The sequence below is a fragment of the Neobacillus niacini genome (assembly GCF_031457145.1).
Taxonomy (GTDB): domain Bacteria; phylum Bacillota; class Bacilli; order Bacillales; family Cytobacillaceae; genus Neobacillus; species Neobacillus niacini_J.
In genome coordinates this window covers 691590-748900 of the sequence record NZ_JAVDVZ010000002.1, presented here as the reverse complement: position 1 = coordinate 748900, position 57311 = coordinate 691590, and the positions used below count along the sequence as shown (strand labels likewise).

The window sequence follows — 57311 nt, the reverse complement described above, 5'->3', positions numbered from 1 at the left end:
TCATCCTGTTCAGGAGTGTTAGCAGTCCATTCAATTTTTCCAGATTGATGATATATACCTGAATATCGTTGTTTTTTAAAGTAGAACGAAAAATTCCAGCCCGGAATATTCTTATTCTCGAATAAAGGCTTAAATTGAAAGTGTGTCAGCATGATTTTCTTCTCCCTTATAGGCTAATTATTACTTCTAGCTTACGAGAAAAAATGGTAACATTCCAGTTAATTTTTAGTCAATCTTATTTCCAGTGAGCTGTAGGAATAATCGGCAGAGATGCTCAATTTTTCTTGCTTCTATTTCATTTTCATCAAAACTCATTGGTTTTGAGTTTACCTCAAAAATATAGTACTGCCCTGATTGACTGATTCCTACATCAATTGAAAATTCACCGAAAAAACCAAACTGATCTGATAGTGCTTTACCAATTTGTTCGACAATGGTTTGAATAAATTGGTCGTGATTCTCAGTCTGAAAAAGGTCATATGGCAGCATCCTCCCCCCTGTAGGTATATGGGTGGTTAGATCCTGCTTCTGAGATTGTCGGATTCCAACTCCTGTAACAATATAATGGTCATTTTCGGCATGAGCTAGAATGCGGAAGTCAAATCGTTTGCCATCATATAGGCTAGGCTTTATTTCTTCCTGAGCTAAATAGTTTTTTTTCTTCAAAACGTTTTCATACTCCATCCAGAAATGGTCAAAGGTTAACAACTCGTCACTTTTCTTTAATCCCTTTAGATGTACTTGTTTTTGTGAATCTAGAACTAATTTGAAAATCCCATTTCCTCTTGCTGACTGAGCAGGCTTTAAGTAAATACTTTCGAATTTATTTAGGAAAGACCAAAGTATTTGTTTTTGAAAGGCTGGGATCGTAGCAGGCATATAAGAATGAAGAATGGGGTGGCTTTTAAAGAGGTCATATAGCTCATATTTATCAATAAACCCTGGATTGAAAAAGGGAATGTTTTTATTTTTTAAGGTAGAAAAGAATTCAGTGCCTTTTATTTCATCTTCAGCTTTTCGGAAGGGAATTCGGTTATATACGAGATTGGGGTAAGGAGCCTTTATCTTTTCCCATAGATTTTTTTCTGGATTAAAAGAAAACCCCTCGATAAAATTATTATGAACTCCTTCTAGTGTAAAGATAAAGCTTATTCCATTAAGTGAAATAAGCTTTTTTTGTAATTCAATAAAAAGAGGGCCATTTCCGGCAATCGAGCCATCCTTTTTTCGTGCAGTCAAAATTCCGATAACTGGGATATCCCCTTTGCTCCAAAAATCTACCATTGGATAACATCCTCAGGATACAGGATAGATTGTTCAGTCAAAAAAACTGCAAAAGCCATTGATAGCTTACAGGTAAGTTGATCAAAATCCTTTAGCTCTGGGTGGTTGAAAATCGATCTGCCCGGTTTTGAATTTGCTTCAAATAACCAAACATCGCCATGTTTATCAATCCCTAAATCAAATCCAATCTCCGCAATAAAACCTTCCATGTTGTTTGCGATGCTGTTACTTAATTGGAGTGCAGCATTTTTGAGTTTTTCCGTAAAAAGCTGACATTCTTCCTTTTGAAAAATTTCTGAAACTGTTTTTATTACTCCACCGCTCCGAGCATGCGTAGTTACGCTGCCTAGCCCTGCTATTTTCGCAGCCATTGCTGTGACATGCCATTGACCAGTTGCATCTTTATTGGTGTGGATACGAAAATCAATAGGCCTCTGTTCATGTCTCAATAAGTGGATTCCCTGCTGAACAATCATTTTGTCTAAATTACGCTGAGCAAGAACAGTTTGGAACAATCCTTCTAGCGACGAAAATTTTCTTAAACGATTCACACCATCACGGTCTTGATAGCGGCAGTAATATTCAGTTTGAATTTTATCATATAAAATTTGGTGAATACCTAGCCCTAGGCTGCCGTTTATTGGTTTTAGATAGATATGACCATATTTTGAAAGCATGTCTTCAATCAGTGAAAAGGATGTAAAGGAATGGGTCTCCGGAAGATAAATGGCAACTGAATTATCCTGCTGTAATCTTTCATAAACATCCAGCTTACTGAAAAAGCCGGGATTGTACCAGGGAATAAGATAGTCCTTTTGTAATCTTTCCCTAACTTCTGCTAGCTTGGGGTTTCTTTCACTTTTACGATTTGGCAGTCGATCATAGATAACATGAGGAAATGGCACCTCTATGGTCTGCCAATTGTGATTATGATAAAAATACCCGTTAATCGTACCATTATCCCAGTTAATATGTTGTTCACCAAAAACAAAAGGAATCGCTCCTACTTTTGATTTTACCGACAACAGTTTAGAAAAAAAGTTAGTTCTATCACCAATCGGACGAAGTGGGAAGGGAGTGAACCCTGCAGTAAATATTCCAACAAGTGGTCCGATATTGAGAACATGTTCTTCAACAAATACATGCAATCTTATTGCAAAGTCAGGAAAGAGAAGTAGTTTTTGAATTTCTTTGCCAATCACTATGCTATCTCTACTCTTAGGGTGTGGGATAAAGTCAACCTCAATCGCTTTTGATCCAAAGGCAATTCTTTTTAGTACCTTATCCTGCAAGAGCTCTTGAGGACAATAAACAATTAATTTGCTAGTTTCAGCAATTTCAATGGTATAACGTTTTCTCATTGTAGCTCTTCCTTTCTTTATTTTCAGCATGAATAAGGTAATTTCCATAAAGAAGTGGGGCAAGGAATAAGGTTTCCTGCAAGTCTGGCTGTGTTTTTAATATGACTTTTCTTCCTGGCTTTGAATTAACATCGAGAATCCAAAGGGCTCCATTCTTGGCCATTCCGATATCGATACCAATTTCAAATAATGGTAATATTTCCCTTTCGAGTATGTGTGGTAGATTGTTTGTTATAAAATGTAATTCATTACCAATATATTCTTTGGTGGCTAAAGATAAAGTGGATGACCAGGAGGGAAAATCAATGACCGAACCTCCTGCGCTCAAGTTTGAAAGTAACCCTCCAGTATTTCCTATGCGGATTCCCTTTCCACGCTCAAGCCAAAGACCTTGCTCATCTTTCTGCAGCAGAATTCTAATATCAAAAGGCTGAGAAGAAGTATTAGAAAGCTCTAGATAGGGCTGAAGCAAATAAGGTCGATAGTTGATTAACGGTTGGAGCCATTGAAATAACTTTGACTCATTTGGAAAAATTCTTGAGATAATTTTCTTGTTTTTTTCTGTTTTGACATGGATGGTTTTTTCATTTTTCTTTAAATAATAGATTCCAAACCCTTGAGAGCCATTTATTGGTTTAATAATGATTCTTCTCTGACTTTTTAAGGCCTTTATAACATCTGAGCAATCCTTTATTACTTGTGAACGAGGTAAATAAGGAGATAATCTAGATTTACTTAATGTTTCATATAATTCGAGTTTATTGGGCAGTCCAAAGCCTAAGAAGGTAATATCTTCTCTGCTTTTTAACCAAGAAACAATGGGGATACATTGCTTTGAATGTTCATCATCTCCATAAAAACAGCGATCATAGATGAGGGGAGGGATGGGGAATTCCTCGTCAACCCAGCACTGTTTCTTTGCGTCAAAATGTCTCCCCATGACTTGTTTCGTAAGTGGATTAATAGCAGAAGGAAGAAAGTGATAACACTCCAAACCACAAGAATGACTGCGGGAGGCTATTTCATGAATATAGGAGGCCTCACTTTCAAAATTTAAGGTCATAATTCCAAACGTTATCATCTATGAATCCTCCATTTCTGAGGTTGAATCTATTGCAAGCTTTGTGCAAAACTGAATGATTGCTTTAGCAGAAGGTCTTAGCTTCATTTGACCATCCTCAAATCTTTTTGATGGTTTTGAATTCACTTCAATTAGCCAAGGATTACAATCTGTGTCGATGCCGATATCGATTCCAAGTTCTCCGGTTATTCCAGGCGAATTCCTATCAATGATCAGAGCCGTTTCAATGGCTAGTTCTTTTATTTGGGAAATAAGCCGCTTTGCATCACTGATACTCATGATATCTCTTAGTGCACTAATGGGAGTCATCACTTCCCCGCCCCGGGCAATATTGGATACAAACTCATCTTCTGCAGAAATTCTAGCCACCACAGAGGTAACAATCCAGATGTTCTGATGATTTTTATGACATAATACTCGGTAGTCCATTCCTCTACTTTGATAGGTCAGTAGGGGAATCCCCTGCTGGATAATATAGATTCTATTGTTCAATAATGGTTTTATCTGCTGATAAAGCTCCATAGCAGGTAGTTCGATTTGAATGTCAGCCGATTGTGATTTAATGGAGGATTTCAAATGAAATTGGTTATTTTCCTTTATAATTTTGAAAATGTTTCTTCCTTGACTTCCATGTACAGGTTTAATAAAAATAGTTTCATATTTTTGTAAAAAAACGGCTAGATTATCCTTTGTGAAGATATTTGTTTCAGGAATATAAGAATGAAGATGATTTTCATGAATTAAGTGCTCATGGACCTCCCATTTAGATAGAAAGCGATCGTTAAAAATAGGAATACTTAAATCAGAGAGCAATTGTCGAAAGAATTGGTACTCCTTACCAAATTCTAGTCTTCGGGAATGGATACGATTATAAATAACGTCAGGAAGGGGGAGTTCTGCCGGCTTCCATATTCCATCTTCAAAATAATATCCCTGAACTGAAAATTCTGGATAGGAAAAAACATATAAGAAGCCTCCATTCTCTGCTATACCATGATGAAGTTCTTCACAAAAGCTGTGAATGGAACGGAAATTTGGTTCTTCCTTTTCTTTATACTTGAAATCGGTAACCAGACCAATGATTGGACCCAAAAAAAGCGAGTGAATTTCTTTTTTATATATGGCAAAAAATTTATAGGGCTGTATAGGTAAACAAAAATACTGGAATAAATACTCGGGGAAATGCATCTCATTAGAAGGCATTCCCACAGTTTGTATTTTTACTTTCACCATTTTCTTTCCTATAGAAATCTTTATATCTTTTGTTTCAAGCTGCAACTGTTTAAAGATGTGTGATGACATCTGAACAAAAAGGTCTGTCCTGTTAGTTGATTTCATAGGAACAATCGTAATAGGGGGCATAGACACTCCTCATTTATTGGCAAATATATGTTGAAAATAGCATTAGTTGATATGGTATCGTATGTAATCGCCCAATGGTTGGTGATTATTCATAAATGCCACTTCATTGAACATTCTCGCATTTACGAACATAGTTTGTTATAGTTATTAGGATTATTTACTAAAGAGGAGTGAGATTGATGGCCGTTAATTTATATGATGCAGCTTATGCCTTAGAAAAAGCTATTCGTCAAAGTGATGAATATAAACAATTACAACAAATGTATAATGAAGTAAATGCAGATCCAGCAGCAAAAAATATGTTTGATAACTTTCGCCAAATCCAAATGAATTTACAACAAAAACAAATGATGGGGCAGGATATATCTGAACAGGAAGTCCAACAGGCACAAGCCACGGTGGCTCTAGTCCAACAGAACGAAAAAATATCCCAACTGATGCAGGCGGAACAGCGGATGAGCATGATCATTGGGGAGTTAAACCAACTTATTATGAAGCCTTTAGAGGAACTATACGGAAACATGTCATAGATAACAAAAAGCTTTCGGTTGAATCCGGAAGTTTTTTCTTTTCCAATGCCCTTGTTCTATTAGTGGTGAAAAAATCATAAAAGTGTTATAAGGGTAACTTCACCAAGAACAGGGGGCTCACGTCATGATTTATCGTTTGCTTGCATTAAATATTGATGGAACTCTATTACAAAGTAATGGGAAAATTCATAAGTCAACAAAGGAAGCCATTGATTATGTTCAACAAAAAGGGATTTATGTTACTCTAATGACATCACGAAGTTTTCCCTCAGCCAAGAAGGTTGCAAGGGCATTGAAAATAAAAAAACCACTGATTACTCATCAAGGTGGCTATATTGCAAATATTCAAGATAAACAAAATTTTGTCCAAAGAATTAATGAGAATATCACGTATGATACTATCCGTTTCCTAGAAGGAATGCCGTGTCAAATAAGGTTAGTACATGAGCAATTTTCTTTAGCTAATAGGTTAAAGTTAAACAACAATCTGTTAGAGAAAACCATTTTTACATCGGGGGATCCAGTTTTTTATTCGCAGCAATTTGTTTCTTCGCTTAGTGAATACTTACATGATCAACCAGTTACTCCACCGAAAATTGAGGTTTATTTTGAAGATGAAAATGATCTTCAGGATGCTAAAAAGGCAATTGAAAAGATGTTCACTGAAATTGAAACCATTCAACTAGATCGTTTACGGTTAGATATTGTTCCCGAGGGTGTATCAAAGTTAAAGGGTCTAGCCTTTCTTGGCAGTCAACTAGGTATCCAGTTAAAGGAAATGGTTGTAATTGGAGATGGATTAGATGATATTCCAGCGATTCAGGCTGCAGGTTTAGGTGTGGCAATGTGGAATGCCGAATTTGAAGTAAAAAGAGCGGCTGATTGGGTAACCAGATCAAAAAATGAGCACGGAGTTGCTTATATGGTTAAAGAACACTTTAGAAAACAACAGCCAATTGAGTTTTTAAGAAAAATGAATATTATTAAAAAGTAATAAAAGAAGACATCATCTAAAAAACGGTTTTTAAGTTAATTGCACTTCGTCATAGGACAATTTGACATGCACTTTGTCCAAGGCTAAAGAGAATTCTCTTTAGCCTTTTTGTCGTATACAAGTTTCAAAAGTTTTGATAGTGAAAATTCCATAAATTATGAAAATTTATTCTTTAATAGTTTATTTCAAGCTATAATGGATGTGAATAAAGATTATGGGAGGCGTTTGGGGTGACCATTAATTTTGTAACGGATAAAGTAAAGGTAAGAGTGAACGGCCGGGTTGCGACGGTGGAAATGAATAGACCTGAAACATTAAATGCACTCGATGTGGACATGATAAGGGGATTAGTCTGTAGTTTTAAAGAAATAGCTGAATCGGATGATATTGATGTTGTAGTTTTGACGGGTAGTGGCAGAGCATTCTCTGCAGGCGGTGATATAAAAACAATGCTTTCTGAACTGAATGAGGCCGATTTCTTCCCAGTCATGGATCATATTAGTGAATTAATGATTACTCTTTATAGTATTCCAAAATTAACAATCAGCGCGGTAACCGGTGCAGCTGCTGGTCTTGGTTTCAGCCTTGCGTTGGCTACAGATCACATTATAGCTGATAATACCAGTAAACTAGCAATGAATTTTATAGGAATTGGTTTAATACCAGATGGGGGTTCCCACTTCTTTTTAGAAAAAAGGTTGGGAGAAATTAAGGCAAAGCAGTTAATTTGGGACGGAAAAATGATGAATGCACAGGAAGCCTTTGAGATGGGGTTGATTCAGGAGGTTGCCGATAGTAACCTACAAGATACGGTTGAAGCCAGAATATCTGATTGGCTGAGCCGCCCGGTGCAGGCTATGATCAAAACAAAGAAAATATTAGCGGATATGAATAGACCGCAACTTCTTAAACTATTAGAACTAGAAAAACATGGACAATTAAATATGCGCCGAACGTTTGACCACCAAGAAGGAATTAGGGCGTTTATTGAAAAGAGAGCACCTAAGTTTATCGGGAGATAATGTTAGAAAAAAGAAGCATATTTTGCTTCTTTTTTCTGCTCTCAAATTAAGAATGAAATAGCAATAGCTTGCCGCTTGGAGAGGTGCAGCGATGTGTTTTATCTAGTAAATTCTTCTCTGATAAAAGTTTTTCTGCTGTTTCTTTTGCTGCATCATCATGTTCAGCCTGAAAAGCTTCATCTACTATTTTTTCTCCGTTTGCTTCAAACGCTGTTAGTTTGTAGGTTTTCATCCTATAACCTCCTTAATGGACTATTAATACTATAATATTTGCACAATTCTTGATATTTGGAAAGTGAAACTTTTTACAATGATATCCGTAGGTAATTCGTGAGGGGGAATTTGTATGGTTTTAAAACTTGAACATGTAACAAAACGATTCGGCGAATTTACGGCTGTTAAGGATTTATCCATCGTTATACCTGAAAAAGAAATGTTTGGCTTTTTAGGAGCAAACGGTGCTGGGAAAACGACGACTTTTCGAATGATATTAGGGCTGCTGGATGCAAGTGATGGACGAATTACTTGGGATGACATGCCAATCAATTACTCAACAAGCCATTTAGTGGGCTACCTGCCTGAGGAAAGAGGTCTTTACCCAAAATTAAAGGTCAGCGATCAAGTTGTCTACCTTGCCCGATTAAGAGGAATGGCAAAAAGTGAAGCACTTTCTGAGTTGAAATATTGGCTTGAAAGATTTAAAGTTCCTGAATATGAGAATAAAAAAGTAGAAGAGCTTTCAAAGGGAAACCAACAAAAGATTCAATTCATTGCTGCAGTGATACATAAACCCAAATTATTAATTCTTGACGAGCCATTCAGCGGGCTTGACCCAGTTAACGTTGAAATGCTAAAAGACGCTGTCCTTTCCCTAAAGGAGAATGGAACAACCATCGTCTTTTCAAGCCATCAGATGCACCACGTTGAAGAAATGTGTGAGCACGTTTGTATAATGCATAAAGGAAGTCCGGTTGTACATGGTTCTTTAAGAGAAATTAAACGAGCCTTTGGTAAAAAGAACCTTGTTATTCATGCTGATTTTCCATTGGATTTGCTGAAAAATTATCCTGGTGTTAGTAAGGCTAGGTCGACCATGGAGGGGATTCACCTTCAGATCGACGGAGAATATGTTGCTGAGAAAATCCTTAAAGATATTGTAAATAAAGGATTCATCAGAAAATTCGCTTTAGAAGAGCCTTCTTTAAATGATATTTTTATCGAGAAAGTAGGTGATTCCTATGAATAAGTTTTGGATTATTTTATTCCACACATATTTAAATAAATTTAAGACGAAATCATTCCTAATTACTACTGCGTTGACAATAGTAATTACATTAGCGTTAACCAACATGAATAATATTATCGAAGTCTTTGATAAAAGTGGCGGTAAAGAAAAGGTCGCTGTGTTAGATGAAACAGGACAGCTATATGAACCGCTTAAAGAGCAAATGAGTGTATTAAATAAAGACCTTCAATTGACAGCATTTGATGGCTCAGAACAGGAGGCTGATGATGCTGTAGAAAAGGGAGAATATGCAGGAATCGTGCTGCTGCGATTTGATGAAAAACAACTGCCTGAAGCCACATATAAGGCAATGAGCGTAGCTGATTCGTCCCTTTATTCTGATCTTCAGACAGGTCTGCAGCAATTAAAAACGATGCTTGCAGCTTCACAAATTAATCTAACACCGGACCAGCTTCAACAGCTGTATGAACCTGTTTCATTTGAGAAAATTGCCCTTGAAGAGAATGCAAAGACCGAAGAAGAATTAAATCAAGCGAGGGGACTAGTTTATGTCCTGCTCTTTATCATCTACTTTGCCGTTATTATGTATGCCAATATGATTGCCATGGAAGTGGCTACTGAAAAGTCTTCAAGGGTGATGGAAATCTTAATATCAAGTGTTTCACCGATTAAGCAGATGTTTGCCAAAATACTTGGTATTGGGCTTTTAAGCTTAACACAACTCGCACTCTTACTATCAGTAGGTTATTTCTCCATTAAACGGAATTTGTCTTCTTTAGAGGGTGGCTTTTTTGACGCCTTTGGATTTGGAAATATCCCGATATCAACTATTGCTTATGCTGTAATATTTTTTATTCTTGGCTATTTTCTCTATGCAACCCTCGCTGCCTTTTTAGGTTCTTTAGTCAGCAGGATTGAGGATGTACAACAAATGATTACACCTATGACATTACTTGTTGTAGCAGGATTTATGATAGCTATGTTTGGTCTAGGTAAGCCTGATTCACCATTCATTGTTATAACCTCCTATATACCGTTCTTTACACCAATGATTATGTTTCTACGTGTAGGTATGCTGACGATTCCAGTTTGGGAGGCAGCATTAGGTATAGCCATCCTATTGGGAACAATCGCTTTCCTTGCCATCTTTGGTGCCCGTGTTTACCGAGGCGGGGTACTTATGTACGGTAAGTCTAATTCCTTTAAGGATATTAAAAAGGCCCTACAATTAACAAAAAAGGAATAAAAGCAAAAGACTTTGCCAAAAATGGCAAAGTCTTCTTTTTCATTTTATTCAGAACGTGCATTCGGTTTTTGGAGATGTTACAATAAAGGAAAACTCATTGAAAGGAGCGTAATGATGAAACAGATATCTTTTATACATGCTGCAGACCTCCATTTAGACAGTCCTATGGTTGGGTTAAAGCATTTGCCTGCTGACATCCTTTCAAGAGTGAGAAAGAGTACGTTCACAGCTTTAGAAAAGCTTACAGCAGCAGCTATTGACCGCAACGTTGATTTTGTAATCCTAGCAGGGGATTTATATGATGGGGAAGACAGAAGCTTACGTGCTCAATCGCGCTTCCGTAATGAAATGCAAAAGCTTTTACAGAAGGATATTCCGGTTTATGTCATACATGGGAACCATGATCATTTAAACGGCTCATGGGTTCACCTAGAAATGCCTTCAAATGTTCATTTTTTTGGCAGTGATGTCGAGGTGAAAGAATTACATACAAAACGTGGTGAAAAGGTCCATTTATATGGCTTCAGCTACTTACAGCGACATATCCTTGATAAACGGATTGATGACTATCAAAAAATTGAGCCAGCAGATTTTCATATCGGCATACTTCATGGGAATGAAGGTGGTGGAACGGACCATGATAATTACGCGCCTTTCTCCATTAAGGATCTTTATGGAAAACAATTTGATTATTGGGCTTTAGGGCATATTCATAAACGAACAATATTATCTGAAAATCCCCCTATTATCTACCCAGGAAACCTTCAAGGCAGGAATAAGAAGGAAATAGGGGTAAAAGGATGTTATCATGTTAGCTTGAACGATTTAGAAGCCAATACAGAATTTATAGAAACATCCGACGTAGTCTGGGAAGAAGTGTCTGTTGATGCGGCTGCCGCAGATAATTTTCAAGAAATCCTTCAATTATGCCAAGTTACAATTGAACGTTTGCGTAAAGCTAGTCTTGGAACTCTGCTTACCTTGAATCTAAAAAATGTACAATTGGTGGATATTCATGAAAAAAAGATCTTAGATTCAGAACTGCTTGAATTGCTCTTAGACTATGAAAAGGCTGAAGAATCATTTGTATGGATTGTTGATTTAATCGTGCAGAATAACCTGCAGCTTGATAGAAAACATCTCATAAATGAAGCGGATTTTTATGGAGAACTTTTTGCAACTATTGATGACTATCAGAATTTAGAGACTGCAATCGGACCATTATACGAACATCAAATGGCTAGAAAATATTTAAAAGGTTTAACAGCAAGCGAGCAGAACGAATTATTGGAAAAGGCTGAAAAACTATTAATAGGGTTGTTGTATCAATAAAGGCTGTTTTCCTAAAGATTGTTCTAAAAGTAACAAAGTTTAAGAAAAGAGCCTTAATAGAAGAAGGGAGATGATTGGTTGAAAATCCAAGAAATACAAATATATGGTTTTGGGCATTTAAATAATATAGAAATAAAGGATCTATCCGATTTTCAAGTGTTCTATGGTGAAAATGAAGCAGGAAAATCAACAATAATGGCATTTATTCATGGCATATTATTTGGATTCCCAACAAAGCAATCTTCGGAACTTCGCTATGAGCCCAAAAATGGGTCAAGTTATGGAGGTAAGCTTAGAGTATTCTTTGATGGGCATGGACTTGTATCTATAGAGAGAGTAAGAGGGAAGGCAGCGGGAGTTGTTACAGTCTCACTTGAGGATGGAACGATAGGTGATGAGGAGCTGCTTAAACAACTGCTCGGAAATATGGATAAAGGGTTGTTTCAAGCCATTTTTTCATTTAATATACATGGTCTGCAAAATATCCACCAAATGAAGGGGGAAGAACTGGGCAGATTTTTATTTTCTACTGGTACACTCGGAACGGAAACGTTAGCAAAGACAGAGGTTGAGCTTCAGAAGGAATTAGAGGCTCGTTTTAAACCTAGTGGCAGGAAGCCGGTGGTAAATGAAAAACTAAAAGCCGTTCACGAACTTAGTAGCGAACTAAAAAAAGCCGCAGCCAAAAATCAAGAATACGAGAAGTTATCTACGGATAAAGAAAGAATCTATAATGAAATAAAGAATATTAGTTATTCACTCCAGGAAGTAAAAAATGAGGTAGAAAAATTAAATGAATGGCAAAAAATCCATTCACTAGTTAAAGAGGAAAGATGGATAAGTACTGAAATTGAGTTGTTAGGGGAGGATCCATTTCCTGCTAGAGGTATTGAGCGATTAGAAAAGTTAAATCAGCTAATCTATCCGTATAATGCCCAGATTTCTAGTTTAATGGACAGAATTGCTCAATTAAAGAAAGAAATAGCCTCTATCCAGCCAAAAAGACGAATTCTTGAAGATGAGACTCAGCTTCTTGCAGCTATAGACCAGATTCCCATTTACGAACAGTTGCTTCTAGAAAAACAACAAAGTGAATTAAAATTAGTTGATCTAGAAGAAAAAATCTCGATTCTTAACGAACGACTACACTTACCTTTGAATGAAGAAGAAATCTTTACCATTAATACGAATATTTATATGAAAAATCAAGTGGAGCAGGTATCACGGAAAAAGCAAAAGCTTTTAGAAGTAAAACAGGAGCTTGAGGAGAAATTTCGTGAAGAACAAAACTCTCTTGAAGACATTGAAGAAAAAGTCCACACTGTGGAAACAAAAGTGATTTCAGCTCAAGAAAGAGCAAGGCTTGAAAAGTTAGTTAATGACGAGAGTGAAAAAGGAAAAATTGAATTTGAATTAACAGCAGTCCGGGACAAGGTCGAGTATTATCAACATTCTAGTGAGCAGGACAGAAAAGCATCTGCTAAGATAAATAAGCAAAAACAAATGCAATTTATTACAATTGGAGCGATTTTGCTGATCCTGTCCCTTTATGGAATATATAGCCAGCAATGGGTTCTAGTATTTATTGGTGTATTAGGCAGCGTCCTCATTGTTGTTTTTCTTGGTAATAACCGTAGCCATTTAAATGGATCTGAAATCAATCAGACAATAAATCAGTTGTTAGAAAAAGAAAAAAAGTTAGTACAAAAACTCGAGTCCTATAAAAATAGTAACATCTCTGCCATTCAAGAAAAATTGGAACAGGATAATCGCCTAAAAGAGCAGCTGCAGCTATTAAAAGTAAAGCTCGAACAACAGCAAATACAATACGAAAAAGTAATTAGAAAATTTGAAGAGTGGGAAAGCGAAGAATCTGAAAATAAAGAACGACTAGTGAAACTGTGCAGTGAGCTTAACATCCCTGAATACATTGCAAACTCCTTTCTCCTTGAAGCATTTCAGCTAATTGAACAATATAAACAAGTAGGAAGAGAAAAAAGGCATTTACTCGCAAGATTGGAAAATATCAAACTTGAACAGTCAAAGATTACGGATAGAATTTCATTTTACTCAAAAGAATACTTAGTAGATCAAGGCAATGATTTATCAAAAACAGCCTATTTACTGCGCGACAAACTAAAGGAAGAACATGGAAAGTTTATTAAGAGTCAAGAAAAGCAAGGAAAGCTTGATGATTTAGAGGCAGACCTTAGTCAAATGAAGCAGGAACAAGCACATCTAATCTCTGAAAGGAAAAAGCTCTTTGAAGAGGCAGATGTAGTAAATGAAGAGACTTTCTATGAGCTTGGTAATAAGGTTGAAAAGAAAATCAAGCTAGTCGAAAGGCTTGCAGATATAAAAAAACAGTTACAATACTCATTCCTACATGAAATCGAGCAAGAAAGATTGTTACATATCCATAATGTGGATGAACAAATAAGCCAATTTAATGATAAAATAAAAACCCTATCCTCTAAATTAATTGAATTACAGGAAGAAAAAGCGGCAACGAACTACCAGATTCAGATTCTTGAAGAGGGAGGATCATACTCTGAGCTGCTACACTACTTCAAACAGAAAATGTTTGAGTTAGAAGAAGCTGCCAAAGAATGGTCAGTTTATTGTTTAGCACAGGACATCTTATCACAAACGATTGAGAAGTACAAAAACACTCATTTACCGAGAATGCTTGCTAAGGCGGAGGAATACCTTTCCTTTCTTACGAAGAAACAATATCAGCGTATACATTTGCAAAAGTCAGGAACTGGTTTTCTTATTGAAAGAAGTGACCATACTTTATTTGAAGCCAATGAGTTAAGTCAAGCAACTACAGAGCAAGTATACGTTTCTATTAGATTGGCGCTTGCCACTACACTGTACGAAAAATACCGCTTTCCGATTATAATTGATGATAGCTTTGTAAACTTTGACGCGGGCCGTACCAAAAAGGTGATGGAACTTTTAACAACGTTAAAATGTAATCAAATTTTATTTTTCACTTGCCACACACATATGCTTCCATATTTTCAACCGGAAAATGTTCAACATCTTCATAAAGGTAATGTCGAAGTAATTTCATAGAGAATGTTATACTTTTACTATTAGGAAGGAGAGAGAGAAATGAATAAAGGGATTCTAGATTATGATACAGGCGTACAGGTGGATTTGTATTTACTTATAAAAAGTGCCACAAAAGGGATCGCCAGTAATGGAAAGCCATTTTTAACACTTATCCTACAAGATCAAAGTGGAGAAATAGAAGCGAAACTATGGGACGCCAATGAAGAGGATGAAAAGAATTATACAGCACAAAAAATCGTAAAGATTATCGGGGATACCCATAATTATCGCGGTAAAAGCCAATTGAAGATTAGACAGATTCGGAGAACAGGACCAAGTGACGCTGTTAAATTGGAGGATTTTCTTGAGACGGCACCATTAAGTCAAGAAGACATGACTAGCACACTGACACAATATATTTTTGATATGAAAAATCCAAACATCCAAAGAATTACTCGCCATTTATTGAAAAAGCACCAGAAGGCATTTATTGAGTATCCGGCCGCAACGAAGAATCATCATGAATTTGTCTCAGGCTTAGTTTACCACGTTGTCAGTATGCTCGATCTAGCAAAGTCTATTGCTACCCTTTACCCAAGTCTCGATAAAGACTTACTCTATGCAGGTGTGATTCTGCATGATATGGGAAAAGTGGTAGAATTATCGGGTCCAATTTCAACTGTTTATACGGTTGAAGGAAATTTGCTTGGTCACATTACGATTATGGTAAATGAGATAGGGAAAGCGGCTGAAGAGCTCGGAATATCTGGTGAAGAGGTATTAATTCTCCAGCACCTTGTTTTAAGTCATCATGGAAAAGCGGAGTGGGGCAGTCCTAAGCCACCGCTCATTAAAGAGGCAGAAATTCTTCATTATATCGATAATCTTGATGCAAAAATGAATATGCTCGATCGTGCGTTAGAAAGGGTGAAACCTGGTGAATTTACTGAACGGGTATATGCCTTAGATAGCCGATCATTCTATAAACCAATTTTCCATAAATAAAAAATAATCCTGCGGGGTTATTTTTTTTGTACGTCAATATGAATATTTATCTATATTTCGAATATGTTGTATAAAAAAGTGGACAACCACTGTTGAAGGGAGCAAATGTAAATGACTATTCCTATTTGGGTATACGCAGTTGTGGTTGGTATTGTTATTAGTGCGTTAATGGCAATCAAAACAGGCAGGGAAGAACGTTTGTTAGAAATGGAAAATATCGAAAAAGAAGGAGAAATATATTTAACAAGGCTTGAGGAAGAAAAAGAAAGACGTGAAGGAGAAAGAGTTACGGCAGAATAAAAAAGAAGGGACTCATTAGTCCCTTCTATATTTTTTGCTTATTTCTATTCTTATTGTGCTGCAGCAGGAGCAGGGTTAAGTGCGTTCTTTAAGTCTTTGTCACTTATTTTTACATCAGCATCTTTAATTTCCTTCTGCATGATTTCATTGACTTTCTCATTGGTTAATTTTGAAGATTTTAATTCTTTTTCCATTTGTTCTTTCATTTCTTCAAATGACTTCTTCTCTTTTTTGTCCGTTACTTGAATAATATGATATCCAAATGATGACTTAACAGGGGCACTAATTTCATCCTTTTTAAGTGCATATGCAGCCTCTTCAAAAGCTGGATCCATTGCTCCAGGACCAAACCAACCTAAGTCACCACCAGCTGCTTTAGCCGCTTCATCCGTAGAGTAAGTATTACTAACATCTTCGAATTTTTCGCCAGCATCAAGCTTTTGCTTCACTTCTAATGCTGTTTTTTCATCCGCAACAAGAATATGACGAGCCTTTATTTCTGGCTTATAGTTATCGTAGTATTCCTTTACTTCTTTATCCGTTACTTTGATTGACTTCATGGCAGCTTTTTCTTGCAGCATACCGAGTTTCATCGTTTTTTTAAAGTCTTCTTCATTTGCGTAGCCGTATTGCGCAAGAGCAGCTTCAAAATTTTCTCCTAATTGCTCTTTTAATTCAGCAACCTTGGCATCCAATTCTTTATCTGTTACTTCGTATTTCTCGGAAAGGACTTTTTCATAAACAAGCTGTTGTAATGCTTGTGCACCCACCTTTTCCTTCATTGCTTCATAAAGTTCATCCTGTGTAATATCTCCTGCCTTGCTTTCTGCCACAGTAGAACCGCCGCTCTGATTACACGCACTTAAGGCAAAAACCCCGCCAGCTAATGTAAGGGCTAACATCCATTTTTTCATGAGGAACCTCTCCTAACAGTAATTTCTTGTGGGTTCTTGTCCACAAAGTATACTATAACATAAATGGCAACCACTGCAAAAAATTTCTGCGTATTTGTTTATGGAATTCTGGGCATTTACCTAACGCTAATTCGAAATTCGTACATACGATAACATGTAAGAAAAAAGTAAAACCTGTTCAGCTGCCCATTGACTATAATGCTTGTTCTCATTGGATTATTACCCAAAAAGAATTTTCCTAAGAAATTAAGGTATGCGCCTAGTCGAAATGAATACAGCTTGAATAGAATATCGTAGTAAATAATAAAGGAGGTATTACGATGAGTGGTGGACACGGACACGGATTTGCATTGATTGTAGTCCTATTCATTCTATTGATTATTGTTGGAGCATCTTGGTTTTGTTAATTAAAGGGTAACACCTGATGCAGACAACAGCTTGACCATTTAAGGAAGGGGAGAATTGTGTGTCTGGAACATCTGGATTTCATGGTGGAGGATTTGCGTTAATTGTAGTCCTTTTCATCTTGCTAATAATTATTGGGGCTTCTTGGCTATAGCCTGAAAACAAATTAAAAGCGATGAGAACATCCTCATCGCTTCTATTTTTTGTTACACGACAAAGTTACATGAAGTCAAATTTATGTATACAGAATTTCTACATAGGATGAAATCAGTAATATTGTGACTAATATATTTATTGTGCGAAATACTTTATGCTGACGTTCCTCTGGAATATCCTTTTGAATACAAAGGGAATTAGTCATTTTGTTAACATAGAACAAAATAAAGATGGCCAAAACAATAAATACGGAGATCATCATCGATTCCCTCCCTGATGTTCGTTTATATGTTTATTACATTATCAAAAATTCGCTAAAAAAGATAGTTAAAAGGAATGGTAGAAAAGTAGTAAATGAATATTTATTATTATTTGTAAGTTGTAAGGACGCAAAACTATTTAAGAAAAAGGTTTATCTTTAGTTCAAAAAGGTAAATAATGAACGTAAGGTAATGTACAAGCTGTGTCGGGAGGCAAAAAGTTAATGGATAAAATTGTTGAATTACAATCTAGAGTGAAACTTCTTGAATATCATCAAAGACTGCTTTTAAAAATGTTAGCTGCCCCTAATCTTGAATTTTATAGATTGGTAATAGAGAAGGGTATTACAGAACAGGAAGTGCAGGCGTTTAATGAGATTTGTGAGGAGCTGAACAAAAAAATGGAAAAACAAAAAGCGGAAGGATTTATCCATTTTCATCCGCTTTTCATTGAGTTTTTAAATTCTTTACCAGCAGAACTTGATGTGAAGGAAGTAGTTCAAGCATGTTTAAAACAACACCTTTACGAACCTCTTTTTACTGAGTTTACTAAATGTCTAAATGACTAAGAGAGTTCTTGTTCTGTTTTCTTTGACTTCTTAAGTTTTCCCTCGTCTTCGTTAAATTCTGTTTCAATATTATGAAAAGAACGCTCAAAGATTTCCATGAAATCATCACCATAAATATTACGAACAATTGCCATCATTTCAATAATATCGGGAAACTTCCCATATAAATCTCTTAATGGCAAGGCACCTGTATATGCAGCATTGCCAGTTGGATGATAGGATTCCATTATTCGAAGAAAGATATCCTCACCTTCTGATGTGAGTTGAATATACGTATTCCGCTTGTCGTTTTCTTTCTTTGAAAATGTTAGCAAACCTCTTTCTTCTAACTTTTTCGAAAAATTAAACGCTGTTGAGACATGCATGACTCCAAACTTTGCCACATCCGAAATAGAGGCCCCATTTAAATGGTATGCAATCCAAAGGATATGATGTTCATTAATATTTAAATCATAAGGCTTAATCCATTGCTGCCAATCTTTCTCGATTGATTTCCACAAAGCTTTACTTAATTGTGCAATCCGTTGGCTGAATAGCATTGCTTCTTTCATTGAATACTGTTTCTCCGACATCCCCATTTTCACCTACTTTTTTATTTCTCTATTAACATTATGCCAATAAAATAAAAATTAATAAAGATGTAAATTCACAAAATTTTTAGAAATTATGATATTTTCTACTTGTAAAATATATTTCTTTAATTATTTTACTTTTTTTTCCTTAATAATTCCAACTTTTTGAATATTCAATATGAAAAAACATATGGATGGACACTATATCATATAAATTGTAGTAGCGACTTTGGGTCTTCAATAGGGGGTAGTATATGAAAAGTGTGATAACCTTTCTTTTTTTGTTAAGTGTATTGCTCTTTGTGGGTGCTATTTGGAATATTCTAACTTTAAAAAGACCAGGATTTTATCCACCTAAACAAGTTTTAAGAAAACGAGCTTCTGTATTAGCTGGGGGCGGAGTAATATTTTTACTTTTGTCGATTGCGCTATCAAGCTTTTAATCCTTTATACTACGGATTATAGAAGAAAAGAACCTAACTGAGGTTCTTTTCTGTTTCTTATTTTGAAATGACGATCGATGATGACGACTTCGTTCTTTTTGCGATTGAAATAGCAACTGGATACAAAATAACCATAACAATTGTATTTAGTGCAATCGCAGGTAGAACGCCAGCAGCAAATAATACGGCGAAAGAACTTGGTAAGCCAACAATGAAATGTGCTGCTCCTAAAAATAGAGAGCCTGAAACTAACGTCCCAATGGCAGTTAAGACACCTACACTTATAATAGAATTTCGGTATTGCTTTAATGCCAAAAATAAACCAAAAAAGATTAAGGCAGTGATAGGCTTATCAATAATATTAGGAAGTTGTCCGCCAGGAAATCCAGTTGTTAGCGCAGATAATCCTCCAGTAACAATCGATAAAAGCATAACACTTTTAATTTCTGGAATAAGAATAATCCCTAAAAACATCATTGCCAGCATCATATCTGGTTTAATGGTTAGGAAGGCTGGCATTACCGTGTGCAAAACTACACCAATTCCCGCCAAAAGTGATAGGACTACTAGATTCTTTGTATTCATTTCTCATCTCTCCTCTGCTAAACTTAGCTATTTGTTCCTCCTGTAGTGCCCTAATTGCCTACAGCGAAAAACTTGTTATCATTATAGCACAAGTATACGAAGATAATAAAGAAATAATTTTCAGATAATTCAACAAACCTTACAAATGCTTATTAATATTTTCTGCCATCTCTTTTAGTAATTGTTGTGAATAATCGCTCGTATTTGTTTTCCAAACGGCTCCGAACCCATCGCCTTGCCCATAACGTGGAATTAAATGGATATGGAAATGATAAACGGTTTGCCCAGCTGCCTCTCCATTGTTATTCACTAAGTTTAATCCGAGCGGCTGATATTCCTTTTTTAATGCTTTGGCGATTGCCGGTACAGATTCGAAAAGATTTTTAGCAATATCTGGAGTAAGTTCAAACAAATTTTCTTTATGTACTTTCGGTATGACCAATGTATGTCCTTTTGTAACCTGACTTATATCTAGAAAGGCAAAGACATATTCATTTTCAAATACTTTTGCTGCTGGAATATCCCCATTAACAATTTTACAAAAGATACAATCACTCATTTTAAAGACAACCCCTTTATTATTTTTATCCGTATTTTACCATATAAAATGTTAATAAAAAAGAAAGAGACAGGATCCGCATGGAATCCTGCCCTCTCGAAGGGGAATTGCTTCAAACTATACGTTCATTCGGGAATTACCTTTGATAAACACCTCATTTGACAATTTAGTGTTATTTTATAAAGAGTAATCATTGTTCAAGCTGACCATCCCCTATGAAAGTTTTTATATGTTTTTCAACTTATAAAAACGGATGATAATCTGCAGTAAACACCTCATTTTTCCGTTTATTTTAATAAACAGCTGGTGTTATTTGAACTCTAAATGGTTACCAGGCAACTTGTGCAAAACAACCATCCCCTTATTAGAAACGTTTAGAAGCTACGTGTTTGAAAGGTAAAATGTCTTTGACAGACACCTCATTTCAAATTTTGATGAATCACTTCATCGAGTAGGTGTTTCCCCTTCAAATATTATGATAACCCGTTTGAATGGAAATATACAAAGAATGTATCAAGAATTTGAAATCCTATTTTTATCAACTGTGATTTGGTAAAATGAAAGGTAATTATGGTATGGAGGGACTTGCACATGTCTTTATTATCGATTGAAAGTCTTACAGGCGGGTATACAAGAAATCCCGTTTTAAAAGATATATCCTTTGAAGTAAACGAAAGAGAATTGGTGGGTTTAATCGGTTTAAATGGTGCGGGGAAAAGTACAACGATTAAACATGTTATCGGTTTAATGGAACCACATCGCGGGACAGTGAAGATAAATGGATGTTCTATAAATGAAGATAAAGAAGTTTATCGAAAAATGTTTACCTTTGTTCCGGAAACACCTGTGTTATATGAAGAACTTACCCTTGAAGAGCATTTAACCTTAACGGCCATGGCCTACGGATTAGATAAGACGACATATGAAACCAGAATTGAGAAATTATTGGCCGAATTTCGTATGGAAAAAAGACTGAAATGGTTCCCAGCACATTTTTCTAAAGGGATGAAACAAAAAGTAATGATTATGTGCGCTTTTTTGGTACAGCCCTCACTTTATATTGTTGATGAGCCGTTTGTTGGTCTTGACCCACTAGGGATTCAATCTTTGCTTGATTTAATGAAAAAAATGAAAGATAACGGTGCGGGGATTTTAATGTCAACCCATATTCTTACGACAGCAGAAAAATATTGTGACCGATTCGTTATTCTTCATGAAGGGAAAGTTCGTGCAAAAGGGACACTTGATGAACTCCGTAAACAATTTTCAATGCCTGCTGCTTCATTAGATGATTTATATATCCAATTAACGAAGGAAGAGAACTATGTTTGATGAAAAAAAGCTCTGGAAAGAAAGAGCCGTCCATCGTTTAAAAGAATTTGGTGTTTATCTTCGATATATTTTAAATGGCCACCTGATGGTTGTCCTGCTATTTTTAATCGGTACAGCTGCATTTTATTATCAAAATTGGATAAGTACCTTATCACCCAATTTTCCTGCTGAGATTATTATTGCTGTTATTCTAGGCGTTTTTTTAACCCATAGTCCTGTTTATACTTTTTTGCTTGAAGCAGACCAAGTATTTTTGATTCCCCTTGAAACAAGGTTAAAAGGATATTTTTTGCGCTCTGGAATGGTTAGTCTAGTCTTTCAAGGATATATTTTATTAATGGTCTTGGCTTTATTGATGCCTATCTATGCACATGTTAGTATAAACGGTTTTAAATCATTTTTTATTTTTCTGCTGGTCCTATTGATTATTAAAGCATGGAATATCGCTGTCAGCTGGAGGATTCACTATTATGTTCAGCCCTCCGTTTATATTTGGGACAGGATTGTCCGTTATTTCATTAATGTGATATTTACCTTCTTACTTTTTAGCAACGCAAATATTCTTTTCTTATTGATATTTGCATTCATATTGGCGTTTTATTATCAATCCTTTACTGTTAGAACGAATAAAATGGGTTTAAAATGGGATTTGCTCATTGCTCAAGAAGAGAAGCGTCTGGCTTCTTTTTATCGACTGGCCAATCTATTCACAGATGTACCGAAATTAAAGGATACGGTTAAGAGAAGAAAATGGTTAGATATTTTTATTAATTCCATTTCCTTTTCACAAAATAATACCTATCTTTACTTATTTGTAAGAACATTCCTAAGATCTTCAGATTATTTAGGCCTTTTTACTCGATTAACTGTAATTGGTGCAATGGCACTGTATTTTATTTCTTTTGGAGTCGGGCAATTAGTTTTCTCTCTTTTATTTATTTATTTAACTGGATTTCAACTATTACCATTATGGAATCATCACCAAAACAAGCTTTGGATTGACTTGTATCCAGTTTCAGAAAAGTATAAAACAGTCGCTTTTTATACGATTCTAAGGAATATTCTTTTCATTCAAACCTCCATATTTGCCTTGGTTATATTGGTGAAAGGGGAATGGATATTTACGGGAATCATCCTCCTGACAGGACTGCTGTTTAGTTATTTATTTGTTCATTTTTATAGTAAGAAAAGACTAAAAGCATGAATGGATTTAGAAAAAAACTAATATCTTGTTGCTAAGGGGGAGTGGAGCATGAATGACTATGAATTAAAGGTATATGACGAAGTTGAAGACTGGAAAAGAAAATTAACAAGACGTTCTGGGATGATGAATCGTATTTCTAAAAAAGCTCAAGGAAAAATAAATGGAATGATTCCTGAAAAAGTCCATGAAATGATGACAGAAAGCATTAAGGGAATGGTCAAAACTACATTATTCGGATCCCAACTAACGACCAACAAAGATCAAGCCGCTGGGTTAACACTCGCTGAACGGGATGAATTAATGCGAAAAAAGACGGCTGTGTTTCAAAAAACTGCACTGGTTGAAGGTGCAGGGACGGGAGCAGGAGGAATTCTGCTTGGTCTAGCTGACTTTCCTTTACTTCTTTCGATTAAAATGAAATTTCTTTTTGAAGCGGCTTCTATATATGGATTTAACACGAAGGAATTTGAAGAAAGGCTATTTATTCTTCATATCTTCCAGTTAGCATTTTCAAGTGATGAGATTCGGCGAGAAACATTATCTGAAATTGAAAACTGGGAGGAACGAAAGCAAACACTCGTAGAAATGGATTGGCGTAAATTCCAACAAGAATATAGAGATTATATTGATTTAGTAAAGATGTTCCAGTTGGTACCGGGAATCGGTGCATTTGTGGGTGCTTATGCCAATAACAATTTACTAAAACATTTAGGTGAGACAGCTATGAACGCATATAGATTAAGAATCTTAAAAAAAGCCCCTGAACTTTAGATGTGTTCAGGGGTTTGGCTTTATTCAGCACTGTGTATTTTTATCGCTGCTGTACCCAGCGTTTTGGCTGCAATTAACATCGCCTTCTCATCAATATCAAATTTCGGGTGATGGTGAGGGTAATTAGTTTCTGCTCCAGGAGGTCTTGCACCAGTGAAAAAGAAGGTTCCCGGTTTTTCCTTTAAGTAATAAGAAAAATCTTCTCCACCCATTTGGAGTTCAGATTCTTCAATATGGATAACCTCAGGAACATCTTTGGCAGAAGCTATTAGAAATTCTGTTTCTTTTGCATGGTTAACTACAGCCGGATAACCTCTTTCAAACAAATATTTATATGTGCTATCAGATAGATAACAAGTACCCTTGATAATTTTTTCTATTTCTACTTCAATGAATTGGCGAACATCATCATTGAAGGTTCGGACGGTTCCAATGAGCTTCGCTTTATCTGCAATCACGTTAAAGGCATTTTCAGCTGTGAATGAGCCGACTGTGACGACCGCTGATTCAACAGGATTTACCTTCCTGCTGACGATTTGTTGTAAATTTATAACCAGTTGTGAAGCTGTGACGATTGCATCCTTTGTCTTATGAGGCTGAGCACCATGTCCGCCCTTTCCTTGAATCACTATTTCAAATCGATCAGCAGCAGCCATAATTGGACCTGTTCGATATTGGATGGTACCAGTAGGTTCACTTGCCCATAAATGAGTTCCAAATATGACATCAACACCTTCTAGACAACCATCTTCAATCATTGTTATTGCTCCGCCTGGTGCGTATTCCTCCGCATGTTGATGAATAAAGACGTAGTTTCCTTCAAGTGCATCTTTTAATTCATTAAGCACTTTGGCAAGTACAAGAAGTGTAGCTGTATGACCATCATGACCACATGCATGCATGACCCCCGGGACTAATGATTTATAAGGGACATCCTTTTCATCCTGTATAGGTAAAGCATCAAAATCAGCCCTTAATGCAACTGTTTTACCAGGTAATTTACCGGAAATTCTTGCTACGACGCCGTTACCTCCAATATTCCCTTTTACAGTTATCCCAAGTTTTTCATAGAAATCCTTTATAAATTGTGCCGTGTTATATTCTTGAAAGGACAATTCTGGGTGCTGGTGCATAAACCTGCGAATAGATACCATTTCTTCATAGTATTCTTCTAATTTTGAAAACAATTGATTTAACATCTAGAATCCCCCAAACACCAATAATGTATTTTCAAACTATTTTAACACTTCCACACTATTATGTAGATTTTTATATTCTTTTTCTTTATAATCTTATAGAGTTTGGATTCAAGAAAGGATCAGTATAAGCTATGAAAAATAAAGGGAATTATTTTACGTACATATTTGTATGTCTAGCTGCTATTATAGCAATTTATATTTCTATTAAAGTGGCTGCAAAAGAAATTTTTTGGATAGATGCTAAACTAGCGGATTTATTTACATATGTTCCTGACAACTTAAACCCATTTTTTCTTCTATTGACAGAATTAGGTGACAAAAAGGGTATCGGTATCGTCGCATTGGTTGTATTAGTGTGGTTATTGTTAATAAAACGGCACTTCTTGGGAGCCGCGGCTATTGCCTTATCAACAGCACTTGGAAATGAAGTGAACAAGCTTTTAAAGGATTTGATTGCACGTCAAAGACCAGAGCTCGAACACTTAGCACAGGTCGATAGTTTAAGTTTTCCTAGTGGACATGCAATGGTTGGCTTGACATTCTACTTTTTTATTGCTTACCTCGTAATAGAAGGGATGGAGTCAGCGGCTGCTAAAAGAATGGTTGTGACTGTAACAGTATTGTTACTATTGCTAATTGGTGCAAGCCGGGTCATTCTCCAAGTCCATTACCCGACAGATGTCATTGGCGGCTTTGCGTTTGGGTATATTTGGGTGATGATGTCCATTTTTATTTACACTTTCTTTAAAAATAAATTAGAAAATAACAGAAAATAAAAAAGAGGCCAAGCCTCTTTTTTTATATTAGGAACATGGCTACTATAGTAGTGACGACTAGACCGATTACCACAGGAAGTAAATTTCGCCTTGCTAATTCAAATGGATCAACATTACAGATAGCTGCAGCAGGGATTAACGCCCAAGGTACGAGCGTTCCGCCGCCCACCCAAATCGCGGCAATTTGACCAAGAGCAGTCAGAGTGGCTACACCTTTGCCGATTGCCACAGCAAATAAACCTGCGACTGACCCAGCGAGTGATATACCAGAAAATCCTGAGCCATCCAAACCTGTAATAGCCCCTACAGTAGTAAGCGTTACCGCCCCGACCACTTTACTCAAAGGAACGATATTCGCTAATGCAATACCAAGGTCGTTTACAATTCCTTGAGATCCGTTTGGTAAGAAGTCCCCAATGATTTTTCCGAAACCAGCATCACCTAAATAAAAGAAGGCAGCGATTGGGATGACAGGTCCAAAAACCTTAAAACCAAAGGTGAATCCTTCAATTAAAAAGCTAGTTGTTTTTTCAAGACCCTTGTTTTTATGGCTAACCATCGTAATCAGCAGAAGGATAAAAATAGATGTTCCACCAACTAGAGCTGTAGCGTCTCCGCCAGTCAGGTCAAGGATAAACATACCCGCTACATCAATGGCAAATAATATTGGTACCAGAATGGCAAAGAATCGCTTTTGTCCAATGGAGAGGAGGCTTTTCTCAGATGTTGTTTCTAAGTCTGATTCGACAGGAACATACGGGGTTGGCTGAAGTAAACCGTTTTTCATATCTCTCTTAAGAAAATAGAAGGCGGCAATAGTAGTAACAATCCCCATTGTGAATACTAATGGAATACTCGCACTGATGACATCACCAATTGGAATTCCAGCAGCATCTGATGTTAATTTTGGTGCTGCTTGAATGACAAAGTCCCCTGATAAGGCGATTCCGTGTCCAAATAAGTTCATTGCCATCGCAACACCCAAAGCAGGAAGTCCGGCTCTTAATGCAACAGGAAGGAGCACAGCCCCAAGAAGGGCAACCGCCGGTGAAGGCCAGAAGAACCACGAAATGACCATCATTAATATACCAATGGTCCAATAAGCGAGTGCAGGGTTACGGATTAATTTTGTAAAAGGTGAAATCATAACATCGTTTATACCGGTAGAAGTTAGTGTTTTGCTCATAGCCACAATAATTGAAATGACTAAGATGGTTGATAACAACTCCGTGATTGCGTAAATAAAACTATTAAAGATACTGCTGACTGAACTACTTAATGACCCAGTTGCCGTAATGGCAATGAGGAATATCCCTAGAATACAAATAAGTGTGGTATCTCTTCGTTTGACCATAAATCCGATAATAAGAGCAATAAAGACAACATATATCCAATGGAGAGCTGATAGCTCGATAAGCATACAATGACCTCCTTTCATCTTCATCCAAGGACGAAAAATAGTTATTCGCCCTGTGGATGTAATACAGAATATGAATCTGCAATAAAGTGGTGAAAGGGATATAAAGAAAAATTTATTACCTAAAAACGACTTTTTTTTGACACTTACCACCTTAATCTATACACAAATAGGAATAATCGATATAGTGAAAACAGTGCTATACTCTATGAAGTTGTTAATTTTTTGCTACATATATTAAAATATAACGAGACAAGTCTTTTGAAAGGTGGATTTTTTTACATGACGAAGCAAATCAACGAAACATTTTTAAAAGCAGCAAGAGGAGAAAAAACAGACCATGTACCTGTATGGTTCATGCGTCAAGCTGGACGTTCACAGCCAGAGTATAGAGAGATTAAAGAAAAGTATTCTCTATTTGAAATTACTCACCAGCCTGAGCTATGTGCTTATGTAACCCGCCTTCCAGTTGAGCAGTACAATGTTGACGCGGCAATTTTATATAAAGATATCATGACCCCGCTTCCAGCGATTGGAATGCAGGTTGAAATAAAGTCTGGAATTGGTCCTGTTATTGATAACCCAATCACTTCATTAGCAGATGTTGAAAAACTAGGTGAACTTCATCCAGAAGAGGATGTATCTTATGTTCTCGATACAATTAAATTATTAACACAGGAACAATTGTCTGTACCGTTAATTGGATTTTCAGGGGCTCCTTTTACGCTGGCCAGTTATATGATCGAAGGTGGACCTTCGAAAAACTATAATAAAACGAAAGCATTCATGTACTCTGAACCAAAAGCATGGTTCGCTTTAATGGAAAAGCTTGCTGATATGATTATTACATATGTGAAATCACAAATTAAGGCCGGAGCTAAAGCTATCCAAATTTTTGATTCTTGGGTTGGAGCTTTAAATGTCGAGGACTACCGCTATTTTATTAAGCCTGTCATGAATAGAATTTTCACTGAGCTTAAAGAAGAAAATGTTCCACTTATTATGTTTGGCGTAGGAGCAAGCCATCTTGCCATTGAGTGGAATGACCTGCCAATTGATGTAGTTGGTTTGGACTGGCGTTTGCCGATTCTACAAGCAAGAGAAATGGGAATTCAAAAAACCGTTCAAGGTAATCTTGACCCAGCGCTTCTTTTAGCACCTTGGGAAGTAATAGAGGAAAGAGCTAAAGCCATTCTAGATCAAGGAATGGCGCAGGGCGGCTATATCTTTAATCTGGGCCATGGTGTATTCCCATCCGTAAACCCAGCAACCTTAAAGAAATTAACCTCATTTATTCATGAGTATTCTGCATCAAAACTTAGCAGGTAAATACTATCTTTGAGTGTTTAAATTGGTAAGATAGCTGCTTTTTTGGCACAATATAATATGCATGAAAAAAAGAGGGCCCTAAATCATTAGAGGCCCTCTAAATCCTGAAATGAGACCATTATTATTAGACAAGGTCTTATATAGTAGAAGCAACAAGATATAAAAATGAGGTGCGGATGATGACTAAAAAGAAAATGGGATTACTAGTAATGGCCTACGGAACCCCATATCATTTAGATGACTTGGAACGATACTATACACATATTCGACATGGCAGGAAACCAACTCCAGAAATGATAGATGAGTTACGGAATCGTTATGAAGCAATTGGCGGAATTTCTCCTTTAGCAAAAATTACCATAGAACAGGCGAAGAAACTAGAAGAGCATATCAACTCTGTACAAAGTGAAATTGAATTTAAAATGTATCTTGGCTTGAAGCATATCGAACCATTTATCGAGGATGCAGTAGCGGAAATGCATGCAGATGGGATAAAAGAGGCAGTAAGTATAGTCTTGGCGCCACATTTTTCAACTTTTAGTATCAAGTCGTATAATAATAGGGCTAAGGAAGCAGCAGAAAAACACGGTGACATTGCCATTACTTCCGTTGATAGCTGGTATGATGAACCCAAATTTATTCATTACTGGGCAGAGAAAATTAAAGAAATCTATGAACAAATGCCCCAAGAAGAAAAAGATAATGCTATGATGATTGTTTCAGCCCACAGCCTGCCGGAGAAGATTTTGCAATTTGGTGACCCGTATCCAAGTCAGCTTCAGGAAACAGCTGATTTAATCGCAAAACAAACGGGTATTACTAACTATGCGATTGGCTGGCAAAGCGCAGGGAATACGCCTGAACCGTGGCTAGGACCAGATGTTCAGGATTTAACAAGGACTTTAGCAAAAGAACATCCATATAAGGCATTTGTTTATGCACCAGTTGGCTTTGTATGTGAACACCTAGAAGTTCTCTATGACAACGATTACGAATGTAGAATCGCAGCAGAGGAAGTAGGAGCGAGTTATTATCGCCCTAAAATGCCTAACGCACATGCTGATTTAATTACTGCAATGACCACAGTCATTTTAAAAAGATTAGAAAACTGATATTGATCAATAATGGAAAGAAGGTTGACATCCGTGACGGAAGAAAAACAGAAGGTAGCGATTATTGGTGGAGGTATTGCAGGTCTCACTACCGCATTCTACCTTCAAAAAATAATTAATGAAAAAAGGCTGCCTATTGAGATCAAACTGATTGAAGCATCTCACCGTCTCGGAGGTAAAATGCAAACCGTTATCAGAGACGGTTTTACCATTGAAAGAGGTCCGGATTCCTTCCTAGCAAGAAAAGTGAGCATGATTAGACTTGCAAAGGAAGTTGGAATGGAGGAACAATTAGTTTCAAACTCAACAGGGAAATCATATGTTCTTGTCGATGACAAGCTCCATCCTATGCCTGGCGGTTCAATAATGGGAATCCCGACTGAAATTGGGCCGTTTATTACAACTGGGTTATTTTCCATTCCAGGAAAGGTCAGAGCAGCAGCGGATTTTATTTTACCAAGATCACCAGGTAATATGGATCAGTCTTTAGGAGAATTTTTTCGGAGAAGGTTAGGCGATGAGGTAGTTGAAAATCTGATTGAACCGTTATTATCGGGAATTTACGCAGGTGATATCGATCAGATGAGCTTAATGTCGACCTTCCCACAATTTTATGAGGTTGAACAAAAACACCGGAGTCTCATCTTGGGTATGAAAAAAACCACACCTGCAAAACCAGAAACACAAGAACCTGCCGAGAAGAAAAAAGGTGTATTTTTAACCTTTAAGTCTGGTCTGCAATCCTTTGCTGAAGCGATTGAAGCAAAGCTAGATCCTAATACTATTTTAAAAGGACATCGGGTTGATAAAATAACAAAGACTAATAAACAATATGAACTTTATCTAAATAATGGTCAAACATATGCAGCCGATTGTGTTGTTGCAGCCACACCGCATAAAATAACACAATCCATGTTCTCAGACTATCGGTTGTTTGATCCGTTTAAGACAGTCCCATCCACATCTGTTGCTACTGTTGCTCTTGCATTTCCTGAAGAAGCGATAAAAAAGGATATAGATGGAACAGGGTTCGTTGTTTCTAGGAATGGTGATTATTCTATTACAGCATGTACATGGACACATAAAAAGTGGGAACACTCTACTCCGAAAGGGAAAGGACTGCTACGTTGTTATGTAGGAAGAGCCGGGGACGAAACAATCGTAGACCTTTCTGATGACAGAATCATTAAGATCGTTCTTGATGATCTGAGCAGGACAATGGATATTGGCATGCAGCCTGAGTTTGCTATTGTTTCACGCTGGAAGGATTCAATGCCGCAATACACAGTGGGACATAAACAGCGTTTAGGAACCATTAGAGAGCAAATAAAATCTGAACTTCCAGGTGTCTTTTTGGCCAGTGCATCTTTCGGTGGAGTTGGCCTTCCCGATTGTATTGATCAAGGCGAAGAAGCGGTAAAAGGAGTATTAGAATATTTAAATGTAAAATAATGAAACAGAAGCTATTTTCAAAGATAGCTTCTTTTTTATCGAACACTTTTTCAAGTATAGTAAAGGTATGGAATAACTAGAGGGGGTAGTATAGATGAAACTAACAACAATAGGTTTTTGGGGAGGATACCCGAAAAAGAATGGTGCAAGTTCAGGATATTTACTGGAGCATGATGAATTTAATCTGCTGATTGATTGTGGAAGTGGTATTCTTGCAAAGATGCAGAATATTATTGAACCAGAAAAGCTTGATGCAGTATTAATTTCCCACTATCATCCAGACCATATTGCTGATATTGGGGTATTACAACATGCACGATTAATTCAAGGCTTTTTAGGGAAGAGTTTCCCAACATTACCTATTTATGGTCACGCCTACGACCAGGCTGAGTTTACGAAGCTGACTTATAAAGAAATAACTAAGGGAATATCCTATGAGCCAAATGAAGTTCTTTCCGTTGGTCCATTTCAAGTTACCTTCCTGAAAACTGATCATCCAGTACCATGCTATGCAATGAGAATTCAAGCAAATGGAAAGGCGCTTGTGTATACAGCTGATAGTTCCTTTAAAGAAGAATTTATTGATTTTAGTAAAGGTGCAGATTTATTGTTATGTGAATGTAATTTTTATCAGCAACAAAACGGAAAGTCCGCAGGTCATATGAATAGCATTGATGCAGGAAGATTTGCAGAAAAAGCAGGTGTTAAACAACTAATTCTTACCCATCTTCCACATTACGGAGAACTGCCTAAGCTTATAAGTGAAGCAAGTACTGAATATACTGGTATAATAAAACTTGCAGATGAATTTCAAACCATTTCATTATAAGAAGGAGATAGCTAGTATGTTATTTATCGATAATAAAGGAATCACCGATCCACGTATAAATCTAGCGATTGAAGAATATGCATTGAAAAATCTCGATATTAATGAAACGTATTTATTATTTTACATAAATGAGCCATCAATCATCATTGGGAAAAATCAAAATTCTGTAGAAGAAATTAATACGGAGTATGTTGAGAGTAATGGTATACATGTGGTACGAAGATTATCTGGCGGCGGAGCTGTTTATCATGATCTAGGCAACCTGAATTATAGCTTTATTACTAAAGATGACGGAGATAGCTTTCACAATTTCCGTAAATTCACAGAACCTGTGATAGCTGCGCTTAAACAGATGGGAGTTAATGCTGAGTTAAGCGGTAGAAATGACATCCTAGCAGAAGGAAGAAAAATTTCTGGGAATGCCCAGTTCTCTACAAAGGGTCGTATGTTCACCCATGGAACGCTGCTGTTCAATTCCGAAATGGACCATATTGTCTCCGCATTAAGGGTGAAAAAAGATAAAATTGAATCCAAGGGAATCAAATCAGTCCGCAGCAGGGTGGCTAATATTTCTGAATTTTTATCAGAGAAAGTGGAGATAGAAGAGTTTCGTACTTCACTGCTGAAATTTATTTTTCAAGGTAAAGAAATATCCGAATATGTCTTAACAGAAGGGGATTGGGAAAAGATTCACCAAATTTCGAAGGAACGCTATCAAAATTGGGATTGGAACTACGGTAAATCTCCAAAGTTTAATCTTCAACATTCCCATCGTTTTCCTATTGGGCAAATCGATGTCCGCTTAGATGTTGAAAAAGGAGTCATTGAAAACTGTAAAATATATGGTGATTTTTTTGGTGTTGGGGATGTAAGTGACATTGAAAATAAGCTAAAGCATGTTCGCTATGAAAAGAGTGAGCTTGAAGCAGTGCTTAATGATATTGACACAACTTATTATTTTGGAAATGTTTCAAAAGAAGATTTTATCAATTTAATTTATTAAGAGTTGAAACGATGATGAAAATCATCGTTTTTTAGGCTTTTCATCCGGTAGGTTAACACAAACACTGTATTAATACATTCATATATATATGACTAGACAAGTATTTAAATTGTATCTGTGTTTAAAAATCCTTACTGGAGATAGCTAATAAAAACATCTACATCCTGTTTAACTAGATATTTACCTATTTTTTGATATTGCTCCATTCGTCTGTCACCAAGTCCAATCATCCTGCCAAGTACGGCTATTTTTCTTGCAGGGCTGTTTTTATTTAATCTTTTCCGAAAACTTGATAAAATTTAGTTTTTATTCAAGCGTGAAATGTGTCTAGCTTCAGGCTCTGGTATGGAATCGTTGGTGCTGCCGCAGCTTTTGCTGCTGCTTTTTTAGGGGCAAATGTAATTGTTGTTGTACTTGGATCCATCACGGTTCTTGCTGCATATTCTTATTTTCTCTAAGCCGATAAAATCCGGCTTTTTTTAGTTCTAAATGTGAACATTAATACTAAACTATGTATAGAGAGGTTGTACAAAAGGGGGGACAAAACAATACATGGTTAGAAAAATGGGAGTCTATGCAGTTTTGGCCTATGTGATATATGGGTTATTTTTTTATTGGTATTTATTTCATTTTGCAGACTCAAGTCTGCCCTTTGAATATCAAGGCACGAAAGCAGATCCTGCAACTTTTTTAAATAGCAGGGAGCTAATGTTGAGTGAAGAATATTCGAAAATAAGGAATTTGTTATTTTTTCTATCAACACCATTTGAATGGCTTTTCTATTTTTTAATTTTATTATTTGGATTTTCAAGGGCGTTCAAAAAATGGGCAGAGAGTTCGTCTAAATACAAGCTGCCTCAAACTGCTATATACCTTATTTGGCTTTCATTTTTTGCATTTGTTGCGACATTTCCTTTAAGCTATATTAGTCATTCCTTATCAAAAACGTATAACATTTCAACACAAAGCTTTGCTTCGTGGATGAAGGATGAGCTGATTGATTTCTGGATCAATTATGGAACGCTAATGATTATCGTGCCGGTATTATACTGGCTAATGAAAAAAAGTGCAAAACGCTGGTGGTTCTATGCATGGTTACTATCTGTACCTTTTACCTTGTTCATGATGTTCTTGCAACCAATTGTCATCGATCCTTTGTACAATGACTTTTATCCTTTGAAAAATAAAGAATTGGAAACCAAAATACTGTCATTAGCCGAAAAGGCACAAATTCCAGCAGAACATGTCTTTGAGGTAAATATGGCAGACCAGACTAATTCGTTAAATGCTTATGTAACGGGTATTGGCTCAAATGCGAGGATTGTACTTTGGGACACAACCTTAAATAAATTATCAGATGACCAAATATTATTTATCATGGCCCATGAAATCTGTCACTATGTTGAAAAGCATATTTATATCGGAATTGCTTTGTATTTATTGTTTTCGCTTATTGGTTTATATCTCACGTATCGAATTATGAATTGGGCTGTTAGACATTTTGGAAAGGAATTAAAAATACCTGATGTCAAAGACATTAGATCTTTACCACTTTTTTTCATGATTTTATCGATGTTAATGTTTACTGCGAGCCCTTTCAGCAATCTAATTTCTCGTTATGAAGAAACACGTGCTGACAGATATGCCATAAATATGACTCAGAATCCAGAAGAAGCTATTACATCATTCCAAGAATTAACCCGCTCAGGATTAAGTGAAGTTAAGCCGCCATTACTGGTGAAGATTTTCCGATACAGTCATCCAACAATGCTCGACCGCATTTCCATACTGGAAGAATATGAAGTCAAACAGAGAGCGAAAAACAAGTAAAGTTTAATCGCAAAAAAGAAAGGGAAGGGAGCTCTAGCTCCTTTCCCTTTTGATTGGTTACGTTCCGAATCGTTTGTTTATTTCTACAAGTTGCTTAGATAAATGATAGAAATTTTGTTTATCTCGATGATCAATGGCAATGTCAATTTTCCTTTGCAGTTTTTCTTTTTCAACCGTCAGTTGAATTTCTGATAAGAGCATATCAATGTACAAATCTTGAACAAAATTCTCTCTCCGTTGACGTTTCATGGCACCAATTTTCATTAATTCCGTGTATGATTTCTCATTCATCAAAATCACCTCTGATGCTTTTTAATATTATATGGATTTTTTTTGATATTATCAATAACTTTTATAATTTTCTGACATATATTTTGTAATAACTTTGTGAATAAATTCGCAACAATTCAGAAAAATAAATTAACCAGGAAACAATCATGATATGATGGATAAAATTGCTAATGGAGTTGAAAATATTGAAGCTGAAGCAAATCGAAGAATATGAAGTAAATCCATTTACGATGTTTATTAAACCCATCGTTTATGGCAGTAAAATTTATTCAGAGATATTTGAAGTAGAAGATGAATTTTTATCCCCCTTCAAACCACTTGATATTATAAGAAGCAGTTGTGAATATTATGGATGTGATTATGAAGGTCGTAGAAATGGTACAAAACAATTAGTTGGTTATGCACATAAGATTCCAATTGCAATTGATCCCACAAACCGTATTTTTTTCTTCCCTACTACATCACCGAACCGTCAAGAGTGTATATGGATTTCCCAAGAACATGTAAAAAAGTGTATTCGAATTAATCCTCAAGAAACCTTAATCCTTTTTAATAATAATCAGTCTTATACATTTCCTGTTTCGTGCAGTTCGATCATGTCTCAATTAGAGAGAACTGCGTACTTAAGAACGAAGTTAATGCAAAGAATTGAATACAATGAAAGAAAATCTTTTTACTTAATAGAACGTCCCAAGACTATGGAAGCATCAGAAGATTCTTATAAATATGGAAAAAAGAAGATTAAGGAAAAATTATAACACTTTAACGGGATAGGTGCCTTAAAAAATAATACTCCATTAATTCTTGAACTTTATTGCGAATCCTTGGATTAAAGTAATTATGAGACTCTTCATACCCTTTATATAAGAACATATACATAGTAAAGGCATCGTCCCGTTTTGTTTCGATTACTTGGAGTTTATGCTTCTTCATATATTGTTTAACCTCTGCTAATTCCTTTTGGATGATCTTCATTGTTTCATCAATTAGTATTAGATATGGTTTTTTTAATTTAAAAGAACTCTTTTCCACTATGGTTAAATCACGATTTAAAATAATTAATACCATTGGTAAATAGATGGCTTTTTCCATTATATTGCGATCATCCTCTGGAATTCTAGTCATCCCATCATCTGCACCTTTCTTTTATAAATGGAACATTTGTTCCTATTTCATCATACAAAAATCTTGTGGAAAACGCAATGCTTAATAGCTTGCGGTTTTTTTGTTTGCAAAATTTGGTACTTGTATGAGAAAGTTTTTTATAGAAGGATATTATCTCGGGGAAAATGAATTATATAATAGAACCATTAAATTAATTAGAGTTAAAAATATATAAATCTTACATAGATAGGTGGGTCGGGTATGAGATATGAAAAGTATAAAAAAAAGAAGAAAAGAAAATCTACATCTATATTATTAATATTTCTCGTGCTGGTTGGTGCAACAGCGGGTTATGCGTTTTATCAATATAAACAAGGAGTTAACCAATCCTTAGAGAAAATGAATAACGAGAAAGCAGGAAGTAATATAAATAACGAAGAATTTACCTTTGAAGGTAAAAAGGATCAATACGGTGCCACCAATATTCTGTTACTAGGGAGTGACGCTCGAGGTGAGGAGAAAGCCCGGGCAGATACGATTATGATTGCGCATTATAATGAAAAAAAAGGGACATATAAGTTAACATCCATTATGAGAGACAGTTATGTAAGTATTCCAGACCATGGAAAACATAAAATCAATTCTGCCTTTATGCGTGGCGGTCCTGAACTCATGAGGAAAACCATTAAAGAAAACTTTGACATTGATTTACAATATTATGCGATTGTTGACTTTGAAGGTTTTGTGCAATTAATTGATGAAGCCTTTCCGAAAGGTGTAGAAATAAACGTTGAGAAAAAAATGTCAGCATACGTTGAAGTTCCACTAGAACCAGGACTGCAAAGATTAAATGGGGAGCAAATGCTTAGTTTCGTTCGTTTCCGGCATGATGCTATAGGTGACTTTGGCCGAGTTCAACGTCAGCAGCAGGCACTTCAAGCGATAAGTAATCAACTTTCAGGTATTCAGACGATTCCGAAGCTGCCAAAATTAATCGGGGTAGTTACACCATATATCAACACAAATATGGATACTGGAGATATTTTGTTTATGGCAAAAGATTTCTTTGCAAAAGATAGAGGGAATATTGATACCTTTAGAATCCCTATAGAAAATGGATATGAAGATGCAAATATAAAGGGGGAAGGTGCTGTATTGGAATTGGATTTAGAAATGAACAATGAGGCCTTTCACCAGTTTTTAACCAAGTAAGCAAAGGAAACAGCAAAAGTTAAGGAGCATTCTTATGGACTTTGAAGCAATCAAGGCATGGTTCACACTCGAAAATATAATGGACTTAATTAAAGAATATCGGTCCTTTGGACCATTACCAGGTATCGTGCTTCCGATGATTGAGGCATTCTTGCCGTTTCTGCCATTGGTGATATTTGTAATGGCTAATGCGAGTGCTTTTGGACTTTGGCTAGGGTTTTTATTTTCTTGGGTAGGTTCCTGCTTGGGAGCATTATTACTTTTTTTACTCATAAGGAAGTTCGGCCAAAAGAGGATTTTTTCTTTTTTCTCAAAACACCCGAAGGTACGAATGTTGATGGATTGGGTAGACCGACATGGGTTTGGGCCGCTCTTTTTACTGCTTTGTTTCCCATTTACACCGTCAGTTGTTGTAAATGTTGTAGCGGCTCTTTCAAAAATCAGTACATATCAATACATGCTTGCAGTAGCAATTGGCAAAATGGTGATGATTTTTACCATTAGCTTTGTAGGATACGATCTTCAATCATTAATTACTCAGCCGTACCGTACTGCTATTGTTATATTAGTTATTTTCATTCTTTGGTATGTTGGAAAAAGAATTGAAGTAAGATTGAATAAGAGCATGGAAAATGACCATAATGGGGAGATAAATAGAGGTAAGGAATTAAAGAAAAGGAGGAGCTAAAAATGAATATTGAGTGGAAAAAAGAGGGGATTGAATGGATTAAAGCCTTTGCAATTGGAATTATCATTTTTGCTTTTATACGAACATTTTTCTTTTCTAACTATGTTGTCGAGGGAGAATCGATGATGCCTACTCTTCAAGATGGAAACAAATTAGTAGTCAATAAACTCGGCTATCAAATTAGTGATCTTAGCCGCTTTGATGTGATTGTCTTCCATGCAAATGAAAAAGAGGATTTTGTTAAACGCGTTATTGGGCTTCCAGGGGATAAAATTGAATTTAAAGACGATCAATTATATATCAACGGGCAAAAGTATAAGGAACCGTTTTTATCTATTTATAAGCAGGAAATACCTGGTATCCAGCTTACAGGGGATTTTAGTTTGAAGGAAATTACGGGAGAAAGTACTGTTCCCGAAGGAAAGTTATTTGTTTTAGGGGATAATCGCTTAGGCAGCTGGGACAGCAGGCATTTCGGATTTATCTCTGTCGGCCAGGTTGTTGGAAAAGTCGACCTTCGTTACTGGCCGCTAAACGAAATGGATGTTCAATTTTAATTAGAATAGATAAGAAACCTGAGAGTACGATGAAAGATAATCGTCTCTTTTTTTGTTTTTAAAATTTTCCCATTTATGGTTAAAATCCTTATGGAGTGTTCCAAACGTTTGTGCTCATTTTGTGATAAAATAAGTGTATTAAGTTATTGAAGGGTACTCGGAAAGCGGGGAAGAAACATGTCTATAAGAATGGTAACCGGAAGGTCGGGAAGCGGTAAAACGCAAATGGTTATGAATGAAATAAAAGACCGGCTGTTGGAAAATCCACAGGGATCACCGATTATTTATATAGTCCCAGAGCAGATGACGTTTCAGGCAGAATATCGATTGGCGACTGACCCAATACTTGGTGGAATGATTCGGGCACAAGTATACAGCTTTTCACGATTGGCTTGGAGAATATTGCAGGAAACTGGCGGGATAAGCCGTTATCATCTAAGCAGTGTCGGAATAAGCATGCTTATTCGTAAAATTATCGAAGAGAAGAAGGATCAATTAAAATTGTTTCAACGTGCGGCTGATAAAACTGGCTTTGTGCAGCTAGTAGAACAGATGATTACTGAATTTAAGCGTTATTGCATTAATCCTGATGAGCTAATTCAGGAGGCAAAAAAGGTCAATGAAAATGGTGGGACAGCCTCTCGAGCCTTGCAAGATAAATTGAATGATTTAGAAATTATTTATCGACAATTTGAGGATGAAGTCTTTGGAAAGTATATTGATTCCGAGGACTATTTTCATTTGCTGTCAGAAAAGATTTCTGAATCGAACTATTTGAAAGAGGCAGAAATCTATATTGATGGTTTTTATAGCTTTACGCCTCAGGAATACCTAGTCATAAAAGAATTAATGAAGCATTGTCAGCGAGTAACAATAACGATGACGACTGATCGAAATACTTTTGAAACATCTCCTGATGAATTGGATTTGTTTCGATTATCAAGTGATGCTTGCTGCTCTATAGTTGAATTGGCAAAGGTCGAAGGAATTGAAATCGAGAATCCCACTTATCTATCTCAACAGCAGAAATGGAATCATCCTTCAATGCGTCATTTAGAGGCTAATTTCGATTCTAGACCAGCTGCCCCTTATGATGGACAAACAGACATCCATATTGGTCAAGCCGTTAATCGTAGAGCAGAAATAGAAGGGATAGCCCGCGAAATTCTTCAGTTGATTCGGACAAAGAATTATCGCTATAAGGACCTGGCGCTTTTGATTAGAAATGGCAATGACTATCATGAAATTGTTGAGCCAGTTTTTACCGATTATAAGATTCCATATTTCATCGACCAAAAAAGAACAATGTTGAATCATCCATTGATTGAATTAATTCGATCAACCCTGGAGGTTATTCAATCATTTTGGCGTTATGAGCCGGTTTTTAGGGTAATAAAGACCGAATTATTATATCCGCTTCAGGAGAATCCAGATCGAATGCGCGAAAAAATGGATAGGCTGGAAAACTACGTACTTGCGTATGGAATAAAAGGGAGTAAATGGACGAGAAAAGATCGATGGACATATCGTCGCTTTAGGGGTCTGGACATGGAAAACAATGTGCAAACAGACACTGACAAAGAAATCGAACAGCAATTAAATGAATTAAAGCTTATGGTAACTGCACCGATTCTTCGCTTATCTAGGAGACTTAAAAAGGCAGATACAGGCCGGAAGCTTTGTGAAGCAATCTATTTATATTTAGAAGAATTAGATATTCCTTCGAAACTAGAAAATTTGAAAATAAATGCTGAACAAAAAGGAAACCTTGTGAAAATGCGTGAGCATGAGCAGGTGTGGAATGCATGTATTGATCTCTTAGATCAGTATGTTGAAATATTAGGAGAAGAAAATGTCTCCTTAAAGTCATTCTCAGCGATATTAGAAGCAGGGTTTGAATCTCTCTATTTTTCTCTTATTCCACCAGCTCTCGACCAGGTAATAATCGGAGATTTAGAAAAATCTAGACTGGCAGATATAAAGGCAGCCTTTGTCTTGGGTGTTAATGAGGGGATATTACCAGCTAAAATTGCAGATGAAGGGATATTAACAGATGAAGAGCGTGAAATGTTGATTGCTGCAGATTTAACAGTGGCACCAAGCAGCAGAACACGTTTATTGGATGAAAACTTTATTGCCTATAAGGCACTAACGACACCTTCCGAGACTCTTTATGTCAGCTACCCGCTTGCAAATGATGAAGGAAAAGCCTTAATTGCTTCTTCTTATATCAAGAGACTAAAAGATATGTATCCGGAAATAAAAGAGCATTTTTATGGTACAGATCCTGGTGAGTTGACAGAAGAGGAGCAGTTGAACTTTGTTACCAATTACAAAACAACTCTGTCTTACTTAACCTCACAGCTTCAGTTGAAAAAGCGAAATTATCCGATATCCGATTTGTGGTGGGATGTTTATAACTTTTATATCCAAGGTGAGTGGAAGCGGATAGCAGAGAAAGTATTCTCCAGTCTTTTTTATACCAATCAGACGGTTCAGCTTTCAAAGGAAACAGCCGATGAATTATATGGTGATACGATACAGGCAAGTGTATCACGGATGGAGCTATACAATGGCTGTGCCTTTTCTCATTTTGCTCAGCATGGGCTAAAGCTTCGTGAACGGCAAGTTTTTCGTTTAGAGGCTCCTGACATTGGTGAACTATTCCATGCAGCTCTAAAGCATATATCTGATTTCGTCAATGAACAAAAACTTAGCTGGGCATCCCTTTCAAAAAAGCAATGTGAAGAACTGGCTAAGGAAGCAGTTAATGCTTTAGCTCCGAAGCTCCAAAATGAAATCCTGCTAAGCTCTGAGCGTCATCATTATATAAAACGAAAACTAGAACAGATTATTACCCGGGCATCTCAGGTTTTAAGTGAGCATGCAAAAGTAAGTGGATTTTCTCCAATCGGATTGGAACTGAGCTTTGGACGAAATGGCAAGCTCCCGCCATTAGCGTTTTCATTAAAGAATGGAAAACGGATGGAATTAGCCGGGCGCATTGACAGGGTTGATCAAGCAAAGGGTGAAAATAATGATACTTATTTACGGGTTATTGATTATAAATCAAGTGAAAAGGATGTCAACCTAAACGAAGTGTACTATGGACTGGCATTGCAAATGTTAACCTATTTAGATATTGTCATTACGCATTCAGATGAATTGATAGAAATGAAAGCAAGCCCTGCGGGAGTCCTGTATTTCCATGTTCATAACCCGTTAATTAGTTCTAGTAAATTACTGACGGTCGATGAAATTGAAAAGGAAATCATGAAGAAATTTAAGATGAATGGTTTAATGGTGGGTGACCAGGATGTCCTTAAACTGATGGACCAATCGCTTGAATCGGGTGACTCGCAAATTATTTCAGCTGGTATTAAAAAAGATGGCAATCTTACTAAAAAGTCAAAAGTAGCCAGCCTAACTGAATTTGATGACCTTAGGGCTTATGTTCGAAAGCATTATCAATCAACAGGAGAGGCTATTGTTGACGGTCAGGTTGCAATTGAACCATTTAAACTGAAAGTCAAAACACCTTGTACCTTTTGTTCCTATAAATCTGTTTGCCAATTTGACGAGTCAATGGAAAATCACTACAAAATACTAACACCTCAACCAAAGGAAATAATCTTTGATCTAATTAGAAAGGAGGTTCGTGTAGATGAGTAGTTTTGTCATTCCACCTAAACCAGCAGAGGCAACTTGGACGGAAGACCAATGGAAAGCCATTATGGGGAAAAATAAAGATATCCTTGTCGCAGCAGCAGCCGGGTCGGGAAAAACGGCAGTCTTAGTAGAACGAATTATTCAAAAGATACTTTCGGAACAAGACCCTGTTGATGTCGATGAGTTATTAGTAGTAACCTTTACAAACGCATCTGCAGCCGAAATGCGACATCGAATCGGAGAAGCATTGGAAAAAGCAATAAACAAAGACCCAGGATCAAGGCATTTACGAAAACAACTAAGTTTATTAAATAAAGCATCGATTTCAACCCTGCACTCATTTTGTATGGAGGTTATACGTAAATATTATTATCTCATCGATATTGATCCTAGTTTTAGAATTGCCGATGAAACAGAGGCACAACTAATGAGAGATGAAGTGATGGACGAACTGTTTGAAGAGGAGTATGGAAAAAAGGATAATGAATCATTTTTTCAGTTGGTAGATTCGTTTACAAGCGACCGGAGTGATAGTGCCTTAATGGACATCGTCCGGGATATTTATGATTTTGCCATGTCAAATCCTTTACCAAGTCAATACTTACAGTCCATGATTAATATGTATAATGTGTCGGATATAACAAATCTAGAAGAACTGCCCTTTATCAAAGCCCTCCTTTTTGATATAGAACTACAATTAGAAGGGGCAAAAGAAATGATACAGCGCGGCTTGGAAGTGACAAAGCTTCCAGGTGGACCTGCTCCAAGGGCGGAAAATTTCCTTGATGATTTAAACGTGATTAATACTCTCATACAGGCAAATCGTGATTCGTGGATAGCCCTTTATCATGCAATGCAGACTTGGACTTTCACGAGAGCAAAGCAAGTAAAAGGGGACCATTATGATAAGGAGCTAACCGAAAAGGCTCAAAAACTTCGTGATAAAGCTAAAAAGAAGATTCAAGATATAAAAGAAGAGCTTTTTTTAAGAAAGCCTGAAGGATTTTTACGTGATATGGACGAAATGCGTCCTCTCATTGAAACTCTGGTCTATCTCGTCACTGCTTTTTCTGAGCGCTTTGAGAAAGCAAAACAAGAAAAAGGGCTTGTAGATTATGCAGATTTGGAGCACTATTGTTTAAAAATATTAACGGGTGAAATCACCACTGAAGGAGAATTTCTTCCATCAGAGGCTGCATTAGCCTACCGGAATCATTTTAATGAAGTATTTGTTGATGAGTATCAGGATGTAAATTTTGTTCAGGAAACAATCTTAAAATTAGTCGCTAAAGAAGATGAGACAAATGGGAATCTGTTCATGGTTGGTGACGTAAAACAGTCGATTTATCGTTTTCGTTTAGCAGAGCCCAATTTATTTTTGGGAAAATATAATCGGTTTAGGCAGGATGGGGTAGGAACGGGCTTACGAATTGACCTAGCACGGAACTTTAGAAGTCGGAAAGAGGTACTTGAAGGGACAAACTATTTATTTAAACAAATCATGGGTGTAAAGGTTGGGGAAATTGAATATGATGAGGCGGCTGAACTTAGGCCGGGTGCACCGTATCCTGAAAATGAACCATTTCCTATCGAGCTATTGCTAATTGATCAAAATAATGAGAGTAAAGAATTGCCCGTTGAGGCTGTTGAATCAGAAACAGAGACAGTACCTTCAGAATTTGATGAGGTGGATTTAGAAAAATCTCAGCTAGAAGCTAGAGTGATGGCTGCAAAAATTAAACAATTAATTGCAAATGAAACAAAAGTTTACAATCCAAAAACCGAGTCTTACCGTCCAATTATGTATCGAGATATGGTTATCCTGCTTCGCTCCATGACTTGGGCACCACAAATAATGGAAGAATTCAAGCAACAAGGGATACCGATATATGCGAACCTTTCCTCGGGATATTTTGAAGCAACGGAAGTAGCCATTATGATGTCGTTATTAAGGGTAATTGACAACCCGCTCCAAGATATTCCATTGGCTTCTGTTCTAAGATCGCCTATCGTCGGGCTGAATGAGGAAGAGTTGGCACAAATACGATTACACGGTAAGGGCACTTTTTGGGAGTCGGTTAAGAGGTTCTGTCGCAGCAACCCAACGGAAAAAACAGAACATTTATACGAAAAGGTCCGAGGTTTTTATGACTATCTGGATGAATGGCGTTCAATGGCGCGTCAGGGGTCACTATCAGAATTGATTTGGCAGCTGTATCGAGATACACAGTTTTATGATTTTGTAGGTGGTTTACCAGGAGGTAAGCAGCGCCAAGCTAACTTACGTGCATTGTATGATCGGGCAAGACAATATGAGCAAACTTCGTTTCGTGGGTTATTCCGCTTTTTACGGTTTGTTGAGAGAATGATTGAAAGAGGCGATGATCTTGGGGCGGCTAGGGCGCTTGGCGAGCAGGAAGATGTAGTTCGGATTATGACCATTCATAGCAGTAAAGGGCTGGAATTCCCAGTCGTATTTATCGCAGGATTGTCGCGAAGCTTTAATATGATGGATATACGTAAACCATATATGCTCGATAAAGAATACGGTTTTGCAGCCAAATATGTAAATGTGGAAAAAAGAATTACCTATCCTTCTTTACCCCAAATTGCCTTTAAGCGTAGAAAAAAAATGGAAATGCTGGCAGAGGAAATGCGGGTTTTTTATGTTGCCTTGACGCGGGCAAAGGAAAAGCTTTATTTGATAGGAACTATGAAGGATGCCGATAAAAAAATAGAACAGTGGAACGATGTTTCTACTCACTCTGATTGGCTACTAAAGGATTATGAAAGAGCCGCTGCAAGCTGTTATATGGATTGGGTTGGACCAGCACTTATTCGGCATCGGGACAGTAAAGAAATAAGAAAAGCTGAGATTAATGATAATCTAGTTTTCGAAGAAATCTCCCTTCACCCATCATCATGGAAAATTACAGTAATGAGTGCTGAAGAAATTAAAAATCAGGAAATGATTCAAAGTATGGAAGAGGACTCCTTACTAAAACAGGTAGAGAAAAAGGAAACTATTTCGGTAACATCTACCTTTGAAGAAGAAATTAAATCTCGCTTAACTTGGGAGTATTCTTTTGAAAATGCCTCAACCCATCGCTCGAAGCAATCAGTATCAGAAATGAAGCGTCAACGGGAAGTGTCAGATGAGCATAGTGGTACGGAATTGTTAACTAGCTTTAAAAAATCAATTACGAAACGGCCTAAGTTTATGCAGGAAAAGTCGTTAAGTCCTGCTGAGAGAGGGACAGCCCTGCATATGGTCATGCAGCATGTTGATTTCTCAAGACCTGTCACAATTGAGACCGTTGAGGCACAAGTCGAATCAATGGTTAACAACGAACTGTTAACTGTCGAGCAATCAGAGGTCATTAATACACAACTAATTGTGAAATTTTTTGAATCGAATTTAGGTAAAAGGATGAAAAAAGCAAAAGTGATAAATCGTGAAATTCCCTTTACCCTGTCATTGCCGGCTTCGGAAGTATACCCAACATGGAAGGACGAAGATGAATCTGTTTTTGTCCAGGGGATTATCGACTGTGTTTTTGAAGACGAAAATGGACTCGTGCTCATTGACTTTAAATCGGATGGAATTTCAGATCGTTACAAAGGTGGTTTCGAGCAAGCTAAACCGATACTCGAAGAACGATACAGACTGCAAATTAATTTATATACAAAAGCGTTGGAACAAATCTGGAGAAGAAAAGTGAATGAAAGATATTTATTCTTCTTTGATGGAGCTCATATTTTAAAACTTTAAGAATAACCAAATACGACATAAAACCATGAGGTTTATGTCGTATTTAATTATTTCCTGCTATTGGTTGGTCAACTAAATTAGCATCAAAGACATTTGTTCCACTTAATCCGTTGGCTGTAAAAATAATTGCCCCGGTATTAAAACCTCCGGAACCTGCATTAGTCTTTGAGGCACTTTTAGGAGAAATATATACGGTATCCCCGAATTGCACAACTCCACCACTTACGTTCACAATCTGTACTGGACCAATTATCGCTGGCATAAATAACATCCTTTACTTAAGGCTCTTTTCTTAAACTTTGCTGCTTTTTATAACAAAAATTAAAGATTGTGCTGTGTTTTCACGGAAAAAATCATTAATTTAATAAGAAAAGAGCTTGCAAACTTAATTCATAGGGGCAAAATAACTATTTCCAGGTTAAAATCGGCTTTAAGATTTTAACAACAATCGATACGAAAACATCCTTTACTTTACTAGTCCTCACTATCCTGGGATATCGTATTCATAAGTTCTTGTTATTGTTCATCCTGGTCAGGCAGCAGCTGCCGGATATGCTTTACCCTAGCCTCCATAGAGACGTTTTCACTGTTTCCAACGTGTAGGATACCAGACGAAGACATGGCGAGAATTGAAATAGTATTGACCTTAATGACAGGGTGGGTATTATGAGTTGATATTGTTAATTTTTCATTAATTGGTGTTAAAGGAATTGGTTCTGAAAATACTGGATAAGCCGAAAAGTTTCCTTCTTTTGCATAAAATATATCCACTTCCCTTTGAACGGCTAAAGCCCTTGAAAATCCATTAATAATTCGAGAATCTCCAAGCTGAATGGTACAGGCAAAAGAAGCCGAGGTCACATTAATGGCGTTTACTACAGAAGATCGCTGTAACATATCGTTAATACCATCCTAAAAAAGTGGCACAAATGGCCCGATGATGAGTGATTCAGGGGGAGTATCAAAAGTTGATGCTAGTTGGATGGTTTGAGTATCTCCAACCAGTACTAACGAAGAACTTGCAACACCCGTTATTCTAATTGTATCAACAAGTAGTTCTCGGTTATAAACTTCAAAGTTCATTTTGTGTATTCATTCCTTTCACATTCTCTGGTAGATGATTAATGAAAATACTAATTCCTTTTGTAATTTCCTGCTTTAACAATTCGATAATTGTTTCATCGTTAATGGTTTCTTCATTCCGTTTTTGCGTTGATGACTCTTTAAGATGATAATCTATCCTAGACGGCAGCTGTTTCATAATATCTTGTTTAATAAAAGCTAAATAGGATTCGTCTAACTGCACATTTAATTGCTTCTGGGTTTCCTTAAATACCACAGGGAGCTCTGTTTCTAAATAACGATAAATAGATTCTTCTATTTTCATAGACCGCTGCATTTGAGCTTTAGGAGGAATGGGGGTATTAAGAGATTGATTTTCTACAGCAAAATCTTCAATATTGGCCAAATCGGATGGATTTAGTCCAATATTTAAGGTCCCATCAAGTGTCTCAACCTTCAACTGATCAAATTTATACTCAATCTTATCCACATGAATACTAGGCTTATCCTTTAATTGCTTCAGTTCTTCCTGCATTTTTTGAATGGTCTGTTCCAGTATAGCAATTTTATTTTCCTGTGTTTGTAAAGTCATCTGTACCCATTGAAGAAATTGAGAATAATCCTGATACATACCATCACCTCGCTGTGTATCATCTTGCCCTACCTACTGCCAGTCAAAGGAACCGCAAAATTCCCAGGGGGAGATTGCCCACTTGATGTTGAAGTTTCTCCAGCTTTAGGTGCAGGCTTTGTAAAACCTCCTGTATTATACAAATGAGCGGCAGGTTTGATGATCCCGGCACTGCCGATTTGCAGGACAGAAGAATTAGTAATACTGCTAATTTTTATAAAGTTAATTTGAATCGACTGCTGGATATAAAAATTCATGATAGATCACCTATTCCTTATGCATTAAGGAGGATTCCTTGATCAATAACGTCCGAATCATATGTGTTTGTATTGCTTGAATTATTATTATGAACGTTTAAACTTTCACCTGTATTAAAGGACCCAGCTCCGGAAAATGTTCTTGCAGAAGAAAATGGCATAATTTTATAAACATCACCGATATGGAAAACCGAGCTGCTGCCAAGTGAAATGACTTGTGCAACCCCAACAATCGCTGGCATAAACAACACCCTTTACATTTATTCTCCTATTATCGTATGTATGGGTTTATCTAATGTGATTCATTCGCCTATAAAAGTTAACAGTGATATTTTGAAAATTTAGGAGGAAGGATAGTAGAATGTTGGGAAAATTTTGGAAATAGGTAATATTACCTATATATTATTAAAAAATAAGAAAATAGTAGGATGTTAGATAAAGGCAAAAGGACTTATGATAGGTTTAAGAGAACAGTCGGAAAAATAAAACACTGATTCTCGATAAAGGCAAAACTGATGAAAATCAGTGACGCAAAGCTAAAGGGGCTAAGGTGCACCATTGCACTACGCCAGCCAGTTACCGAAAGAATAGGGTGTTTTTCATTTGCTATAGCAGTGTTTTCATAGTTCTTTCTATGTGCATTGTTGTGCTAATTTGGTAACTCCCCTTTCGGTAAAGGTGGGGTTATTTTTATATTCGTTCAACCAACCCTGCCAAACCGGTTCCAAAAAACTATTCAAGGTGGGTGGAATGTATGGGGCTATTAAATGAAGTCCAGCAAAAAACACAGGGACAAGGTGTAAATAACAAATTGTACAAGTCAGCAGCAAGGTTGGCTATTAGAAGGAATTCATGGAAACCTCTAGAGCTGCAGGATCTAATTCGTAACGAGACCATGTCAAGAGAAATGGCCTTCTTCCTTTGTACATGTGTTAAAGCTAGATTAAATATTCTAGTAAGCGGAGGAACAGGGGCGGGTAAAACGACCCTCGTTAATGCTCTTTCCATTTCCATTCCAAAAGAGAAAAGGCATATTATTGGAGATGTTCGCGGTAAAAATGTACGTGAAATACTCAGGAAAGAAAATAAAGGACTTGATGGTTTTCTTGCAACAGGACACTCCAGCAGTCCAAGTAATATGATTGACCGTTTAGAAATCATTGCATATCTTGAAGGGATGAATTTGTCTATTAAGGCGATTAGGGAACAAATCGCTGGTACTATTGACATCATTGTTCACCTTTCACGTTTAAATGATGGAACAAGAAAAGTTACGAAAATAACAGAGGTTCAGGGAATCGAAGGGGAAAATATTGTGCTTAGAGATATTTTTACTGTTAATCTTCTTGAAGGTTCTTATTATTAGAGCCTGCTTTTTTTTAGGATTTTTAGAATCCCTATGGTATGATAGTGTTGCTATAAGTTATTGATACATGGGAGGAAGATTAGATGATTCACGGTCACGTAACAGCTTGGGTTTTAGCCCTAATTTTATTTATTGTCGCTATATTCTTACTAAAGGCTGGAAAAGAAAAGGGCGCTAAAATTGTCCAAATGATTTTACGAGTGCTATATCTGCTAATAATTGCTACAGGTGTTGGACTCCTTTTCATGCTGTCTAATATTGATTTGTTGTATATATTAAAAGCTGTCGTAGGGGTATGGATAATCGGTTTATTTGAAATGATCCTTAGCAAGGTTGCACAAAATAGAAAGACTTCAGTTTTGTGGATACAGTTCGTAATTGCATTCTTACTTGTATTATATTTAGGCTTTGATAAATTACCTATGTCTATTTTCAACGTATAAGTTTGGTTAATAAAAAAAGGGATGCCTGAGAATTTCTCGGCAGCCCTTTTTACGGTCTAAATTATAGGAACAAACATGATGACAATTATTGCAAATAGTTTTACTATTTAGGTAAGGGGAGAGGAGAGGGATATAATGCTAGTTAGGGTGTTTGCTAATCTCCGGCAAATTTGTGGCGGGGTTGGGGTAGAGGTTAATCCGGAGGGTCAACGGGTAATAGATGTACTTGATAAAATGGTTGAAATGTTCCCTGACCTAAAGGATGAAATATTTACAGCTGATAAAACGCTGCTTCCATTTGTCCATGTTTTTATTAACGGAAGAAATATTATTCATTTGGATGGTCTTGAGACCATTATAAACAAAACCGATCAATTTGCTTTGTTTCCTCCAGTTGCAGGTGGTTAATATGCCAAAGCAGGAATTGGAGTTCCGGGGAATAAATCGAAAACATCTTGGAATGTATTTTGAAGAATTAGGCGGCAAACAAATTACCAATGAGTTTCCCTTCGTCTTTCAATCGGAAGACTGGTTTGGTGAAATTTTAAGTGAAGAGGAACTTTCGATAACCTCGACCTTCAAAGTGAACTGCGTTTATATTAAATTTAATGCGACAGATGATTTAACGCTCGAGCAACTTATCAAAAATTTCCGTGTAAAAACTAGGAGAATCGGTGGATAGTGATTACCCTCAAAAAGGCTTCTGCTAACGATGCAGAAGCCTTTTACTATTTGTTATTAAACTAACTGATTCTCTGGATCAATAATTTCTAACTCACGAAGTTTTTCCTCTGTAACTTTTCCGTCTTTCCAGCCGCGAACTTGATAGTACTCATTAAGCATGATATCCATTCTGCTTACTTCTCCTGCACTGTTACCAGATGCTGGCTCTTCAGTAAAACGTTTTGGTAGATAGTCATCTTCCTCCTTGTTGAATCCAGCCAAGTTGTTATAATAACGCTCAAGATTATAAATTCTTTCTCCGGCCTTCATCACATCATCTGCTGTCATCGGAATACCAGTCATCCCGCTATACTGCTCGGCATAATGCTCAGCGTTTTCTGAGAAGGACGAAAACTTACAAATATTCATAGAATCAGAGAATGCAAGCATATCTTGGAATACTTTTAATAATTCACCTTTACCTTCTGGCTTAAGACGATCAGTTGGTTCAGGGATACCAGCAATTTCACTTGCTACCGTATAGCCTCGTAAATGACAGGCTCCACGGTTACTTGTTGCATAACCAAGACCAATCCCTTGAATACCACGTGGATCGTAGGCAGGAATCGACTGTCCCTTAACAGACATCGATAGCTCTGGTGCACCCCATGAGGCCGTTGCTTTTGCTGGGCCTTCGGCAAGGATTCCACCGAAGCCTTCTCGGTAGGTAATTTTCTTAGTTAAGTCAATCATGGAATCAGCATCGCCCCAGATAAGCTCTTCAGTAATCAAACCTTTTTCATAGGCTTCCATTGTTACCGAGAAGCAATGACCTAGCTCAATTGTATCTAGACCATACTCATTACAACGGTCAATTAGATAAGAAATGGCCTTTGCATCACTTAATAAGCAGTTAGAGCCAAGTGACCAAGCAGATTCAAATTCAATACTTTCGACTCTAGTTTTATACTTTCCATCCTTTACTTCAACTTCGATTTTACAACCTACCGGACAAGCATGGCAGGTATTATTCTTCACAAGCAAATGCTCATTTACATACTCACCACTGTGTTTTTCTGCCTCATCCCAATGAGTGAACTGGGAATTCTTTGTTGGAAGAGCTCCAACCTCATTGATAATGTTGGTTAAAACATTCGTTCCATAAACGGAAAGACCGCCTTTATTTGGTGCCGTTAAGCCGCCATCAAGAATCGCCTTTACCGCCTTTTTGTTTGCCTCTTTATACTCAGTTTCTAACTTCGGCTGTGGCATATTTCCTTTTTGAGGTGCTTTGATTACAATCGCTTTCAATTTTTTGTAGCCTGCAACAGCGGCTGTTCCGCCCCGTCCAGCAGCACGATCATGCTCATTAATAAAGGACGCGAACTTAACCGTATTCTCACCAGCCTGGCCTATTGTCATAACACTCAGGTCTTGTTCTCCATGCTTTTCTTGAAGTGTTTTAACGGTTTCTCTTGTTCCTTTTCCCCAAAGTTCTGAAGCATCACGCAGTTCAGCCTTGCCATCTTCTATATAAAGATAAACAGGCTTGTCACTCTTTCCTGCAAAGATGATATTATCGATGCCTGCCCATTTTAAACGAGCCGCAGTCCAACCACCCATATGAGAATCTGTAACCGTTCCTGTTAGAGGAGACTTTGTAACCACACAAAGACGACCGCTCATGGAAGAACGTGACCCTGTTACAGGACCTGTCATGATACATAGAATGTTTTCTGGAGATAATGGCTCAACTTCAGGACCGTTATCAAGTACATATTTTACTCCCAGCCCTCTGCCGCCAATGTACTTTTTTGCGTCCTCTTCGTTAATGGGTCTGTAGTTAACAGTACCAGCTGTTAAATCAACTACCACTTCTTTGTTTAAAAAACCACCTAGATTCAATCGTTTTCCCTCTCTTTCATTTATATATAATTACTAATCTCCTAATTTATAATAAAATATATAAATAGGATATTCCTCACAAAATTAATAAATAAACCCAATTACTATTATATAATTATTTCTTGATTTTTAATATTATAATTTTTCTAAAAATTATTAACTGCAGAAATGGGGATTTAGATGGACGATTTAGAACGATACTCAAGACAAATTCTTTTTTCAGGAATAGGGAAAGAGGGGCAGTTGAAATTGTTGAAAAGTAAGGTGGCTATTGTTGGTGTTGGCGCATTGGGAACAGTCTGTGCCAATCATTTGGTTCGATCTGGTGTAGGATATATAAGGTTAATTGATAGAGATGTAGTGGACCTATCCAATCTGCAGCGTCAATCACTTTTTAACGAAGAAGATGTAAAGCTAAATCTTCCAAAGGCAATTGCTGCACAAAAGAGGCTCAACACGATCAACTCCACTATTACGATTGACGCTGTTATTACGGATTTAAATTTAGATAATGCTGAAGAATTATTAGCAGGGTTTGATGTTATTGTAGATGGTACTGATAATTTTATGACTCGCTTTTTAATTAACGATATTGCGGTTAAGTATGGGATTCCGTGGGTCCATGGTGCAGCAGTTAGTTCCAGAGGAATGTTTGCTACGATAAAACCTGGTATAACTCCGTGTTATCGCTGTTTATTTCCGCAAGTTCCAGCCGGCAGGGGTGAAACGTGTGACACGATAGGGGTTTTGTCACCAATTACGGATATCATAGGTTCTTTTCAGGCAATGGAAGCGATAAAAGTACTAACAGGGGCTGCTACAAGCCCTAACCTTGAGCAAATTGATATTTGGGATACCTCATTATTTTCAATGAATATAATGGAGGGGAAAAATCCACACTGCCCGGCATGTGTAAACCATCGATTTGATTTTCTCAATCGTTCATCAGCATTTCAGGAATCTTATAGTTCTCTTTGTGGACGAGATACCGTGCAAATATATTTTAGGGAAAAACAGGAACGCGATTTACTAAAACTAGGTGAGAAGCTAAAAAAGAATGGTAAGGTTACGGGAAACCAATTCTTACTTCGTTTTTCTCCAGATAAAGATACATCCATTGTGGTATTTAAGGATGGACGTATTTTGGTGCATGGTACAAATGAAATTGTCAAAGCAAAATCCTTATATTCAAGATATATAGGAAACTGAGTTAACAGAAAAAAGGTGTGTTTTTCGATAAGAAAAACACACCTTTGTTTTTAAGATATCATTTTCTCAATGACCAGTCTTTTCCCCGTATTTATCGTGAATTCAAAGCGGTCATTTACCTTTTCGAAGTAACAAAAATGATGCTGAACATTACAAATTTGTTCTTGGTTATCAAAAACAATAAAGTTTACCCCATCTCTACGATTTTCTTCCGATAAGAAGGATAGGTGATTGTAACAATAAATACAATCAAATATAGAAAAATCTAACGAGTTCAAGGTCGTGACAAATTGAAAAAAGGCGTCATCATTCATTCCCTCTAGAAGTCTTTCCAACGAATATATTAAATGCTTTCTTATTCTAACCAAATCATGGTCACGAAGCATAATAATATCATTTCCACTTCGGATCTTTCCAGACTCGATTAAGATTCCTTTCTTCCAACGATTCACTCGAAATATTTCTATTTCTTGCTGAAGGAAATCATCCAACATAGCAGCTTCTTCAGTTTCTTCATCAAAAAAGATCCATTGATCACTTATCTGTTCAACTGAACCTTCATTATAGGCCCTCAGTTGAAAATCCATTAGTTTAATTCTCTGTTGTCGATTCATTTTTAACCTCCGTGCCTAATGCTTTCATTTTACTTTGTAGACATCTTTGTGAGATTTTATAACTTGTTTATCTTTAATTTGGACAATTTTCCAAATAAATTGGGCTGAATAGAATAACAGCATGTAATGAAATCCAGTTTTCATTTGTTGGAGAGAGGAGAGTTATATGTGCGGAGTATCAGGATGGATTGATTTTACTAAAGATATTAGAAAAGAAAAAGATACGGTTGAAAAGATGACCAATACACTAGCCAGAAGGGGTCCAGATGAAACAAACCTCTGGGTTCAAACACATGTAGGGTTTGGCCATAAGCGTCTAATTGTAGTTGACCCTGAGGGCGGAAGACAGCCAATGACGAAGCATAAGGAAGGTAAAGAGTACACCATTTGCTACAATGGTGAACTATATAATACCGAAGATATCCGCAAAGTTCTCCTTACTAAAGGATATTCTTTCAAAGGTCATTCTGATACAGAAGTTCTGTTATCTGCCTATATAGAATGGGCGGAAGAGTGTGTAAATTATTTAAACGGAATCTATGCCTTTGCCATTTGGGATCAGCAGAGAGAACAACTGTTTATCGGTCGTGATCGATTAGGGGTTAAACCATTGTTTTTTACTGAATTAAATAAAGGTTTTTTATTTGCTTCAGAAATTAAGGCCATCCTGGCCAACCCTGAAATGAAAACAGAGTTAGAATATGAGGGGCTGGCTGAAATTTTCGGTTTAGGACCTTCGAGGTCACCTGGCTCTGGTATCTTTAAGAGCATTAAAGAGTTAAGACCGGCTCATGCTTTAACCTTTTCAAAAAAGGGCTTAAAAATATGGCGTTACTGGAATGTTAAGAGCGATGTCCATAAGGATAGCGTAGAAGAAAGTGCTGAAAAAGTACGTTATTTGGTAACAGATGCGGTAACAAGGCAGCTAGTATCCGATGTTCCACTTTCTACCTTCTTATCAGGCGGTCTGGATTCAAGTATTATTACAGCCATTGCTGCACAAGGTTTTAAAGACCAAGGGAAAGGTCAGCTTCATACGTATTCGATTGACTATGAAGGAAACGATCTCTTTTTTAAAGCAAATGAATTTCAACCAAATGCGGATGAGAAATGGATTAACATTGTAACAGATGAGTATGGTACAAAGCACCATTATAAAACAATATCTCAGCAACAATTAGTGAAGGACTTAACAGAAGCGGTTCATGTTCGAGATTGTCCTGGTATGGCTGACATAGATTCCTCTTTACTTTGGTTTTGTAAGGAAATTAAAAAGGATTTTGTAGTAAGTCTATCTGGAGAATGTGCCGATGAGATTTTTGGAGGGTATCCTTGGTTTCATCGCAAGGAAGATTTAGAGAGACCGAGTTTCCCGTGGATGCGTTCCATAAATGAGCGAAATAATTTATTAAGAGCCGATTGGCAGAAAAAACTAAGATTAAAGGATTATGTGATTGAAAAGTATAATCAAGCCATCCTCGAAACACCTAAATTAGATGGGGAAAGCTTGGAAGAATCAAAACGGCGTGAGCTTTTTTATATTAATATGACACATTTTATGACAACGTTGCTTGACCGAAAAGATAGGATGAGTATGGGAGCAAGCCTTGAAGTCAGAGTTCCTTTTGCCGACCATCGTCTTGTAGAATATGTCTGGAACATCCCATGGGATATAAAAATGGTCCATGGCAGGGAAAAGGGAATCTTGAGAAAAGCCTTTGAAGGAATTCTTCCTGAGGAAGTACTATATCGAAAGAAAAGTCCTTATCCAAAAACCCATAATCCAGAATATACACTGGCTGTCCAAAAGCGAATGAAGGATATATTAACAGATAAGTCCTCAGTACTACTTGAATTATTCAATCGTGATTTATTAAATGAACTCGTTGAATCTGGTGGAAATTCATTCAAAGAGCCATGGTTTGGTCAGTTGATGTCAGGCCCGCAGCTATTAGCATACTTTGTTCAACTAGATATTTGGTTTAAAGATTACAATATTAACATAGTAAATCGGTAACGTTAAAAGTTGGATTCAACACTTAATTAGATTAAAATGAGTGTATGGAAGGGGATTGAAGATGAAAAAAGCCTTGATTACACTCATTTTTATTTGTACTTTAGTTATTTCATCGGTACCAGCATATGCAGCGATAGAGAGAGAAAACCGAGAATGGCAGGATGAAACCATTTATTCTATTATGGTAGATCGTTTTTTTGATGCCAATACAAAAAATGACATTGATGTTAATACGCAAGACCCGTTAGCCTACAATGGCGGAGATTTCCAGGGGGTTATGGATAAGTTGGATTATTTAAAGGATATGGGCTTCACAGCAATCCGGCTGACTTCGATATTTGATAATACTGATGGTGGATACCATGGCTATTGGGTGAATGATTTTTATAAAACGGATGAGCATTTTGGATCGCTCAAAACATTTAAGAAACTGGTTCAAGAGGCACATAAACGAGATATGAAGGTCATCATTGATTTTGTAACCAATAATGTCTCTCCAGAACACCCGTGGGTGAAAGATTCATCAAAACGAAACTGGTTCAATGAGTATCGTGAGATTAGTGATTTGAATAATCAGGATGAAATCAAAAATGGCTGGGTGAATGGTCTGCCTGATCTTAATCAGGACAACCCTGAAGTCAAAGAATACATATTGGACGCAGCTAAGTGGTGGATAAACGAAACCGATATAGACGGTTATAGTCTTCCAGAAGTAAATTATGTACCTGAGTCCTTTTGGAGCGAATTTTCACGAGAGATAAAAAAGGAAAAGGAAAACTTTTTCCTATTAGGGATAACCGCTGCCAACAGTACGGTTGACCTTGATACTTATAAAAGTGCTGGAATCGATAGCATTACTGATTATCAATATAGTGGAAATTTGAGAAATGTCTTCGCTGCCACCAATCAATCATTTAGCCCGTTGAATGATAATAAGGTTCAAAAACCAGAGATGCAGCCACTATTTTTTGATAACGAAATGACTACTCGGTTTACCAGAGATATCGTAAAGAATAAACATTTTCCAGGGGCGCGCTGGAAGACTGCTCTAACCTATATTTATTCAACACCTGGAATTCCCGTTGTCTTTTATGGCAGTGAAATTGCTTTAAATGGCGGAGAAATTCCAGATAATCGTCAGCCTATGAATTTTCGGACAGAAAAAGAGTTGATCGATTATATTACCAAGCTTGGTGAATTAAGAAATCAACTTCCTTCTTTGACAAGAGGAAGTATGGAAATGCTTTATGAAAAAGATGGAATGGCAGTATATAAACGAGTATACCAAGATGAGACAGCGATTATTGCCAT

59 protein-coding genes, 1 pseudogene and 1 riboswitch (2 of these 61 cut by a window edge) are annotated in these 57311 nt (G+C 36.8%); of the genes and pseudogenes, 37 read left to right on the top strand and 23 right to left on the bottom strand.

Annotated elements, in window-relative coordinates; translation table 11 throughout:
- The 5 genes from J2Y03_RS08505 to J2Y03_RS08485 all read right to left on the bottom strand — a co-directional run.
- On the bottom strand, window positions 1-152 hold the 5' portion of the coding sequence (locus tag J2Y03_RS08505) for a YheE family protein (RefSeq protein WP_310192832.1). The gene continues 58 nt to the left of window position 1, outside the view; only the first 152 of its 210 coding nucleotides appear in the window; the start codon lies at window positions 150-152; its stop codon lies beyond the left edge, outside the window.
- 73 nt (window positions 153-225) lie between these two features.
- Window positions 226-1284 (bottom strand): YheC/YheD family endospore coat-associated protein, encoded by a 1059-nt coding sequence (locus tag J2Y03_RS08500; protein WP_310192829.1) that lies wholly within the window; start codon window positions 1282-1284, stop codon window positions 226-228.
- A complete protein-coding gene (locus J2Y03_RS08495) occupies window positions 1278-2645 on the bottom strand; it encodes a YheC/YheD family endospore coat-associated protein (protein WP_310192826.1) in 1368 nt (455 codons plus the stop codon). The genes J2Y03_RS08500 and J2Y03_RS08495 overlap by 7 nt, the downstream gene beginning before the upstream one ends.
- Entirely contained in the window at window positions 2623-3726 is a 1104-nt protein-coding gene (locus J2Y03_RS08490) for a YheC/YheD family endospore coat-associated protein (RefSeq protein WP_310192823.1), read from the bottom strand. The genes J2Y03_RS08495 and J2Y03_RS08490 overlap by 23 nt, the downstream gene beginning before the upstream one ends.
- Complete coding sequence (locus tag J2Y03_RS08485; RefSeq protein ID WP_310192821.1) at window positions 3727-5064, bottom strand: YheC/YheD family endospore coat-associated protein; 1338 nt, start codon at window positions 5062-5064, stop codon at window positions 3727-3729.
- Window positions 5065-5267: 203 nt separating this feature from the next.
- Here J2Y03_RS08485 and J2Y03_RS08480 point away from each other — a divergent pair, with 203 nt between their 5' ends.
- The 3 genes from J2Y03_RS08480 to J2Y03_RS08470 all read left to right on the top strand — a co-directional run bounded on the left by J2Y03_RS08480 (window position 5268) and on the right by J2Y03_RS08470 (window position 7634).
- Entirely contained in the window at window positions 5268-5618 is a 351-nt protein-coding gene (locus tag J2Y03_RS08480) for a YlbF/YmcA family competence regulator (RefSeq protein WP_310192818.1), read from the top strand.
- A 124-nt stretch (window positions 5619-5742) separates the two neighbouring features.
- Window positions 5743-6612 carry a Cof-type HAD-IIB family hydrolase gene (locus J2Y03_RS08475; RefSeq protein WP_310192815.1) on the top strand — a complete coding sequence of 290 codons (870 nt, stop codon included), beginning with the start codon at window positions 5743-5745 and terminating at the stop codon, window positions 6610-6612.
- A gap of 230 nt (window positions 6613-6842) precedes the next feature.
- Window positions 6843-7634, top strand: coding sequence for an enoyl-CoA hydratase (locus J2Y03_RS08470; protein ID WP_310192813.1), 792 nt, complete (start codon window positions 6843-6845; stop codon window positions 7632-7634).
- A 46-nt stretch (window positions 7635-7680) separates the two neighbouring features.
- Here the strand turns inward: J2Y03_RS08470 and J2Y03_RS08465 are convergent, their stop codons facing one another.
- Window positions 7681-7866 (bottom strand): YhzD family protein, encoded by a 186-nt coding sequence (locus J2Y03_RS08465; protein ID WP_310192810.1) that lies wholly within the window; start codon window positions 7864-7866, stop codon window positions 7681-7683.
- A gap of 114 nt (window positions 7867-7980) precedes the next feature.
- On the opposite strand from J2Y03_RS08465, the gene J2Y03_RS08460 reads away from it, so the two are divergent.
- The 6 genes from J2Y03_RS08460 (at window position 7981) to J2Y03_RS08435 (ending at window position 15823) form a co-directional block, all read left to right on the top strand.
- The gene (locus J2Y03_RS08460) at window positions 7981-8880 is read left to right on the top strand and encodes an ABC transporter ATP-binding protein (protein ID WP_132085404.1); all 900 of its coding nucleotides are present in this window, start codon (window positions 7981-7983) and stop codon (window positions 8878-8880) included.
- Complete coding sequence (locus J2Y03_RS08455) at window positions 8873-10126, top strand: ABC transporter permease (protein ID WP_310192806.1); 1254 nt, start codon at window positions 8873-8875, stop codon at window positions 10124-10126. The genes J2Y03_RS08460 and J2Y03_RS08455 overlap by 8 nt, the downstream gene beginning before the upstream one ends.
- Before the next feature lie 114 nt (window positions 10127-10240).
- Window positions 10241-11458, top strand: coding sequence for a metallophosphoesterase family protein (locus tag J2Y03_RS08450; protein WP_310192803.1), 1218 nt, complete (start codon window positions 10241-10243; stop codon window positions 11456-11458).
- A 78-nt stretch (window positions 11459-11536) separates the two neighbouring features.
- Window positions 11537-14539 carry an ATP-binding protein gene (locus J2Y03_RS08445; RefSeq protein ID WP_310192800.1) on the top strand — a complete coding sequence of 1001 codons (3003 nt, stop codon included), beginning with the start codon at window positions 11537-11539 and terminating at the stop codon, window positions 14537-14539.
- 39 nt (window positions 14540-14578) lie between these two features.
- Window positions 14579-15523 (top strand): 3'-5' exoribonuclease YhaM, encoded by a 945-nt coding sequence (yhaM, locus tag J2Y03_RS08440; RefSeq protein ID WP_132085408.1) that lies wholly within the window; start codon window positions 14579-14581, stop codon window positions 15521-15523.
- Window positions 15524-15634: 111 nt separating this feature from the next.
- Window positions 15635-15823 (top strand): sporulation YhaL family protein, encoded by a 189-nt coding sequence (locus tag J2Y03_RS08435; RefSeq protein WP_132085409.1) that lies wholly within the window; start codon window positions 15635-15637, stop codon window positions 15821-15823.
- A gap of 50 nt (window positions 15824-15873) precedes the next feature.
- Here the strand turns inward: J2Y03_RS08435 and J2Y03_RS08430 are convergent, their stop codons facing one another.
- A complete protein-coding gene (locus tag J2Y03_RS08430; RefSeq protein WP_310192796.1) occupies window positions 15874-16737 on the bottom strand; it encodes a peptidylprolyl isomerase in 864 nt (287 codons plus the stop codon).
- A 320-nt stretch (window positions 16738-17057) separates the two neighbouring features.
- Between J2Y03_RS08430 and J2Y03_RS08425 the strand changes: the two genes are divergently transcribed.
- Together J2Y03_RS08425 and J2Y03_RS08420 are read left to right on the top strand one after the other, a co-directional pair.
- Window positions 17058-17144 (top strand): YjcZ family sporulation protein, encoded by an 87-nt coding sequence (locus tag J2Y03_RS08425; protein ID WP_132086302.1) that lies wholly within the window; start codon window positions 17058-17060, stop codon window positions 17142-17144.
- A 59-nt stretch (window positions 17145-17203) separates the two neighbouring features.
- Window positions 17204-17296, top strand: a complete 93-nt coding sequence (locus J2Y03_RS08420) for a YjcZ family sporulation protein (protein ID WP_132086303.1) — start codon at window positions 17204-17206, stop codon at window positions 17294-17296.
- Between the two features lie 81 nt (window positions 17297-17377).
- Here J2Y03_RS08420 and J2Y03_RS08415 read toward each other — a convergent pair whose 3' ends face one another.
- Complete coding sequence (locus J2Y03_RS08415) at window positions 17378-17557, bottom strand: hypothetical protein (RefSeq protein ID WP_132086305.1); 180 nt, start codon at window positions 17555-17557, stop codon at window positions 17378-17380.
- A gap of 225 nt (window positions 17558-17782) precedes the next feature.
- On the opposite strand from J2Y03_RS08415, the gene J2Y03_RS08410 reads away from it, so the two are divergent.
- Window positions 17783-18127 (top strand): DUF1878 family protein, encoded by a 345-nt coding sequence (locus J2Y03_RS08410; RefSeq protein ID WP_132085411.1) that lies wholly within the window; start codon window positions 17783-17785, stop codon window positions 18125-18127.
- On the opposite strand, the gene J2Y03_RS08405 is transcribed toward J2Y03_RS08410, so the two are convergent.
- Window positions 18124-18699 carry an HTH-type transcriptional regulator Hpr gene (locus tag J2Y03_RS08405; protein WP_132085412.1) on the bottom strand — a complete coding sequence of 192 codons (576 nt, stop codon included), beginning with the start codon at window positions 18697-18699 and terminating at the stop codon, window positions 18124-18126. The two genes, J2Y03_RS08410 and J2Y03_RS08405, sit on opposite strands and share 4 nt — an antisense overlap.
- Before the next feature lie 254 nt (window positions 18700-18953).
- On the opposite strand from J2Y03_RS08405, the gene J2Y03_RS08400 reads away from it, so the two are divergent.
- A complete protein-coding gene (locus tag J2Y03_RS08400) occupies window positions 18954-19142 on the top strand; it encodes a hypothetical protein (RefSeq protein WP_132085413.1) in 189 nt (62 codons plus the stop codon).
- A 57-nt stretch (window positions 19143-19199) separates the two neighbouring features.
- Here J2Y03_RS08400 and J2Y03_RS08395 read toward each other — a convergent pair whose 3' ends face one another.
- Window positions 19200-19727 carry a tryptophan transporter gene (locus tag J2Y03_RS08395; RefSeq protein ID WP_132085414.1) on the bottom strand — a complete coding sequence of 176 codons (528 nt, stop codon included), beginning with the start codon at window positions 19725-19727 and terminating at the stop codon, window positions 19200-19202.
- Window positions 19728-19866: 139 nt separating this feature from the next.
- On the bottom strand, window positions 19867-20286 hold the full coding sequence (locus J2Y03_RS08390) for an HIT family protein (RefSeq protein WP_310192789.1): 420 nt from the start codon (window positions 20284-20286) through the stop codon (window positions 19867-19869).
- Between the two features lie 591 nt (window positions 20287-20877).
- Here J2Y03_RS08390 and J2Y03_RS08385 point away from each other — a divergent pair.
- From J2Y03_RS08385 to J2Y03_RS08375, 3 genes are read left to right on the top strand one after another with little or no spacing between them, the layout of a single operon-like run.
- Entirely contained in the window at window positions 20878-21618 is a 741-nt protein-coding gene (locus J2Y03_RS08385) for an ABC transporter ATP-binding protein (protein ID WP_310192787.1), read from the top strand.
- Window positions 21611-22822: an ABC transporter permease gene (locus tag J2Y03_RS08380; protein WP_310192785.1), complete on the top strand. Its 1212-nt coding sequence runs from the start codon at window positions 21611-21613 to the stop codon at window positions 22820-22822. The genes J2Y03_RS08385 and J2Y03_RS08380 overlap by 8 nt, the downstream gene beginning before the upstream one ends.
- 48 nt (window positions 22823-22870) lie before the next feature.
- Entirely contained in the window at window positions 22871-23593 is a 723-nt protein-coding gene (locus J2Y03_RS08375; protein WP_310192782.1) for an EcsC family protein, read from the top strand.
- A 20-nt stretch (window positions 23594-23613) separates the two neighbouring features.
- Here J2Y03_RS08375 and J2Y03_RS08370 read toward each other — a convergent pair whose 3' ends face one another.
- Window positions 23614-24792, bottom strand: coding sequence for a M20 family metallopeptidase (locus J2Y03_RS08370; protein WP_310192780.1), 1179 nt, complete (start codon window positions 24790-24792; stop codon window positions 23614-23616).
- 209 nt (window positions 24793-25001) lie between these two features.
- On the opposite strand from J2Y03_RS08370, the gene J2Y03_RS08365 reads away from it, so the two are divergent.
- Complete coding sequence (locus J2Y03_RS08365) at window positions 25002-25568, top strand: phosphatase PAP2 family protein (protein ID WP_310192777.1); 567 nt, start codon at window positions 25002-25004, stop codon at window positions 25566-25568.
- A gap of 22 nt (window positions 25569-25590) precedes the next feature.
- Here the strand turns inward: J2Y03_RS08365 and J2Y03_RS08360 are convergent, their stop codons facing one another.
- The gene (locus J2Y03_RS08360; RefSeq protein ID WP_310192775.1) at window positions 25591-26988 is read right to left on the bottom strand and encodes a hypothetical protein; all 1398 of its coding nucleotides are present in this window, start codon (window positions 26986-26988) and stop codon (window positions 25591-25593) included.
- Window positions 26989-27267: 279 nt separating this feature from the next.
- Here J2Y03_RS08360 and hemE point away from each other — a divergent pair, with 279 nt between their 5' ends.
- The 7 genes and pseudogenes from hemE (at window position 27268) to J2Y03_RS08325 (ending at window position 34540) form a co-directional block, all read left to right on the top strand.
- Complete coding sequence (gene hemE / locus J2Y03_RS08355) at window positions 27268-28314, top strand: uroporphyrinogen decarboxylase (RefSeq protein WP_310192773.1); 1047 nt, start codon at window positions 27268-27270, stop codon at window positions 28312-28314.
- 179 nt (window positions 28315-28493) lie between these two features.
- Window positions 28494-29426, top strand: a complete 933-nt coding sequence (hemH, locus tag J2Y03_RS08350) for a ferrochelatase (protein WP_310192771.1) — start codon at window positions 28494-28496, stop codon at window positions 29424-29426.
- Between the two features lie 33 nt (window positions 29427-29459).
- Window positions 29460-30878 carry a protoporphyrinogen oxidase gene (gene hemY / locus J2Y03_RS08345; protein WP_310192768.1) on the top strand — a complete coding sequence of 473 codons (1419 nt, stop codon included), beginning with the start codon at window positions 29460-29462 and terminating at the stop codon, window positions 30876-30878.
- A 94-nt stretch (window positions 30879-30972) separates the two neighbouring features.
- Complete coding sequence (locus tag J2Y03_RS08340; RefSeq protein WP_310192765.1) at window positions 30973-31707, top strand: MBL fold metallo-hydrolase; 735 nt, start codon at window positions 30973-30975, stop codon at window positions 31705-31707.
- 16 nt (window positions 31708-31723) lie between these two features.
- A complete protein-coding gene (locus J2Y03_RS08335; RefSeq protein WP_310192762.1) occupies window positions 31724-32710 on the top strand; it encodes a lipoate--protein ligase in 987 nt (328 codons plus the stop codon).
- A 338-nt stretch (window positions 32711-33048) separates the two neighbouring features.
- Window positions 33049-33168, top strand: a pseudogene (locus J2Y03_RS08330) (AzlD domain-containing protein); the annotation flags it as partial.
- A 94-nt stretch (window positions 33169-33262) separates the two neighbouring features.
- Entirely contained in the window at window positions 33263-34540 is a 1278-nt protein-coding gene (locus J2Y03_RS08325) for a M48 family metallopeptidase (protein WP_310192759.1), read from the top strand.
- 57 nt (window positions 34541-34597) lie between these two features.
- Here the strand turns inward: J2Y03_RS08325 and J2Y03_RS08320 are convergent, their stop codons facing one another.
- Window positions 34598-34831, bottom strand: a complete 234-nt coding sequence (locus tag J2Y03_RS08320; RefSeq protein ID WP_132085445.1) for an IDEAL domain-containing protein — start codon at window positions 34829-34831, stop codon at window positions 34598-34600.
- Between the two features lie 185 nt (window positions 34832-35016).
- Here J2Y03_RS08320 and J2Y03_RS08315 point away from each other — a divergent pair, with 185 nt between their 5' ends.
- Window positions 35017-35589, top strand: coding sequence for a competence protein ComK (locus J2Y03_RS08315; RefSeq protein ID WP_310192756.1), 573 nt, complete (start codon window positions 35017-35019; stop codon window positions 35587-35589).
- A gap of 4 nt (window positions 35590-35593) precedes the next feature.
- Here J2Y03_RS08315 and J2Y03_RS08310 read toward each other — a convergent pair whose 3' ends face one another.
- The gene (locus J2Y03_RS08310) at window positions 35594-35956 is read right to left on the bottom strand and encodes a hypothetical protein (RefSeq protein ID WP_132085449.1); all 363 of its coding nucleotides are present in this window, start codon (window positions 35954-35956) and stop codon (window positions 35594-35596) included.
- Window positions 35957-36196: 240 nt separating this feature from the next.
- Between J2Y03_RS08310 and J2Y03_RS08305 the strand changes: the two genes are divergently transcribed.
- From J2Y03_RS08305 to addA, 5 genes are all read left to right on the top strand, one after another.
- Window positions 36197-37147, top strand: coding sequence for an LCP family protein (locus tag J2Y03_RS08305; RefSeq protein WP_310192754.1), 951 nt, complete (start codon window positions 36197-36199; stop codon window positions 37145-37147).
- Window positions 37148-37181: 34 nt separating this feature from the next.
- Complete coding sequence (locus tag J2Y03_RS08300; RefSeq protein ID WP_310192752.1) at window positions 37182-37835, top strand: TVP38/TMEM64 family protein; 654 nt, start codon at window positions 37182-37184, stop codon at window positions 37833-37835.
- Between the two features lie 2 nt (window positions 37836-37837).
- Window positions 37838-38392, top strand: a complete 555-nt coding sequence (gene lepB / locus J2Y03_RS08295; protein WP_310192750.1) for a signal peptidase I — start codon at window positions 37838-37840, stop codon at window positions 38390-38392.
- 177 nt (window positions 38393-38569) lie between these two features.
- Window positions 38570-42064 (top strand): helicase-exonuclease AddAB subunit AddB, encoded by a 3495-nt coding sequence (addB, locus tag J2Y03_RS08290; RefSeq protein ID WP_310192747.1) that lies wholly within the window; start codon window positions 38570-38572, stop codon window positions 42062-42064.
- Entirely contained in the window at window positions 42057-45833 is a 3777-nt protein-coding gene (gene addA, locus J2Y03_RS08285) for a helicase-exonuclease AddAB subunit AddA (protein ID WP_310192745.1), read from the top strand. Before addB ends, addA begins: the two co-directional genes overlap by 8 nt.
- Window positions 45834-45876: 43 nt before the next feature.
- Here the strand turns inward: addA and J2Y03_RS08280 are convergent, their stop codons facing one another.
- The 6 genes from J2Y03_RS08280 to J2Y03_RS08255 all read right to left on the bottom strand — a co-directional run bounded on the left by J2Y03_RS08280 (window position 45877) and on the right by J2Y03_RS08255 (window position 48025).
- Complete coding sequence (locus tag J2Y03_RS08280; RefSeq protein ID WP_132085461.1) at window positions 45877-46095, bottom strand: spore germination protein; 219 nt, start codon at window positions 46093-46095, stop codon at window positions 45877-45879.
- Window positions 46096-46349: 254 nt separating this feature from the next.
- Window positions 46350-46730 carry a spore germination protein GerPE gene (locus J2Y03_RS08275; protein ID WP_132085463.1) on the bottom strand — a complete coding sequence of 127 codons (381 nt, stop codon included), beginning with the start codon at window positions 46728-46730 and terminating at the stop codon, window positions 46350-46352.
- A gap of 15 nt (window positions 46731-46745) precedes the next feature.
- Complete coding sequence (locus J2Y03_RS08270) at window positions 46746-46916, bottom strand: spore gernimation protein GerPD (protein ID WP_132085465.1); 171 nt, start codon at window positions 46914-46916, stop codon at window positions 46746-46748.
- Window positions 46906-47526: a spore germination protein GerPC gene (gene gerPC, locus J2Y03_RS08265; RefSeq protein WP_310192738.1), complete on the bottom strand. Its 621-nt coding sequence runs from the start codon at window positions 47524-47526 to the stop codon at window positions 46906-46908. Before gerPC ends, J2Y03_RS08270 begins: the two co-directional genes overlap by 11 nt.
- A 29-nt stretch (window positions 47527-47555) precedes the next feature.
- Window positions 47556-47783, bottom strand: a complete 228-nt coding sequence (locus J2Y03_RS08260; protein WP_132085469.1) for a spore germination protein GerPB — start codon at window positions 47781-47783, stop codon at window positions 47556-47558.
- A 17-nt stretch (window positions 47784-47800) separates the two neighbouring features.
- Window positions 47801-48025: a spore germination protein gene (locus J2Y03_RS08255; RefSeq protein ID WP_310192734.1), complete on the bottom strand. Its 225-nt coding sequence runs from the start codon at window positions 48023-48025 to the stop codon at window positions 47801-47803.
- A 253-nt stretch (window positions 48026-48278) separates the two neighbouring features.
- Window positions 48279-48367, top strand: a riboswitch (cyclic di-GMP riboswitch).
- Window positions 48368-48537: 170 nt separating this feature from the next.
- Between J2Y03_RS08255 and J2Y03_RS08250 the strand changes: the two genes are divergently transcribed.
- The 4 genes from J2Y03_RS08250 to J2Y03_RS08235 all read left to right on the top strand — a co-directional run bounded on the left by J2Y03_RS08250 (window position 48538) and on the right by J2Y03_RS08235 (window position 50274).
- Window positions 48538-49149, top strand: a complete 612-nt coding sequence (locus J2Y03_RS08250; protein WP_310192731.1) for an ATPase, T2SS/T4P/T4SS family — start codon at window positions 48538-48540, stop codon at window positions 49147-49149.
- Between the two features lie 83 nt (window positions 49150-49232).
- Window positions 49233-49592, top strand: a complete 360-nt coding sequence (locus J2Y03_RS08245) for a YisL family protein (protein ID WP_132085475.1) — start codon at window positions 49233-49235, stop codon at window positions 49590-49592.
- A gap of 135 nt (window positions 49593-49727) precedes the next feature.
- Complete coding sequence (locus J2Y03_RS08240; RefSeq protein ID WP_132086307.1) at window positions 49728-50000, top strand: ubiquitin-like small modifier protein 1; 273 nt, start codon at window positions 49728-49730, stop codon at window positions 49998-50000.
- Between the two features lies 1 nt (window position 50001).
- Window positions 50002-50274, top strand: a complete 273-nt coding sequence (locus J2Y03_RS08235; RefSeq protein WP_132085477.1) for a hypothetical protein — start codon at window positions 50002-50004, stop codon at window positions 50272-50274.
- A gap of 56 nt (window positions 50275-50330) precedes the next feature.
- Here the strand turns inward: J2Y03_RS08235 and J2Y03_RS08230 are convergent, their stop codons facing one another.
- Window positions 50331-52160, bottom strand: a complete 1830-nt coding sequence (locus J2Y03_RS08230) for an aldehyde ferredoxin oxidoreductase family protein (RefSeq protein WP_310192725.1) — start codon at window positions 52158-52160, stop codon at window positions 50331-50333.
- Window positions 52161-52340: 180 nt separating this feature from the next.
- On the opposite strand from J2Y03_RS08230, the gene J2Y03_RS08225 reads away from it, so the two are divergent.
- The gene (locus J2Y03_RS08225; protein WP_310192723.1) at window positions 52341-53369 is read left to right on the top strand and encodes a ThiF family adenylyltransferase; all 1029 of its coding nucleotides are present in this window, start codon (window positions 52341-52343) and stop codon (window positions 53367-53369) included.
- Between the two features lie 50 nt (window positions 53370-53419).
- Here J2Y03_RS08225 and J2Y03_RS08220 read toward each other — a convergent pair whose 3' ends face one another.
- A complete protein-coding gene (locus J2Y03_RS08220; protein WP_132085483.1) occupies window positions 53420-53983 on the bottom strand; it encodes a DUF2777 domain-containing protein in 564 nt (187 codons plus the stop codon).
- A gap of 166 nt (window positions 53984-54149) precedes the next feature.
- Between J2Y03_RS08220 and asnB the strand changes: the two genes are divergently transcribed.
- Window positions 54150-56000, top strand: a complete 1851-nt coding sequence (gene asnB, locus J2Y03_RS08215; protein WP_310192721.1) for an asparagine synthase (glutamine-hydrolyzing) — start codon at window positions 54150-54152, stop codon at window positions 55998-56000.
- A 61-nt stretch (window positions 56001-56061) separates the two neighbouring features.
- On the top strand, window positions 56062-57311 hold the 5' portion of the coding sequence (locus J2Y03_RS08210; protein ID WP_310192719.1) for an alpha-amylase family glycosyl hydrolase. It continues 262 nt past the right edge of the window; the window shows 1250 of its 1512 coding nt (coding positions 1-1250); its start codon is at window positions 56062-56064; the stop codon falls past the right edge of the window.

What these genes read in the sequence shown, in the direction of transcription:
- J2Y03_RS08255 (WP_310192734.1), bottom strand. Translation starts at nt 48,025, where the DNA reads ATGCCAGCGATTGTTGGGGTTGCACAAGTCATTTCACTTGGCAGCAGC.
- J2Y03_RS08380 (WP_310192785.1), top strand. Translation starts at nt 21,611, where the DNA reads ATGTTTGATGAAAAAAAGCTCTGGAAAGAAAGAGCCGTCCATCGTTTA.
- J2Y03_RS08475 (WP_310192815.1), top strand. Translation starts at nt 5,743, where the DNA reads ATGATTTATCGTTTGCTTGCATTAAATATTGATGGAACTCTATTACAA.
- lepB (WP_310192750.1), top strand. Translation starts at nt 37,838, where the DNA reads ATGAATATTGAGTGGAAAAAAGAGGGGATTGAATGGATTAAAGCCTTT.
- J2Y03_RS08400 (WP_132085413.1), top strand. Translation starts at nt 18,954, where the DNA reads ATGAAAAGTGTGATAACCTTTCTTTTTTTGTTAAGTGTATTGCTCTTT.
- J2Y03_RS08450 (WP_310192803.1), top strand. Translation starts at nt 10,241, where the DNA reads ATGAAACAGATATCTTTTATACATGCTGCAGACCTCCATTTAGACAGT.
- J2Y03_RS08375 (WP_310192782.1), top strand. Translation starts at nt 22,871, where the DNA reads ATGAATGACTATGAATTAAAGGTATATGACGAAGTTGAAGACTGGAAA.
- J2Y03_RS08395 (WP_132085414.1), bottom strand. Translation starts at nt 19,727, where the DNA reads ATGAATACAAAGAATCTAGTAGTCCTATCACTTTTGGCGGGAATTGGT.
- J2Y03_RS08280 (WP_132085461.1), bottom strand. Translation starts at nt 46,095, where the DNA reads ATGCCAGCGATAATTGGTCCAGTACAGATTGTGAACGTAAGTGGTGGA.
- J2Y03_RS08270 (WP_132085465.1), bottom strand. Translation starts at nt 46,916, where the DNA reads ATGAACTTTGAAGTTTATAACCGAGAACTACTTGTTGATACAATTAGA.
- asnB (WP_310192721.1), top strand. Translation starts at nt 54,150, where the DNA reads ATGTGCGGAGTATCAGGATGGATTGATTTTACTAAAGATATTAGAAAA.
- J2Y03_RS08225 (WP_310192723.1), top strand. Translation starts at nt 52,341, where the DNA reads ATGGACGATTTAGAACGATACTCAAGACAAATTCTTTTTTCAGGAATA.
- addB (WP_310192747.1), top strand. Translation starts at nt 38,570, where the DNA reads ATGTCTATAAGAATGGTAACCGGAAGGTCGGGAAGCGGTAAAACGCAA.
- J2Y03_RS08275 (WP_132085463.1), bottom strand. Translation starts at nt 46,730, where the DNA reads ATGTTACAGCGATCTTCTGTAGTAAACGCCATTAATGTGACCTCGGCT.
- J2Y03_RS08490 (WP_310192823.1), bottom strand. Translation starts at nt 3,726, where the DNA reads ATGATAACGTTTGGAATTATGACCTTAAATTTTGAAAGTGAGGCCTCC.
- J2Y03_RS08425 (WP_132086302.1), top strand. Translation starts at nt 17,058, where the DNA reads ATGAGTGGTGGACACGGACACGGATTTGCATTGATTGTAGTCCTATTC.
- J2Y03_RS08305 (WP_310192754.1), top strand. Translation starts at nt 36,197, where the DNA reads ATGAGATATGAAAAGTATAAAAAAAAGAAGAAAAGAAAATCTACATCT.
- J2Y03_RS08435 (WP_132085409.1), top strand. Translation starts at nt 15,635, where the DNA reads ATGACTATTCCTATTTGGGTATACGCAGTTGTGGTTGGTATTGTTATT.
- J2Y03_RS08240 (WP_132086307.1), top strand. Translation starts at nt 49,728, where the DNA reads ATGCTAGTTAGGGTGTTTGCTAATCTCCGGCAAATTTGTGGCGGGGTT.
- J2Y03_RS08405 (WP_132085412.1), bottom strand. Translation starts at nt 18,699, where the DNA reads ATGTCGGAGAAACAGTATTCAATGAAAGAAGCAATGCTATTCAGCCAA.
- J2Y03_RS08320 (WP_132085445.1), bottom strand. Translation starts at nt 34,831, where the DNA reads ATGAATGAGAAATCATACACGGAATTAATGAAAATTGGTGCCATGAAA.
- J2Y03_RS08415 (WP_132086305.1), bottom strand. Translation starts at nt 17,557, where the DNA reads ATGATCTCCGTATTTATTGTTTTGGCCATCTTTATTTTGTTCTATGTT.
- J2Y03_RS08460 (WP_132085404.1), top strand. Translation starts at nt 7,981, where the DNA reads ATGGTTTTAAAACTTGAACATGTAACAAAACGATTCGGCGAATTTACG.
- J2Y03_RS08370 (WP_310192780.1), bottom strand. Translation starts at nt 24,792, where the DNA reads ATGTTAAATCAATTGTTTTCAAAATTAGAAGAATACTATGAAGAAATG.
- J2Y03_RS08390 (WP_310192789.1), bottom strand. Translation starts at nt 20,286, where the DNA reads ATGAGTGATTGTATCTTTTGTAAAATTGTTAATGGGGATATTCCAGCA.
- hemH (WP_310192771.1), top strand. Translation starts at nt 28,494, where the DNA reads ATGACTAAAAAGAAAATGGGATTACTAGTAATGGCCTACGGAACCCCA.
- J2Y03_RS08500 (WP_310192829.1), bottom strand. Translation starts at nt 1,284, where the DNA reads ATGGTAGATTTTTGGAGCAAAGGGGATATCCCAGTTATCGGAATTTTG.
- addA (WP_310192745.1), top strand. Translation starts at nt 42,057, where the DNA reads ATGAGTAGTTTTGTCATTCCACCTAAACCAGCAGAGGCAACTTGGACG.
- gerPC (WP_310192738.1), bottom strand. Translation starts at nt 47,526, where the DNA reads ATGTATCAGGATTATTCTCAATTTCTTCAATGGGTACAGATGACTTTA.
- J2Y03_RS08385 (WP_310192787.1), top strand. Translation starts at nt 20,878, where the DNA reads ATGTCTTTATTATCGATTGAAAGTCTTACAGGCGGGTATACAAGAAAT.
- J2Y03_RS08300 (WP_310192752.1), top strand. Translation starts at nt 37,182, where the DNA reads ATGGACTTTGAAGCAATCAAGGCATGGTTCACACTCGAAAATATAATG.
- J2Y03_RS08310 (WP_132085449.1), bottom strand. Translation starts at nt 35,956, where the DNA reads ATGACTAGAATTCCAGAGGATGATCGCAATATAATGGAAAAAGCCATC.
- J2Y03_RS08245 (WP_132085475.1), top strand. Translation starts at nt 49,233, where the DNA reads ATGATTCACGGTCACGTAACAGCTTGGGTTTTAGCCCTAATTTTATTT.
- J2Y03_RS08220 (WP_132085483.1), bottom strand. Translation starts at nt 53,983, where the DNA reads ATGAATCGACAACAGAGAATTAAACTAATGGATTTTCAACTGAGGGCC.
- hemE (WP_310192773.1), top strand. Translation starts at nt 27,268, where the DNA reads ATGACGAAGCAAATCAACGAAACATTTTTAAAAGCAGCAAGAGGAGAA.
- J2Y03_RS08485 (WP_310192821.1), bottom strand. Translation starts at nt 5,064, where the DNA reads ATGAAATCAACTAACAGGACAGACCTTTTTGTTCAGATGTCATCACAC.
- J2Y03_RS08410 (WP_132085411.1), top strand. Translation starts at nt 17,783, where the DNA reads ATGGATAAAATTGTTGAATTACAATCTAGAGTGAAACTTCTTGAATAT.
- J2Y03_RS08235 (WP_132085477.1), top strand. Translation starts at nt 50,002, where the DNA reads ATGCCAAAGCAGGAATTGGAGTTCCGGGGAATAAATCGAAAACATCTT.
- J2Y03_RS08495 (WP_310192826.1), bottom strand. Translation starts at nt 2,645, where the DNA reads ATGAGAAAACGTTATACCATTGAAATTGCTGAAACTAGCAAATTAATT.
- J2Y03_RS08335 (WP_310192762.1), top strand. Translation starts at nt 31,724, where the DNA reads ATGTTATTTATCGATAATAAAGGAATCACCGATCCACGTATAAATCTA.
- J2Y03_RS08465 (WP_310192810.1), bottom strand. Translation starts at nt 7,866, where the DNA reads ATGAAAACCTACAAACTAACAGCGTTTGAAGCAAACGGAGAAAAAATA.
- J2Y03_RS08455 (WP_310192806.1), top strand. Translation starts at nt 8,873, where the DNA reads ATGAATAAGTTTTGGATTATTTTATTCCACACATATTTAAATAAATTT.
- J2Y03_RS08260 (WP_132085469.1), bottom strand. Translation starts at nt 47,783, where the DNA reads ATGAATTTTTATATCCAGCAGTCGATTCAAATTAACTTTATAAAAATT.
- J2Y03_RS08340 (WP_310192765.1), top strand. Translation starts at nt 30,973, where the DNA reads ATGAAACTAACAACAATAGGTTTTTGGGGAGGATACCCGAAAAAGAAT.
- yhaM (WP_132085408.1), top strand. Translation starts at nt 14,579, where the DNA reads ATGAATAAAGGGATTCTAGATTATGATACAGGCGTACAGGTGGATTTG.
- J2Y03_RS08430 (WP_310192796.1), bottom strand. Translation starts at nt 16,737, where the DNA reads ATGAAAAAATGGATGTTAGCCCTTACATTAGCTGGCGGGGTTTTTGCC.
- J2Y03_RS08250 (WP_310192731.1), top strand. Translation starts at nt 48,538, where the DNA reads ATGGGGCTATTAAATGAAGTCCAGCAAAAAACACAGGGACAAGGTGTA.
- J2Y03_RS08360 (WP_310192775.1), bottom strand. Translation starts at nt 26,988, where the DNA reads ATGCTTATCGAGCTATCAGCTCTCCATTGGATATATGTTGTCTTTATT.
- J2Y03_RS08325 (WP_310192759.1), top strand. Translation starts at nt 33,263, where the DNA reads ATGGTTAGAAAAATGGGAGTCTATGCAGTTTTGGCCTATGTGATATAT.
- J2Y03_RS08480 (WP_310192818.1), top strand. Translation starts at nt 5,268, where the DNA reads ATGGCCGTTAATTTATATGATGCAGCTTATGCCTTAGAAAAAGCTATT.